Source organism: Ruegeria sp. O11 (assembly GCF_056535285.1).
On the sequence record NZ_JBQERS010000011.1, the window covers coordinates 1 to 57671 of the forward strand.

At 55.4% G+C, this 57671-nt stretch carries 51 protein-coding genes (1 of these 51 running past the window's edge); 20 read left to right on the forward strand and 31 right to left on the reverse strand.

Features of this window, described 5'->3' with window-relative positions; genetic code table 11:
• Nucleotides 1–239 precede the first annotated feature (239 nt).
• From ACRZ91_RS16790 to gntH, 3 genes are read right to left on the reverse strand one after another with little or no spacing between them, the layout of a single operon-like run.
• Nucleotides 240–1523: a HupE/UreJ family protein gene (locus tag ACRZ91_RS16790; RefSeq protein WP_480907234.1), complete on the reverse strand. Its 1284-nt coding sequence runs from the start codon at nucleotides 1521–1523 to the stop codon at nucleotides 240–242.
• A complete protein-coding gene (locus tag ACRZ91_RS16795) occupies nucleotides 1516–3282 on the reverse strand; it encodes a hypothetical protein (protein ID WP_480907236.1) in 1767 nt (588 codons plus the stop codon). Before ACRZ91_RS16795 ends, ACRZ91_RS16790 begins: the two co-directional genes overlap by 8 nt.
• Before the next feature lie 54 nt (nucleotides 3283–3336).
• Nucleotides 3337–4530, reverse strand: a complete 1194-nt coding sequence (gntH, locus tag ACRZ91_RS16800) for a guanitoxin biosynthesis MBL fold metallo-hydrolase GntH (RefSeq protein ID WP_480907238.1) — start codon at nucleotides 4528–4530, stop codon at nucleotides 3337–3339.
• Between the two features lie 184 nt (nucleotides 4531–4714).
• Between gntH and ACRZ91_RS16805 the strand changes: the two genes are divergently transcribed.
• The 3 genes from ACRZ91_RS16805 (at nucleotide 4715) to ACRZ91_RS16815 (ending at nucleotide 6601) form a co-directional block, all read left to right on the forward strand.
• On the forward strand, nucleotides 4715–5224 hold the full coding sequence (locus ACRZ91_RS16805; RefSeq protein WP_170774512.1) for a TetR/AcrR family transcriptional regulator: 510 nt from the start codon (nucleotides 4715–4717) through the stop codon (nucleotides 5222–5224).
• 440 nt (nucleotides 5225–5664) lie between these two features.
• Nucleotides 5665–6084 (forward strand): DUF3010 family protein, encoded by a 420-nt coding sequence (locus ACRZ91_RS16810; protein WP_480907240.1) that lies wholly within the window; start codon nucleotides 5665–5667, stop codon nucleotides 6082–6084.
• A 256-nt stretch (nucleotides 6085–6340) separates the two neighbouring features.
• The gene (locus tag ACRZ91_RS16815) at nucleotides 6341–6601 is read left to right on the forward strand and encodes a hypothetical protein (protein ID WP_139056590.1); all 261 of its coding nucleotides are present in this window, start codon (nucleotides 6341–6343) and stop codon (nucleotides 6599–6601) included.
• Nucleotides 6602–7641: 1040 nt separating this feature from the next.
• Here the strand turns inward: ACRZ91_RS16815 and ACRZ91_RS16820 are convergent.
• From ACRZ91_RS16820 to ACRZ91_RS16850, 7 genes are read right to left on the reverse strand one after another with little or no spacing between them, the layout of a single operon-like run.
• On the reverse strand, nucleotides 7642–8118 hold the full coding sequence (locus ACRZ91_RS16820) for a class I SAM-dependent methyltransferase (protein ID WP_480456864.1): 477 nt from the start codon (nucleotides 8116–8118) through the stop codon (nucleotides 7642–7644).
• Nucleotides 8115–8888 (reverse strand): polysaccharide deacetylase family protein, encoded by a 774-nt coding sequence (locus tag ACRZ91_RS16825; protein ID WP_480907241.1) that lies wholly within the window; start codon nucleotides 8886–8888, stop codon nucleotides 8115–8117. Before ACRZ91_RS16825 ends, ACRZ91_RS16820 begins: the two co-directional genes overlap by 4 nt.
• A complete protein-coding gene (locus tag ACRZ91_RS16830) occupies nucleotides 8885–10027 on the reverse strand; it encodes a glycosyltransferase family protein (RefSeq protein ID WP_480907242.1) in 1143 nt (380 codons plus the stop codon). The genes ACRZ91_RS16825 and ACRZ91_RS16830 overlap by 4 nt, the downstream gene beginning before the upstream one ends.
• Nucleotides 10024–10608 carry a histidine phosphatase family protein gene (locus tag ACRZ91_RS16835; RefSeq protein ID WP_480907244.1) on the reverse strand — a complete coding sequence of 195 codons (585 nt, stop codon included), beginning with the start codon at nucleotides 10606–10608 and terminating at the stop codon, nucleotides 10024–10026. The genes ACRZ91_RS16830 and ACRZ91_RS16835 overlap by 4 nt, the downstream gene beginning before the upstream one ends.
• Entirely contained in the window at nucleotides 10605–11681 is a 1077-nt protein-coding gene (locus tag ACRZ91_RS16840) for a glycosyltransferase family 4 protein (RefSeq protein WP_480907246.1), read from the reverse strand. Before ACRZ91_RS16840 ends, ACRZ91_RS16835 begins: the two co-directional genes overlap by 4 nt.
• Nucleotides 11681–12928: a glycosyltransferase family 4 protein gene (locus ACRZ91_RS16845; protein ID WP_480907248.1), complete on the reverse strand. Its 1248-nt coding sequence runs from the start codon at nucleotides 12926–12928 to the stop codon at nucleotides 11681–11683. The genes ACRZ91_RS16840 and ACRZ91_RS16845 overlap by 1 nt, the downstream gene beginning before the upstream one ends.
• A complete protein-coding gene (locus ACRZ91_RS16850) occupies nucleotides 12925–14139 on the reverse strand; it encodes a glycosyltransferase family protein (RefSeq protein ID WP_480907250.1) in 1215 nt (404 codons plus the stop codon). Before ACRZ91_RS16850 ends, ACRZ91_RS16845 begins: the two co-directional genes overlap by 4 nt.
• A 382-nt stretch (nucleotides 14140–14521) precedes the next feature.
• On the opposite strand from ACRZ91_RS16850, the gene ACRZ91_RS16855 reads away from it, so the two are divergent.
• Nucleotides 14522–16909 carry a mechanosensitive ion channel domain-containing protein gene (locus ACRZ91_RS16855; RefSeq protein ID WP_480907252.1) on the forward strand — a complete coding sequence of 796 codons (2388 nt, stop codon included), beginning with the start codon at nucleotides 14522–14524 and terminating at the stop codon, nucleotides 16907–16909.
• 85 nt (nucleotides 16910–16994) lie between these two features.
• On the opposite strand, the gene ACRZ91_RS16860 is transcribed toward ACRZ91_RS16855, so the two are convergent.
• Genes ACRZ91_RS16860 through ACRZ91_RS16880 form a run of 5 tightly spaced genes read right to left on the reverse strand, consistent with a single transcriptional unit; the run spans nucleotide 16995 to nucleotide 24219 of the window.
• The gene (locus tag ACRZ91_RS16860) at nucleotides 16995–18350 is read right to left on the reverse strand and encodes a CoA transferase (protein ID WP_480907254.1); all 1356 of its coding nucleotides are present in this window, start codon (nucleotides 18348–18350) and stop codon (nucleotides 16995–16997) included.
• Nucleotides 18347–19501 (reverse strand): ABC transporter permease, encoded by a 1155-nt coding sequence (locus tag ACRZ91_RS16865; RefSeq protein WP_170477642.1) that lies wholly within the window; start codon nucleotides 19499–19501, stop codon nucleotides 18347–18349. The genes ACRZ91_RS16860 and ACRZ91_RS16865 overlap by 4 nt, the downstream gene beginning before the upstream one ends.
• Entirely contained in the window at nucleotides 19498–20526 is a 1029-nt protein-coding gene (locus ACRZ91_RS16870; RefSeq protein WP_010437945.1) for an ABC transporter permease, read from the reverse strand. The genes ACRZ91_RS16865 and ACRZ91_RS16870 overlap by 4 nt, the downstream gene beginning before the upstream one ends.
• Before the next feature lie 14 nt (nucleotides 20527–20540).
• Complete coding sequence (locus ACRZ91_RS16875) at nucleotides 20541–22454, reverse strand: ABC transporter substrate-binding protein (protein ID WP_480907257.1); 1914 nt, start codon at nucleotides 22452–22454, stop codon at nucleotides 20541–20543.
• Nucleotides 22447–24219 carry an ABC transporter ATP-binding protein gene (locus ACRZ91_RS16880; protein WP_170477635.1) on the reverse strand — a complete coding sequence of 591 codons (1773 nt, stop codon included), beginning with the start codon at nucleotides 24217–24219 and terminating at the stop codon, nucleotides 22447–22449. The genes ACRZ91_RS16875 and ACRZ91_RS16880 overlap by 8 nt, the downstream gene beginning before the upstream one ends.
• 229 nt (nucleotides 24220–24448) lie before the next feature.
• On the opposite strand from ACRZ91_RS16880, the gene ACRZ91_RS16885 reads away from it, so the two are divergent.
• From ACRZ91_RS16885 to ACRZ91_RS16910, 6 genes are all read left to right on the forward strand, one after another.
• On the forward strand, nucleotides 24449–24946 hold the full coding sequence (locus ACRZ91_RS16885; protein ID WP_480907259.1) for a class I SAM-dependent methyltransferase: 498 nt from the start codon (nucleotides 24449–24451) through the stop codon (nucleotides 24944–24946).
• A gap of 91 nt (nucleotides 24947–25037) precedes the next feature.
• Entirely contained in the window at nucleotides 25038–25667 is a 630-nt protein-coding gene (locus tag ACRZ91_RS16890; protein ID WP_480907261.1) for a glutathione S-transferase family protein, read from the forward strand.
• Nucleotides 25668–25766: 99 nt separating this feature from the next.
• On the forward strand, nucleotides 25767–28169 hold the full coding sequence (locus ACRZ91_RS16895; protein WP_480907263.1) for a GcvT family protein: 2403 nt from the start codon (nucleotides 25767–25769) through the stop codon (nucleotides 28167–28169).
• A gap of 2 nt (nucleotides 28170–28171) precedes the next feature.
• Nucleotides 28172–29716: a trimethylamine methyltransferase family protein gene (locus tag ACRZ91_RS16900; protein ID WP_480907265.1), complete on the forward strand. Its 1545-nt coding sequence runs from the start codon at nucleotides 28172–28174 to the stop codon at nucleotides 29714–29716.
• Nucleotides 29717–30400 carry a TetR/AcrR family transcriptional regulator gene (locus ACRZ91_RS16905; protein ID WP_170545690.1) on the forward strand — a complete coding sequence of 228 codons (684 nt, stop codon included), beginning with the start codon at nucleotides 29717–29719 and terminating at the stop codon, nucleotides 30398–30400.
• A complete protein-coding gene (locus tag ACRZ91_RS16910) occupies nucleotides 30387–31691 on the forward strand; it encodes an NAD(P)/FAD-dependent oxidoreductase (RefSeq protein WP_480907267.1) in 1305 nt (434 codons plus the stop codon). The genes ACRZ91_RS16905 and ACRZ91_RS16910 overlap by 14 nt, the downstream gene beginning before the upstream one ends.
• Here ACRZ91_RS16910 and ACRZ91_RS16915 read toward each other — a convergent pair.
• Nucleotides 31688–35083 carry an indolepyruvate ferredoxin oxidoreductase family protein gene (locus ACRZ91_RS16915; protein ID WP_480907269.1) on the reverse strand — a complete coding sequence of 1132 codons (3396 nt, stop codon included), beginning with the start codon at nucleotides 35081–35083 and terminating at the stop codon, nucleotides 31688–31690. The two genes, ACRZ91_RS16910 and ACRZ91_RS16915, sit on opposite strands and share 4 nt — an antisense overlap.
• A gap of 143 nt (nucleotides 35084–35226) precedes the next feature.
• Between ACRZ91_RS16915 and ACRZ91_RS16920 the strand changes: the two genes are divergently transcribed.
• Entirely contained in the window at nucleotides 35227–35688 is a 462-nt protein-coding gene (locus ACRZ91_RS16920) for an Lrp/AsnC family transcriptional regulator (RefSeq protein ID WP_170774964.1), read from the forward strand.
• Nucleotides 35689–35691: 3 nt separating this feature from the next.
• Here ACRZ91_RS16920 and ACRZ91_RS16925 read toward each other — a convergent pair whose 3' ends face one another.
• Nucleotides 35692–36081 (reverse strand): DUF3307 domain-containing protein, encoded by a 390-nt coding sequence (locus ACRZ91_RS16925; RefSeq protein ID WP_010437966.1) that lies wholly within the window; start codon nucleotides 36079–36081, stop codon nucleotides 35692–35694.
• 169 nt (nucleotides 36082–36250) lie between these two features.
• Between ACRZ91_RS16925 and ACRZ91_RS16930 the strand changes: the two genes are divergently transcribed.
• The gene (locus ACRZ91_RS16930) at nucleotides 36251–39292 is read left to right on the forward strand and encodes an ABC transporter transmembrane domain-containing protein (RefSeq protein WP_480907271.1); all 3042 of its coding nucleotides are present in this window, start codon (nucleotides 36251–36253) and stop codon (nucleotides 39290–39292) included.
• A gap of 5 nt (nucleotides 39293–39297) precedes the next feature.
• Here the strand turns inward: ACRZ91_RS16930 and ACRZ91_RS16935 are convergent, their stop codons facing one another.
• From ACRZ91_RS16935 to ACRZ91_RS16970, 8 genes are all read right to left on the reverse strand, one after another.
• Nucleotides 39298–39585 carry an ArsR/SmtB family transcription factor gene (locus tag ACRZ91_RS16935; protein ID WP_170477613.1) on the reverse strand — a complete coding sequence of 96 codons (288 nt, stop codon included), beginning with the start codon at nucleotides 39583–39585 and terminating at the stop codon, nucleotides 39298–39300.
• Nucleotides 39586–39698: 113 nt separating this feature from the next.
• Entirely contained in the window at nucleotides 39699–40931 is a 1233-nt protein-coding gene (locus ACRZ91_RS16940) for a mandelate racemase/muconate lactonizing enzyme family protein (RefSeq protein ID WP_170545676.1), read from the reverse strand.
• A 20-nt stretch (nucleotides 40932–40951) separates the two neighbouring features.
• A complete protein-coding gene (locus ACRZ91_RS16945) occupies nucleotides 40952–42046 on the reverse strand; it encodes a Zn-dependent alcohol dehydrogenase (protein ID WP_480907274.1) in 1095 nt (364 codons plus the stop codon).
• A 229-nt stretch (nucleotides 42047–42275) separates the two neighbouring features.
• Nucleotides 42276–42989, reverse strand: a complete 714-nt coding sequence (locus ACRZ91_RS16950; protein WP_480907275.1) for an alpha/beta fold hydrolase — start codon at nucleotides 42987–42989, stop codon at nucleotides 42276–42278.
• A gap of 11 nt (nucleotides 42990–43000) precedes the next feature.
• On the reverse strand, nucleotides 43001–43789 hold the full coding sequence (pcaD, locus tag ACRZ91_RS16955) for a 3-oxoadipate enol-lactonase (protein ID WP_480907277.1): 789 nt from the start codon (nucleotides 43787–43789) through the stop codon (nucleotides 43001–43003).
• 75 nt (nucleotides 43790–43864) lie between these two features.
• The gene (locus tag ACRZ91_RS16960) at nucleotides 43865–44839 is read right to left on the reverse strand and encodes a threonine ammonia-lyase (RefSeq protein WP_480907279.1); all 975 of its coding nucleotides are present in this window, start codon (nucleotides 44837–44839) and stop codon (nucleotides 43865–43867) included.
• Nucleotides 44836–45663, reverse strand: a complete 828-nt coding sequence (locus ACRZ91_RS16965; RefSeq protein WP_480907281.1) for an alpha/beta fold hydrolase — start codon at nucleotides 45661–45663, stop codon at nucleotides 44836–44838. The genes ACRZ91_RS16960 and ACRZ91_RS16965 overlap by 4 nt, the downstream gene beginning before the upstream one ends.
• Nucleotides 45663–46349: a haloacid dehalogenase type II gene (locus ACRZ91_RS16970; protein WP_480907283.1), complete on the reverse strand. Its 687-nt coding sequence runs from the start codon at nucleotides 46347–46349 to the stop codon at nucleotides 45663–45665. The genes ACRZ91_RS16965 and ACRZ91_RS16970 overlap by 1 nt, the downstream gene beginning before the upstream one ends.
• A gap of 123 nt (nucleotides 46350–46472) precedes the next feature.
• Between ACRZ91_RS16970 and ACRZ91_RS16975 the strand changes: the two genes are divergently transcribed.
• Entirely contained in the window at nucleotides 46473–46901 is a 429-nt protein-coding gene (locus ACRZ91_RS16975) for an FKBP-type peptidyl-prolyl cis-trans isomerase (protein WP_170477588.1), read from the forward strand.
• Between the two features lie 11 nt (nucleotides 46902–46912).
• On the opposite strand, the gene ACRZ91_RS16980 is transcribed toward ACRZ91_RS16975, so the two are convergent.
• From ACRZ91_RS16980 to fabA, 4 genes are read right to left on the reverse strand one after another with little or no spacing between them, the layout of a single operon-like run.
• The gene (locus tag ACRZ91_RS16980; protein WP_480907285.1) at nucleotides 46913–47101 is read right to left on the reverse strand and encodes a hypothetical protein; all 189 of its coding nucleotides are present in this window, start codon (nucleotides 47099–47101) and stop codon (nucleotides 46913–46915) included.
• A gap of 59 nt (nucleotides 47102–47160) precedes the next feature.
• Nucleotides 47161–47952 (reverse strand): enoyl-ACP reductase FabI, encoded by a 792-nt coding sequence (locus tag ACRZ91_RS16985; RefSeq protein WP_480907287.1) that lies wholly within the window; start codon nucleotides 47950–47952, stop codon nucleotides 47161–47163.
• A gap of 5 nt (nucleotides 47953–47957) precedes the next feature.
• Complete coding sequence (fabB, locus tag ACRZ91_RS16990) at nucleotides 47958–49187, reverse strand: beta-ketoacyl-ACP synthase I (RefSeq protein ID WP_480907289.1); 1230 nt, start codon at nucleotides 49185–49187, stop codon at nucleotides 47958–47960.
• 30 nt (nucleotides 49188–49217) lie between these two features.
• Nucleotides 49218–49727 carry a bifunctional 3-hydroxydecanoyl-ACP dehydratase/trans-2-decenoyl-ACP isomerase gene (fabA, locus tag ACRZ91_RS16995; protein WP_170477575.1) on the reverse strand — a complete coding sequence of 170 codons (510 nt, stop codon included), beginning with the start codon at nucleotides 49725–49727 and terminating at the stop codon, nucleotides 49218–49220.
• A 187-nt stretch (nucleotides 49728–49914) separates the two neighbouring features.
• Between fabA and irrA the strand changes: the two genes are divergently transcribed.
• The gene (irrA, locus tag ACRZ91_RS17000) at nucleotides 49915–50331 is read left to right on the forward strand and encodes an iron response transcriptional regulator IrrA (RefSeq protein WP_170477572.1); all 417 of its coding nucleotides are present in this window, start codon (nucleotides 49915–49917) and stop codon (nucleotides 50329–50331) included.
• A gap of 3 nt (nucleotides 50332–50334) precedes the next feature.
• Here irrA and ACRZ91_RS17005 read toward each other — a convergent pair whose 3' ends face one another.
• On the reverse strand, nucleotides 50335–51231 hold the full coding sequence (locus ACRZ91_RS17005) for a LysR family transcriptional regulator (RefSeq protein WP_480907291.1): 897 nt from the start codon (nucleotides 51229–51231) through the stop codon (nucleotides 50335–50337).
• An 85-nt stretch (nucleotides 51232–51316) separates the two neighbouring features.
• On the opposite strand from ACRZ91_RS17005, the gene ACRZ91_RS17010 reads away from it, so the two are divergent.
• The gene (locus ACRZ91_RS17010) at nucleotides 51317–52114 is read left to right on the forward strand and encodes a phytanoyl-CoA dioxygenase family protein (protein WP_480907293.1); all 798 of its coding nucleotides are present in this window, start codon (nucleotides 51317–51319) and stop codon (nucleotides 52112–52114) included.
• 3 nt (nucleotides 52115–52117) lie between these two features.
• Here the strand turns inward: ACRZ91_RS17010 and ACRZ91_RS17015 are convergent, their stop codons facing one another.
• The gene (locus ACRZ91_RS17015) at nucleotides 52118–52981 is read right to left on the reverse strand and encodes a hypothetical protein (RefSeq protein WP_480907295.1); all 864 of its coding nucleotides are present in this window, start codon (nucleotides 52979–52981) and stop codon (nucleotides 52118–52120) included.
• Between the two features lie 120 nt (nucleotides 52982–53101).
• Between ACRZ91_RS17015 and miaB the strand changes: the two genes are divergently transcribed.
• From miaB to ACRZ91_RS17040, 5 genes are all read left to right on the forward strand, one after another.
• Nucleotides 53102–54421, forward strand: coding sequence for a tRNA (N6-isopentenyl adenosine(37)-C2)-methylthiotransferase MiaB (miaB, locus tag ACRZ91_RS17020; protein WP_480907297.1), 1320 nt, complete (start codon nucleotides 53102–53104; stop codon nucleotides 54419–54421).
• Between the two features lie 224 nt (nucleotides 54422–54645).
• Nucleotides 54646–55350 (forward strand): outer membrane protein, encoded by a 705-nt coding sequence (locus tag ACRZ91_RS17025; protein WP_480907378.1) that lies wholly within the window; start codon nucleotides 54646–54648, stop codon nucleotides 55348–55350.
• A 147-nt stretch (nucleotides 55351–55497) separates the two neighbouring features.
• Complete coding sequence (locus ACRZ91_RS17030; RefSeq protein ID WP_170477770.1) at nucleotides 55498–56520, forward strand: PhoH family protein; 1023 nt, start codon at nucleotides 55498–55500, stop codon at nucleotides 56518–56520.
• 42 nt (nucleotides 56521–56562) lie between these two features.
• Complete coding sequence (gene ybeY / locus ACRZ91_RS17035) at nucleotides 56563–57057, forward strand: rRNA maturation RNase YbeY (RefSeq protein WP_480907299.1); 495 nt, start codon at nucleotides 56563–56565, stop codon at nucleotides 57055–57057.
• Between the two features lie 36 nt (nucleotides 57058–57093).
• Nucleotides 57094–57671, forward strand: the 5' portion of a protein-coding gene (locus ACRZ91_RS17040) for a hemolysin family protein (protein ID WP_010438005.1). 307 nt of this gene lie beyond the right edge of the window; 578 of the gene's 885 nt are visible here — the first part of the coding sequence; it begins with the start codon at nucleotides 57094–57096; its stop codon lies off the right edge, out of view.

Sequence of the window (57671 nt, forward strand, 5' to 3'; positions counted from 1 at the left end):
AATCTCAGCACGCTGTGCGGCGTTATAGTAAATGCGACGACGATACTTCATGGGAAACACTCCATCTTTGCTCAAAGATTAAAGTGTTGCGTCCACCTGTTGAGGGCACCCTGCAAAGTAGACTTTGAGCAGAATTCACTGACTGACCGGTATAAGCCCAATCTGTCTTATGCTACGGAACAGCCGAATGTGCGCTTTTCTCCCAGGCGGCCATCACGGCACGCGCCATCGCAATGACCTTAAGCCAGCGTGGAGTAAACCTCGGCAACTCGCTGAAAGGTCCAGTAGAAGGCGATAGCCGCGCATCCACCGGCTAAGCCCACTCGTAGGGACATCCACAAACTGGAGTTCACGCGTCGACACATTATCAAGGCAGGCCAGAGCGCAAGAATAATGGCGACTTGGCCAAGCTCGACGCCAAGATTGAAAGCAAGCAAGCTCTGCCAGATGTTTGGGGATGTAACCTGCAAAATCTTGTGCAACACAAAGCTAAACCCAAGCCCGTGCAAGAGGCCAATCAGCGTTGTCAGAAGCACCATCGTGACCTCAGAGCGCGCGCTGTCCTTAAAACTCATAAGCGCTGCGACGGCTGCAAAAATGATAGATAGCGCGATCCCGGTTTCGACGGCAGGTACAAACCACGCGCCCGATGGTACAAACCCGAAAAACCCCAGCGACAGCGTTACGCTATGCCCAACGGTAAAACCAGTTGCACGCAGCAATAGCGCCCTGAGTGTCTGCGCTCCAATGACCAAACACACAACAAAAAGAACATGATCCAATCCTTCGAGGATATGTCGTATACCTTCCCATACAAAACTCAGGAATCCTCCATACCCCTCTTGCTGAACCACTAATGGTTCAGTCATCAGACCCCGAGATCGGAAAATCTGCGGTGTGTCCGACGCGTAGTCGAGAATGAGGTTGGCCGTTTGGTCCTGATCCGGCAAGCCGGGGTCCAGCACGTTGGCAATGCTGTACGATTGGGCCGGGCCGTCAGTGTCATAATGCAGGACGAGATCGACAATTGTGTCACCAACAAAAAGCGGCGGCGTTAAGGCCGTTTCGGTGTCCACGGCCTGTTGAGCTTCGGCCAAAGTTGCAAATCCGGGCTCATTTCCAACTCGATGCAAGCGAACGGACTTAACTGTTCCTCTTAAGCGCTGATTATCGACCAACAGATGCAACCCACCTTCGGCGAATTGCCCCAGCCCATTGGGATCGCTCATGACAGCCTGCAAGTCGACAAAGTGGACCAACTGACCGTCGCTCATGGCATTAGTCGTGAATGGTGCAGCTTTAGGTAAGGCATCACCATCCTGATCACCGACCTTGTCTGCAACCAAATATGGCATGGGCGTACGGATGTAGATACGCAGACCGTCTTCGAAATGCTCGACATGCGAAATTCGAACGTTGAGGTTAAGTAAAAAATGCGCCGAGGCCGACAGCGTCAATGACAAAAACACACCGACAAACAGAGCGCCGAAAGCAAAGAACTTTGGCCTTAAACACTTATGCATTTGGATCGCGAGCCTCGATTACAGTTAATCCATCCAGCTTCCATTGCCCGGATTCAGGTACAACCTCGGCCAGCACTCGAAACGTAACGGCGCGCATGTGGGCATGCCCCCAATGACCGCCTTGAGCTTTCACTGTCCATTTGGCCAGAATGCTAAATCCACCCGGCTTGAGGGTAGGGTCAACGCGCTCTAATTTAAGGTCTCTAATATCGGTAACTGTAGCAAGACTGCCTCCTGGCGTTCGGATCACGAGACCACGTTCCACCTCTGTTGCGATGTCGCCCAGAGACGCTGCCGTAACAATGTGGGCCAGCTCTGCCTTTCTTGCTGCCGGCGAAGTTTCCAGCGTCACCGTGTTCAAGTTTTCGACCATCGAGCGCAGTATATCTTCCGCAACCTGCTGCTCAGGGCGCTCGGGCTTATTCCAGGGTAATTCCGGGAAATATCCCGAAAATACAAACGTTGCCGAAGCAGCGGCAATCATAGTCACGCAACTGGCACGCTTTGCGACTTTGCCTCTGGTTAGCAGGAGAAAACAGAGTGAGACGGCACTGATAATCCCGGCGATCAAAGCCGCGGCCGGGTTCTGCCGTTTCTGCTGTTCAACCGGAATCTGAGTAACAGATGCTCTTTGGTATTGGAGTAGGTGGTTCTGCCAGTGAAACTGAGGGTCCGCAGGTGTAACAGCTCCAAAGAACGGCCCGGCGATATCGTTTGAAATCGTTGCGACGCGGGAAATTTCCTCGTCAAACATATCCCATGTGACTGTCACTTGATCGGGAAGTTCTGCCGATGAGAAAGACAGGATGGCGCCGATAAACGCACTGTTCACGGACACTTCCTTTCCAGGCTCGACAACCTGAAAACCCTGCGATGTTAGCTCGAGGAGTTTTGCGGTTACGTTTGACGGTTGCACTAATTTGCCATCAATTGTCACTGGGTTACGTGAAGCCAGGAAGGACGCCGCCTGGTTTACGATCAAGGCGCTACGCTGTGGCGAAAGCGTTTGTCCCACTTCCGTGGTTTCATCAATCCAAGGCGCCAGTCTACGCAAGCGGATCAGCGTCTCGTGCCGAACTTCGCGGGGTTCGATATAAAGAAAGGTCGATGTCCCGTCCTGCGCTTTTCGATTCAGCTTCGCAGCGGAAAATCGGGTTTCCCAGGGGTCAGGCCAGTGAATCTTTAACTCTGCCGGCTTTGACAAGAAGCGGAAATCCGTGACCGGAACCTCTCGGTCAAAAACCTGCATCCCGATAGTCACCAGTGGTTCGCCATCCCGCGATGGAGGCACTATAGTCAGCTCCTTGGGAACTGAGTTTTGAAACGGAAAGAACACCTCGACGAACAAAACACGCGGATCTGTTGGCGGGCTAGGAACAATTTGACCCGAGAATGGATCGCGCTGACCTGCAAGCGGCGAGGCTCGGTCTAGGCGTGTTTGGTATTTCAACTTTCTGATTTCTGCGTGTAACGCCCGTTCGTCCCTTCCAAAAATCGACAGCGCCCGACTTAAGGTTTGCGTAGAACCTTGATTGGAATCTTGTTCAGCCTTCGGTTTACCCCCGGCGAAATCAGATGACCAACCGATTGGCAACATATCAGCAAACAACGGAATATCTTCGACATAGATCTCAAGGTCGACGTAGACCCCATCATCTTTGACATGAAGAACAGCGATATTGGGGGCGACTTCTGATCCGTTAGTCAGAACGACATCCGCCCAAACGGCTTGTGCATCAGGGGCCATCAGGCTCAGCATCAGGGATAGTCGGTACAGATACTGCCAAATCGGAATTTTGTTCACCCCTGAACGTTAATTATCAGGCATTGGCGGTGGCGTGTAACCATCCCATTTGCCGGCTTGAACTTTTTCAGAAGGCTCTTTTTCTTTTGAGCGCGGAGCATTGATGTATTCGTCGCTCACAGCTGGTGGCAGAGCGTATTCGTCAACACTCGCTTCCCGAACAACGATCTGATCCTTAGTTACGTTTATCACCTGTAGATCTCGCGCCAGCGTGAGCGGTCCATCGTATGTCGAACGGACACCTTCCAGGATTGCCTGATAGTTTTCGGGTGAAAGAACAGAGTGATATCCTAGGGCCATGCGTGGCTCGACAGCGGACATAACTTTGCCGAAAGCCGCAGGTTCCGTATGAACGCGTGTAGCTACATAAGTCGCCTGTTTCATGTCCCAGCCAAAATAAGGGGCTAGCGCATCCGGAGGCAGGAAGGCCTCGTGAGACGCGATGTCCGCCCCTTTGGCATATTCTACATACCATTTGTTCGGGTATGTATCGCCACCAAAGACGTATTTCAGCCCATTCCATTCTAGAGAGTAGCTTACCGAGCCATCCAGACTGTGGATCGCAGGCCAGGAACGGATAGTTACGTCGTTCTCCTGATAAACAATCTCGTTTTCCTGCATGTAATCGAATTCAGTGACTTCAAGCTTGGCGCCATCATCCGGCAGCGCGCCCGTTCGCGTGGCCAAGTCCCAGGCGTAAGCTTTGGACATGCCCTCAACATAGGCTTTGGTGCCCAGTTCATCTTCTGATCCGGACGGGCCGAAGATGCGGAGCGGGGTATATCTGCCCGAAAGCCAACCTCCGACGTGGAGGCCCATGAAGTCTCCAACGTGATCAACATGCAAATGGCTGAAGAAGACCTTGTCGATCTTTGCGAAGTCCGGTCGCAGCGAGAACAGGTTTCCCGTTGCGCCAGTTCCTACGTCAAACAGAAAGACGTCCCCATTCCCAAGTTCCACGTAAAACGAAATCGAAACGGCTGCCTTGGTTTGGTTAGGCATACCCGTCCCCAATGCCGTGATACGCATTTCATCCGCGCCGAGGATTTCAGTGTTGGGAAAGTATGACGCGGGATAAACACCATCTTTAATTGCAGATGCAGTTCGACCAGTCGGCAGCGCGTTTTGCGCTGAAGCGGCGCCAGCCAACGACAAACCCAAAGCCAATAATGCGCCAGTCGTGGAATTCATAATGCTCTTCATTGATCCCCCCTTTTCTGCATGGCATTTCTAAGAGCACGATGTCGTGAACTCCCAGTTACCCATAGACTTGTCTACGGTACGACCATAGACTACTCTATGTCAAATAATGAATGCTGTAATCTGAATGTCAGAAACTGTCACCCGAGCCTCACCCAAAAACGCCGCGACTAAGGAAGACTGGATATTGCTGGCCTACAAAGTCCTCAACGAGGGCGGCGTTTCCGCGATAAAAGTCGTGCCAATGGCAAAGCGACTCAACCTGACAAGCGGTAGCTTTTACTGGCATTTCAAGAACGTCCGTGAGCTTTTGGATGAAGTTCTCAGATATTGGGAGCAGGAACTGACTGACAAAGTAATCGCACAGGCAAAGACATTTGGCGGCCCCCCTGAAGACCGCATTCTTCTTCTTATGAAAAAGGTCATTGAAGAGGACGCCGCCTTGCCGGATCACGCCGTCTCGGTCTGGGCAAATACCGATAAAAAAGTGCAAGAAGCGTATCAAAGAACCATCGGCAAGCGCTTCCAGTTCGCCGCCTGGATGTTTGAACAGGCCGGTTTCTCGAAAGAAGAAGCGAAAGCGCGTGGAAGATTAATGGTTACTTCGCTGATGGGAGACTCCTCGACCGGTCTGAAAGCGCGAGGCGATTGGGTAAAGGTTATAGAGCGGGAACATGCAATTCTTGTCGGAAAGTAGAAGATAGAATAAAAATATTGTCCGGCATTGTGAGTTTGCTCGAAACGGACCGCCAGTTTCAAATTGTACTGTAGGAAGATCACACGCAACAAAGGCGGAAGCCGACGTTCAGTCTGTGACCATCAAGGTCCGCTTCGTCCGCATAGCGGTCGTTCGACGTGAGCCAAGCGAATGTCCGCTTTGTTAAGCTAAGCAAGATCTAAAATCACAATTCAGAAATTCCTTTCGGTGCCTACGGAAAACCTCACAGAGAGACTTGGGCGGATTTTTTGGGCTCTCTGGCGTGGCATCACCGCCCTCTACCGTCTTGTCTTATGCCAGCATTTCGGATCGTAAAAACTAAGCTTGTTGACCGCGATAACGCGCACACATCGGTATAGGTGGCATATATTCTGGTCCGAAAGATGTTAGTGAGGAACTGCCACACAAAGGAATGACAGATGAGAGTATGCGGTTGCGAGATATCGGCACAGGAGGTTCGGCTTGCCGTTGTCGACCTGGATGACGAGGGCAAGGTGGAGATGCTCCGACCTAAGACCACAAGGATTGAACTCGAGGATGATACATCCGAGGCAGATCTGCGTTCATTCATGGCCGCGCTTGATGAGTTTGCTCGCGAAAACGAGGTTGGAACATTTGCGATCAAAACGCGCGCAAAGAAAGGCCGTATGGCAGGCGGTGCGGTCTCTTTCAAAATTGAGACTCTGATCCAACTTACAGAAGGATGTCACACTAGGTTCGTTAATCCGGTGGCTTTATTCAATTTCGCCAAGAAGGAAGTTAAAGAGTATCCCGAGAAGCTGCCGGTCTATTTGAAGAACGCCTTTCTTTCTGGTGCTTATACATTGGCCAAGGACTGATGTCAGATCTTGGCTGTTGTGGCTGGAAGTCCATGTGTGTGATTCCATGCCCAGTGCTCTATTTTCCAACATTATCAAATGGCTACCTGCCACCGAGCCCTTCTTGTTTCAGGGTTTCCCAGCTTTGAGGGCATTAGAGAATGTTAACGTAGCGTGAACGATGCATTCAAATTTGGTTCAATCTCGTTCAAGTAATTTGGTATTGCTTGCCTCAATTTTGGCCAAGTGTTTATCCGACTATATTTGGGGGAATATTATGTCAAAATCCAAACTTACTATCATCAGCTTATTAGCGGCGACCATGGCTTTCTCGGTGCCTGTTTACGCCGAGGACGTACCTGATGACCCTGACCCGCCAACCCAAACGAAGAAAGGGGATAACGGCTGGGGCAACGGTGCCGATACCACAAATGCAGGGAGTTTCTCAGGCGGCACAAGTTCGTCAAAGAGCACAAACGGAGGCTCGCGGGACGATAGAAACTATCCTTCGGCGCTTGATAGGTTCGAAGGACGGTAACACAGCCGGAATTGAGAATCATTGTGGGCGGCGCTGGCCGCCCATTTCACGTCTGACCGGACCAGTTTTGCAGGAGCAGCCAGTGTTTACGCTGGCGACCCGAATCTCAGAGTACTCCAGCATTTCGGATGTGGCTCTGTGTAGCGCCATCAGAGCACAGGTCGCCCACATAGAGATGTAATAGTTGAATTGGAGCGTTTAGGCGGGTTACCGATGAGGAGGCGGAAATCCGGCGTAGGTGCCGTGAAGATTTCCCTTTGGCTTTAATCCCTCTACAAACTCTTATCTAACCACCGCATAGCATCGTTAGTGAACGCTTGCATTTTTCTACATCTTCTCCTGAGAATACGTCCTTACTAATCGGTTGTGGCACCGCCATCAGACTAGATGTCCCGATGGTCTAAATTTGTCGGTCCCCCAAGCTAGGAAAGGCATATCTCTCAATCGCCAAAAGCCAAATTTCCCCATACCGTTTGCTATGCCACATTGGCAGCAGATATGCGTGCGTGCGCAGGGCGGCTTCGCGACGCGTCAGCGTTTCCCGTTTTCTGACGGTATCCGGATCGCTGCCAGACCGAGCCACTTTTCTTTACTCACGCGCTAACTCTCTGGCCTCGGCCAGCCTGACCAACGAGGCGGACCCCAACCCTAGGTTTCTTCTTTTCCCGTATACGACGGTCCTAAGTATCCAAGACTTACCCCGGCTTTGCCAATGCGCAGATACAGACCGCCTCCATCGACATGCATCCCCGGCTCTTTGAGGTTTTGAACTTTTCGTACTGTAAGAGAAGGCACCGTTTTTCTGTCCCATCATTTGACCGATCAAAAAACATAAGACAGTGTGAGATGGGATGAAAAAGGATAGGACGAAAAGCTGGATATTTTTCTTAGTTTACAGAATGAAGTGAGAATTTCAGAAATCACATGAGAAGATAGTTTGGCAGTCTCCTCCGCTATCAGCATCCCCAAAGTACGGTACACTTGCTCATTTTGGTGACCAAATTGCTTGTTGATCGCTTGGAGCAGCATATGAAGTTGCATCAGGCGCGATAAAACAGATAGCGATCAGGTGCGATGGTTTCAGGGCCCTGTATCGGGGTGAAACCTACCAGGGGTTGTCCTGATATCAGCAAGCCGCCGGGGCACATCACCTGTTTGACCAGAGGGCTCAGGCGGGCTGCTTCGGCAACGTCGTCTGACTTGATCCCGCGACCAAAATCATAGTGCGCTAGTGCGATAGTATGGCCAGCTTCCGCCAATTTCAGTAACATCGGTTCCGCTTCGCCTTGCAGAAAATCTTCTGCAGGAGGCGTGCTGTCAGGATGGCATTGCAATACGCGATCCATTACCCAAATTCGGCGTAAAGGCAGGATCTCGCGTAAATGGTCATAGGTACGTCCATTGCCCAGCCCCAAGTCTAGAACATCTCCGTCCATGGCGTCGATCTGTGCAGCGGCCCAATTCAACCCGTCGCGTTGCGCGGTCAGGCGTCGCAGCATGGAATCCAGTCGACTCATTCGGGTTCTCCTAGAATTTCGTTGCATGGCGCAGTCCAAGGAATTCCTGGCCCATCAAGCAGCCTGTGCAACAGGTCTTTCGTAAACGTCCAGATGTCCTGATCATGGACCAGATGATGCGTCAACACCCCAAATGCTTCTGCATTGTCTGCGCGCCCGGTGCGTCGATCCTGTAGCAGCACGACCACCTGCGAAATCAGCGTATTCGGGTCAGCCAAGCCGCGAGTTCCGCGCCAGTCGATAGGATCGAGATGCGTATTTACCTGCTCGAGACCAAGAGCGGCGAGTGGTGTTTTCCGAGGTGTTGAGGTCGATACTATCCGAAAACCCAGCGCTCGGAGATGTGCTGTAACTTCAGGATCAATCCGGTTCCAAGGTGGCACAAACATCGGGCGTAACTGATCACCGAACAGATTCTGTAGCCGAGTCAGTCCGGCCCTTGCGTCAGAAACAATGGCTTCGATTGGTCGGTGCAAACGGAACTCAGCTTTCTTTTCACCTATGGGTGCGTGGTTCTGATGCGCCCAGCCATGCACAACCGGGATTAAGGCGGTCTGATCACGCACATAGTCCGCCAATGACACCTCAGCTGGGCGCGGGATCACCGCCAGATGGACCGGCAGGCCCAGCTCAACGGATATCAATGTGAGTTTTTCGAGCTGTGGCGTCACCGAGATCGCGTCGTCATCGCGCCACCACAAGGGCAGCGTCAAATCCGCTTCTTCCCAGCGCTGCAACTCAATCATCAAGGGTTGCCAATCAGGGCTCATCGGCGGGCCTCATATAAGTCGGTCACAATTTCCACCGATCGGCGGGCGCCATCAAACCCTTCAGACATTGGAGGACGAGCAACACCCGACATTACACGATCCAGTGCATTCAGCAGTGAGGGTCCGGATAGTTCAGAACTGTTCAGCACCTCAACCCCATCCAATTGCGAAAGTGCCCGCGCACGCAATCCCTGCTCGACCTCTTTGCCGTCGTCGAATGGGATCAACACAGCAGGGGCGCCGCATTGCAGCAGATCCATGGCTGTATTGTATCCGCACATACTAACCGAGGCCGCAACAAGCGGAAGCATTTGACGAAAATCTGGGCGAACGGGTTCCAGAATAACTGTTGTCCCCTCGGCCAACTGCGAAAGCTCGGCTATGCGCGCTTTGGCGTCCTGTCCACCCACCAACAGGCGCCAGCGCTTGTTGGGCATCTTTCGGGCGGCCTCAATGGCCGCCTGAAAGATCGGTTGGCCAACTGATCCGCCACCGGCACTTACGATGATCTCGTCCCGACCTGTATCCTCCGGATGGCTTGGTGGTGCGCTCGGTGCGACGAAACCCGTGTAGTGCAGCTGTGCTGCCAGTTGCGATGAAACAGGCCAACTGACGTCGAGGGGTGTGATCCGAGGGTCGGCATGGACCAGAACACCGTCATAAAACTCTGCAATAACTTCGTCCGTTCGGATCGCTTTTGCAGGCTTTGATGGCGGCGCAAGAATATCGCGGATTGAACTCAGTATAACAGGGGGGCGAGATATCCCCCGCGCGGCTTTTATTGCCGCTTGGAACTCTGCTGCGAGCGAACGTCGTCCAAACGGATATAGCTCGGTGATCAGAACCTGCGGCCCGAAGCTGCGTACTGCCTGAACCAGTCCGGTTGCGCGTGCTTCGAAATAGGCGGCGTCTGCAACGGTACCATCCTGATCTAGCAATCGGGTAAAATCGGTGCCATCCGACCTCAGCGGCGGCAAACCCAGCAGAGACATCCCGGTCGTATCCAGCTGCGGTGCGGGCATACCTCCGGAAACGACAAGAACTTCATGATTCTGATCAGCGAATGCGCGCGCCAATGTCAGTGCCCGGCTCAGATGTCCGGTGCCCAACAGGTGGGTAACGACGATCATCACCTTCATTTCCAGGCCTCACGCGCAAGCAGGCGGACGGGTTCGGGCTGGGCCCGCATCGGATTCAACTCGATGACAAATAACCTGTTGCGTTTGATTTTGAACGGGGCGGGGCCTGCAAAGTTCCAGCCCCAGGCCTTGGCCAAAATCACCCGCATGATGCCGATATGGCAGACGGCAAGATTGTCGCCCGTCAGGCCATCCATCCAAGGTGCGATTCTTGCCCAAAGTTCTGCCGGGCTTTCACCGTTAGGTGGTCGGTAATCCCAACCCCACTCTTCAATATGACGATAGCCGCTATCGGGAATCGCGATCAGGTCCACGCCGCGTTGCCCTTCCCAATTTCCCCAGTTCATCTCGGTCAAGGCTTTGGATGTTTTGGGGGCTTTGCCAGATACAAGTTCAGCGGTTTCAGCTGCGCGACTTAGCGGGCTGGACCAGATCGATGCAGTGTCCCACGGCGATGGCAGACAATATCCCGCAAGCTCGGCACGGGCATCAATATCCAGGGGAATGTCGCTGCGACCCTGAATGCGACCAGCGCGGTTCCATTCGGTATGTCCGTGGCGCAATAGGGCGAGGCGGGTCATTCTTCTTTCTCCAACAAGGGATGCACGGCAGTCCAGAACCGATCCGTCGCCGACGGGATCAGATGGCGTTGCGCGATGTAGGCGCGGGCGCGATCACCCTCGGTTCGCCGAAGGTCGCGATCATCCAAGAGCAACTGTATACGAGAGGCCAGCCCTTTGGTGCCCGAACTTACATTGGGATGATCAGAGGGCATCAGTACATCACGCACGCCGGGGCGATCTTGTGCCACGACCGGAACACCGCTGGCCTGGGCCTCAAGATAGACCATGCCATAGGCTTCGTTGACGCCGGGCCAGACAAACATCGATGCCTGACGGTAGTGCTCTTGCAATGTGTCTCGATCAAGCTGACCCAGAAACCTGACGCGGGACCCGAACTGCGCCATCAGCGCTTCGACTTTGGGACGGGCAGGGCCATCGCCAGCGATGTCCAGCACCCAATCGCCTGTGAGATGCTCCAGCGTCTCGGCCAGAATCGTGTACGAGGCCAACTTATCCCCAGAACGCATCATACCCACCGTCAGCATCGGGCCATCGCGGGCAGATGGGGAAGGCAATTCAGCAACTGGCAGAAACGGAGGCAATTCTACCAATGTCTGTGTGTGGAATTTCTCGCGCTCCAGCGTGATCAGATCGTTGGCTGTGTGATAAAATATTATCTGCGCGGCATCACAGGCGTCGTGCGCCGACTGGGCAAACCCGGCCCATGGACCCGAGAGCCGACTGGTGGCACGAGTGCTTTCCAGCTGTACATATGGGATACCCCGCGCGCGACATACTACGGGGCCCAACAGGTCCGGCGCTTTGTAGTAGTTGTGATATGTCACCCAAAGGTCTGTGTCCGATGGCAGTTCCGTGATCAGCCGCGTAGCTTCGACCATCGCTTTGTCTCGCAACTGATTCTGAAGTGGGCACTCACCCTTCTTGTCGTAAATCCGCAGGTCTGATGCGAGTTCAACAATGTTGTTTTGGGCGCGGATTGCAGTGATCAGGTTGCGTGCCATTTCGCGGTCGCCCGAAGGCTTGGGGCTGTCGGGGGATTTCATCGGCGCATAAAAAGCCACCCGAGCCATCACCGACCATCCGTGCACAATGCGTTTAACCGCTCGGACAGGCGATGTATGCCCGGATCCATACGAAAGTCGGCGATCAAACGGTCATACGCTGCCTCTGCCATTTGCGCGGTTTTGGCCGGGTTCTGGGCAAGGTTGGAAATGGCGGAGGCCAAAGAGGCCGGGTCGTCCTGCGATAGAATTCCATGGACGCCAGTTTCGATGAACTCTGGGATCGCCGATATCGGCGTCGACAAAATCGGAAGGCGCTGAGACGCCGCCTCCATCAGCACGTTCGGCAAGCCATCTCGGTCACCATCTTCAGCAATCCGGCTGGGCAGCACAAACAGGTCAGAGCGGCGCATCTCCGTAATGACCTCAGGTTGGTCGCATGCACCCATCCAGGTGATCCGATCTGACAGCCCTGCGGCATCGGCCTGTGCACCCAGTTTATTGGCCAGTGTCCCGCCACCGATATGGGTCCAGTGCCAGTCCAAAGTGTCAGGGAGCAGAGCAAACGCGTCGATAAGGCGATCAAAGCCCTTTTTCTCGACCAACCGCCCGACTGAAAGCATATGAAAGGGTGCGTCGGCCGCCCGCTGGCCACGCTCAGGAGGGGTCGGAAAACGGGACAGGTCCAGACCGTGGTAAATCAACTCAATGCGCGCAGGATCATCTGCCAATTCGCGCAGATGCGCTGCACCGATGGCGGTGCAGGTTGCCCCAAAAGTGGCTCCGTGACTTTTCAGGTGCAGTTTTTCCTTTTTTTCCCAGTCTGGCGAGGTCCAAATATCTTTGGCGTGCGCTGAGAAACTCCACGGCAGGCCGCGCATGATCGCAGCGTAACGGGCGACCGACGATGGCGTGTGCATGAAATGCGCGTACAGCGCTTGCGTTTCCTCAGGTAACTCGGCAGCTAGCACGCAAGCCTGTCCGAACCGGCGAATGCGGTTATGGGTTTGGTCTCGGCGCAGGTCTTGCCGCCAGACTCGATAGGCCTCCGGGTATCCGGGCAAACCCGAAGCGACGGCGCGTGCAGCGGCAAGCCGTTCAGGTTCGTCAAAAAGGTATTCTGGCAGATAGCGTACTTGACCATTGAAACGATCATGCAGCGGGTGCCGCTTGGCGTCGGTCGGATGGCGCAAAGACCAGATATCGAAGTTGTGGCCAGCCTCTTGCAAGGCAACGAGTTCTTGGGCAATGAACGTCTCGGACAGGCGCGGCCAGCCTTTGACTAGCACCGCAAGCCTGGGGTGTGTTTTGATCATCCTGTCGCGCGCTCTTGTTCTGCGGCTAGTAGTGCGGTGATGCGATGGGTGACGTAGTTCAGACCATCCAGCAAACCGGCGCTTATGGCTTGCGACGGCAAGGGCTGAAGGGGAAGATTGCGGATCGCGTGGATCATCGCGTCCGCCGTCAGACCGTCACGATTTTCATCGAGCATTCGCACCAGTCCCAGTTCTTCCGCGCGAGAGGCGCGTATCCATTGTTCCAGACGGGGTGTTGTGCGCGGGACGATGACCGCGCGTTTGTCGAAGGACAGTACTTCGCAGAAGGTATTGTAGCCGCCCATGCAGACCACACCGGCTGCTCCGGCGAACAGCGTTTCGATCTGAGATTCAAAACCAACAGCTGTGACCCGGCCATCAAGTGCGGCGACGCGGGTTTCAAAATCCTCGCGCAATTCACCTGACAGGAATGGCCCATACACCAGCACGGCACGCGGAGAAAGGTCCGGGTCTTTCTCATAGGCGGACAGCACGAGATTGACCATCGCTTTGCCATCGCCGCCACCGCCGGGCGTAATCAGGATATAAGGTTGCTCGGGCGGCTCACCGACAGGCCCCAGATCACGCCTTAGATATCCGGTCCAGTGCATGCGTTGTTGCGCTGCCGGACTAAGGGGTAGACCTTGGGTCGGGTCATAGATCGAGCGCAAGCCATATACCCAGATCTCATCGTAGAAACGCTCGGTTGCCGAGATCGCTTCTTTGCGTTCCCATTCGGCGGCCAATACATCGGGTTCGTCCAGAACATCGCGCAGACCCAGTACCAGCTTGGTTGAACACGAATTTTCAAGATATTCCAGCGTCGGCAACAATTCTCCGCGAAACCCGGTCGGTTCTTTGTCGACTATCAGAACATCCGGGTCAAATTGCGCGACAGCCGTTTGGATAAGGCTTGCACGAAGCTCAGTTACATCATCAATCCCCATGCCAATGGTTTGTGAGGCGTAAGAACCGTCCGAGCGTTTGGTGACGCCAGGCAGGCGAACATGGTCGACCCGTCGTGGAAAAGTAAAACGACCCGCTACCGGAGAGCCGGTCAAGATCAAAGCCGAAGCGCGTTGATCGGCCTGTGTAATCGCTGCCGCCAAAGCTCGAGACCGGCGCAAATGGCCCAGACCGAACGTGTCGTGACTGTATAGCAGGATACGAGGCGCGCGGCCGTGATGTTCGTTTTTGTTACCTCGGCTCATGCCTTCGCCTGTTTCGGTTCCGATGCAACTCCGCGCGTTTGCACCTGAGTATCCTATTTCATTCGCGCCTGCGCGCAAAAGGTGGGAATTTTTCCCTGCAAATGCGCCAAACATTGCGAATTGGCAACAGCATATTCGTTACCTTGTCGTCAATGTGACGCGGCCCCTTTGTTGGCGATTGCCCGCAATGAACAAGATTGCGTGCGATCCTAGGGCTCAGGCCGTCATATTCAATTTTTGGTTGCTTGAAAATACCTTATCCAGACGTTTGCGCCGAGGCCACTGGCCTCACGCAAAGATGCCTTTGCGTGCGCGGATGATTTGAACAGCAGACCAAGCTTCTGTAGTCTTGCCGGCAACTGTGATTTGGGTGCGAGACACTATGAAAACGAATATTCTGGCCGGGCTGTTTCTGGTGCTTTGGGCCGCAATGCTTGCATGCGTACCCGGAGCAGAGGCGCAAACCTCGCTGATCCCGGGATATCCAATTGGATCGTCCGAAGAAACCAGCACATCAAGTTCGGCAGAAGAGGGCGATCTGGCAGCTGCGATCCGCGCGGCTTCTGAAGCTGGTGCAAGTGTCATCGTAATCGACAGCGCGGGACAGGTGGTTTCGTCAGCCAATAATGGCGGGGCAACATCCGATCCAGAGGTCGTTGACCCGATGGCGGAAGGGTCTCAACTGATGAAGGCTCAGGAGCGGTTCTCGAAATTTCGGGAATCTGTGCGCTCGCGTTTAGAAGCGCTTCCGTATTCGGTTTTTGAGGTGCAGTACGTTCTGAGACAAACCAGCCCGGATGGCCGTATTCAGACCTATTTCGAGGTCTTGGCCTGGAACATTGTTTTTCTTCTGCTGGGACGCTGGTTATCGACCGAGATTTACGGAAAGCGTATCGCCAAGCGTTGGGTTGTTGCCCGCATCAAGGAAAACCCCGTTGGCTATCGCGAGAAAATGCCTTTCTTGGTTTACCGCTTCGTAATGGGCATCGGTGGGACGATCTTTGCGATGCTGATGGCGCTGATCGTGGGGTATCTGTTCTTTGGCGAAGCCGAGGATATATCCATTCAGTTCACTGTCACGGCGATTTTTACTGCGTTCTTCCTGTCGCGCACGGTTGCGGACTTGTGGCGGATGATCTTGTCACCGTTTCTCAGCCAGTACCGTTTGCCCCCGTTTTCCGATCGGGACGCCAAGCGGCTATACCGGTGGGCGTCGGCAATCGCGACGTTTGATATCTCGGTCGTGCTTTTCTCGACTTGGGTTGCGGATTTTGGGCTGAACTACAATGTTTATGCCTTGGTTTATGGTAGCCTGACTCTGGCCGGTGCGCTGGGCAATCTCTTGATGATATTGTTCAATGCCCGCGCGATTTCTCATGCGATCCGTGGCGGGCGTTTGCCCGAACAAGTTTCGTGGATATTACGATTTATCTCGTTCGCCTGGGCGCCGGTATTGATGCTCTACATTGTGTTCAGCTGGTTCAAGCTAGCAGTTGATCTGGTTTTGGAGATCGAGGATTCCGTCCCGATCGTAGCCAGCAGCTATGCAATATTCATGTCAGTAGTCGTTGCATATGGTGCGATGAACTATCTGCTGGAACGCTACTTTGATCGCAATCGTCAGATCGCGGAACTGAATACCGAAGCGGATGAGGCCGAGGCAGGTGAGGCTGCAGCGCTTGTCACACCCGAGGCTGAAAAGCGCAAACACGCCATATTGACCTACGAAGATCTTGCCCGAAGGGTGGCCGGTATTCTGGCCTTTGTGGTGGGGCTATATGCGCTGGTCGTGATCTGGAATCCGCAAGCCAACTGGAGCGATGATTTGCCCATCGAGCGAGCGCTTGATGTGATGGTGATCTTGTTCATCGGCTACATTCTGTTTCATTTTTTCCGGGTCTGGATCGACAGCAAGATTGCTGAAGAGGTTGACGATGGTGCCGCCGATGCCGAGCTTGGCGACGAAGGGGGCGAAGGTGGACAGAGCCGGCTTGCGACATTGCTTCCCCTGTTTCGCGGTGCCATCCTGGCTGTGGTCGTTGTCACCATCGCGCTGATTGTTTTGATGGAACTCGGGATCAATGTCAGCCCGCTGTTTGCGGGTGCTGGTGTTGTAGGATTGGCCGTAGGATTCGGGTCGCAAACGCTGGTGCGCGATATCTTTTCGGGTGCGTTTTTTCTGATGGATGATGCATTCCGTAAGGGTGAATATATCGATATCGGCGATGTGAAGGGAACGGTTGAAAAGATCTCGGTTCGGTCCTTCCAGTTGCGACACCATCTGGGCGCGCTCAACACGATTCCCTTTGGCGAGATCAAGGTGTTGACCAATTACTCGCGCGATTGGGTGATCATGAAGCTGCCGTTGCGTGTGACGTATGACACGGATGTCGAAAAAGTACGGAAGCTGATCAAAAAATTGGGTCAGGAATTGCTGAGTGATCCGGTGATCGGAGAAAACTTTATCCAGCCTCTGAAATCTCAGGGCGTGATCGAGATGCAGGATTCGGCGATGATTATCCGGGTCAAGTTCATGACCAAACCAGGCGATCAGTGGCTGGTGCGCAAGAAAGTATATCAAGATATCCGTGAACTGTTTGCCCGCGAAGGTATCCGGTTCGCGCATCGCGAGGTCACCGTAAGATTGGCAGACGGCAAAGAGGCCGAAGACTTAACGCCAAAACAGCGCGAAGCGGTTACAGGCGCTGTTCAGGCTGCGATTGACGAGGATTATCTGGATGATATCGGGCCTGGCGGCGACGATCGCTAAGCCGGCTCCCGCCTCTTTGAGCGGCGTCTCGAATGAGACGCCATACAAAACGTTGGGCGGGGCCGCGCTCCGCGCGGCGGTTGGTCTACGTGGCGAGTGAGGGCCAGACAGGTTCTGATGATCCAAGCTTTGAGGCGGGTAGGGACCATCGCATCTTGGAAGTGCCTACAGTCAGTGCTGGATTCAAACGGTGACCTGCTCCCCATCCGGAATGTTCTTGCACATCCGAATAATCTACAAGTGACGCACCGGTGATATCTACTTCAGTATCGCTTTTGGCGAGAGTGGCGAGCAGTTCTGCGGTTCGTGCAAGTGAAAGCCGAGCATCCATGACCGCTTGACCGGATGCAGCCTCGGCCAGAGCCGAAAGAATAGAAGCAGCCATCAAGTATCCAGTCGCGTGATCGAGTGCCTGCACAGGTAGCGGGGTTGGCTCGTCGACCCCGGCCCATTCCATTCCTGCGTGCGCGATCCCGGCGCTCATCTGAACCAGACTGTCAAATCCCCGGCGTGAGGCCCAAGGACCTTGCCAGCCATAGGCGTCCAATGTGACCTCGACCCTGTTGGGGGCAAGCTGATCACGCGTGGATTTAGCCAAACCAAGCGCGTCTAGGGCACCGGGGCGATACCCATGAACAAATACGTCAGCTTGTTTGAGAAGTTCCTGAAGTTGTCCAATTCCCGCGGGCGATTTCAGATTCAGATAGGCGCAATGCTTGCCCAGTGAGATGTCAGGAATGACGCCGGGCTCATCCCAGCCAGGAGGGTCGATCCTAAGGACTTCGGCCCCAAAACCCGCAAGTGTTCTTGTCGAAACCGGCCCTGCCAGTATTCGTGTGAGGTCGAGCACGCGTAGCCCTGCAAGGGGGCGCTCGACGGTCGCCTGTGGCCGGTCGCGTAGCTTGATATTCCGTGGGCCTTGCCAGCCGATCAATGGTTCACGTGCGAGTACACGTCCCTGCGGATGGTCATGCCATTCTGCACGACTGCGCATCGCGGCAGCAACCCCACCCTCTGCGACAATTGCGGCTTCGAGTTCCGAAATGGTCCTATCTCGGATCGCGCGTTCAACCGATGACCGATCAGGGTTGACCTCGAGTACCTTCAAAGCAGCAGTGCGGTGATGCGGCAGATTGGTGTGCAGTCTGATCCAACCATCTGAGGCCTGATAGTCTCCTGCGATCGCGTCCCAAAGGTTGGGCATGTCCCATCCGTCGGGTTTGAATGAGAAGCCATACCATAGAGAAGCCAACCGATGGTCCACGGAAACATCCGGCGGTTCTGGCGACAGGTTGAGCGCAGTCACAAGGCGTGACATTTTCTGACCAACAGCAGCAAAACTGGCCGTTGCCAGTTCTGAGACTGCAAAAGCGCTGGGCCGCGCGCCCGCCCCTTTGACCCGATATGTGTCAGTTGAAGGGAGGGCGGATAGCAGGCTCATTGCTGGTAGGGGTCCAGACTGTCGCGCAGCCCGTCGCCAAGGAAGTTGAAGGCCAACACGACTACGATGATTGGTAGCATCGGAATCGCCGTCCACGGATAAATCTCGATCGAAGCAAGGTTCTGGGCGTCATTTAGCATGACCCCCCAGCTGACCGCCGGGGCGCGCAGGCCAAGACCAAGGAAGCTGAGCGCGGTTTCACCGAGGATCATCGCTGGTATCGACAGTGTGGCTGATGCAATCAGGTGCGACATGAAGTTCGGAAGCAGGTGCTTGCGGATCACGCGACCCGAGCTTGCACCCATCATCTCAGCGGCGCGAACATATTCCTCTTCCCGTAACGAAAGGAATTTGGCGCGTACGGATCGGGCAAGGCCGGGCCAGTCGAGTATACCGAGAATGATCGAGATGATGAAGAAGACAGCAACAGGACTCCAATTCGAAGGCACGGCTGCAGATAAAGCCAGCCAAAGTGGGAGTTCCGGCAGAGAACGCAGAATTTCGATCACACGGTTTATGACCCAGTCGATGCGCCCACCAAAATACCCGGCCATCGATCCGAACAGGATGCCGAGGAAGAAAGACACTGAGATGCCGATCAGGCCTACGGTCAGCGACAATTGGGCGCCGTAAAGAATTCGACTGAAGACGTCACGTCCCAAGCGGTCGGAGCCCCATAGGAACAGCGTGGCGCCTTCAGGTGCACAAAACAGGTGGGTGTCGGATTTTATCAGGCCTGCCAGTTTGTACTCGGAGCCCTCACAGAAGAACCGGATCGGGCGCGGGTCTTCTGTGTCGGGTACGAACTTCCATTGGAAGGTTTCAAGATCCGCTTCTGCAACAATGGGATAGACATAAGGACCTATGAATTCGCCCTCGTGGAACCAGTTGACAGACTGGGGTGGGGCATAGAGGTGCTCACCGTTTCTGTCGTTCGGTCCATAGGGGGCGATGAATCCCGCGAAGGGTAGCATCAGATAGCACAACAGCAGGAATATACCTGAAATCAGACCCAGCTTGTGTGTTCTGAACTTGCGCCAGACTAAGACCCAATTTGGGGCATCGAGATCTGCACGCTCAAGCTGCTGAAGCGAGGCTTGCGGATCAAACGGGGCTTCGTCGACATAGCGACCATCGGGGCGTTCACTCATGCTTCTCGCCCCTCATACCGAATGCGCGGGTCAAGCATGACCAGCAGGATGTCCGAGATCATGGTACCGATCAGCGTCAGCAAGGCCACGAACATCAGAATGAAAGCAGACAGGAACTGATCCTGTGTTTTAAGCGCGGTCAGCAATGTTGGCCCGATGGTTTGCAGACCCAGAACAACCGAGACCAGAACCGAACCCGAAACCATCGAAGGCAGTAGGTTGCCAATATCGGCAACAAAGGGGTTGAAGGCCACTCGCAGCGGGTATTTCGTCAACATCCGCGACGGGGCCATCCCCTTGGCGATAGCGGTTTCAACATAAGGCTTGCCCAGCTCATCCAGCATGTTGGCACGCAGGCGCTGCATCATAGCCGAAGCGCCCGAGGTGCCGATGACGAAGGTCGGAACGATCAGGTGAACAAGGATGGATTTCAGCTTGTCCCAGCTCATCGGTTGACCCTCAAAGGAAGGGTCCATCAGGCCGCCAATTGGCAGGTTAAAGTAGCGATGGCCGTAATAGAACAGGATCAGCGCCAGAAGGAAGTTTGGCGTCGCAAGGCCCAGATACCCAACAAAAGCAGAAGTATAATCGATCCATGTTCTTGATTTGGCCGCCGCAAGAACGCCCAGCGGCAGGGCCACAGCATAGACGAATAGAATGGCAGCCAGATTAACCACGACCGTCAACCAGAGCGTATCGCCCACGATCTCGCGCACGGGTCGGTCAAATTCGAATGACCAGCCATAATTGCCCTGCAAGAGGCCCTCGAACCCGTGCGGGCCGGGCCAGAAACCTATCCAGATCAGATATTGTTCCGGCAACGAACGATCCAGAGAATACTCTTTGCGCAGAAACTCGGCCTTGGCCACGCCCGCAGACTGGCCCGAGGCCTGCAACTCAGCGATCTGATTGCTGAGGTAGTCGCCTGGGGGAAGGTTGATGATCACGAAGATCAGTACCGACACCACCAACAGCGTCAGCAGCATCGTGAAAAAGCGATACACCGCATAGCGCAGCATGACCATTTAGCTGCTCCTGATCAGTCGGCGAAGAAAAACTCGTCGGGACGATGAATGCCGAAATGCGCACCGGGCTCCCAGGCCCACATGGCCTGTTCGGGCACGTTCTTCAGCCGGTTTGACACAACGATTGGCTGCGGTGCGCCGTTAAGAATACCAATGGCATACAGCTGATCCGCGTGAATTTTCAGCATCTTAGTCCAGACTGCCGCGCGCTCTTCATCGGTTGTGGCGATTTCCCAGTCATGCGCGAGTTTCATGAGAAGTTCGGCTTCGGGCATGTCTGGTGGCTCGCCTGATCCTCCAGCTGTCTGGTAATGCTGCCCCCACTTGGGCCAGGCCAGAAAGACCTGATCGGTAGGCGCCAGATAGGCAGGCGAGGTGTGCAATTGCGGGATGCCGTCATCCCAGCCAAACCAGACTGAGGCCATCGTGTTGCCCGAGAAGACCCGATTACGCAGAATGTCCCGATCCAGGGGGCGCATCACAAGTTCGACACCGATCTCGCGCCAGGTATCTGTAACGATTTGGAGGGCATTTTCTACTTCCTGCCTCTCGCCTGCAGTTTCGATAACCAACTCCATAGGACGTCCGTCAGGCAGTAGGCGAATGCCGTCTTTATCCCGCTCGGTCAATCCAGCCTCATCCAACAGCGCATTCGCCATATCGACGTCGTAGTCTGCCCAAGCCTTTGCATTTGCTTCGTCATAGAATGGCGACGCAGGCAAAACTGACATCGCGCCGGGATGGGCCAGCTTAAAATAGAGCGCTTGATTGATTGTTTTGCGGTCTATCGCGAGGGAAAGGGCCCGGCGGACGCGCACATCACGCAATACGTTGCGCCAGGCTTCGTCTTCGAAGTTCAGGTTTGGATAGATGGCGATTTGGGAAGCGACTCCGGTCTTCCACAAGAGCGTTTTGTAGTCTCCTTGCGCTTCGCCTTTTTTCAGGATCGACGCGTCGCGGAATGCCAGCCCGCGCCCTTGCAGGTCACTTTCACCCGCGTTAGTCTTGGCCGCGACAAGACCTGGGGCAACAATCTCCATCTCGACCACATCGATATAAGGGAGCTGCACCCCCTTTGAATCAACCCTGTGATAGTAGGGGTTGCGGATGAAGCTGTGCCGGATTTTCTTGCCCGAGCTTGCATTGAGCCAGGGCTGCAATGTGGGCAATTCGTGATTGTCATATTTGTACAGGTTATCCAACTTGTTATGCAGCGCCGCCCAGCTTTTGACCCGCGCGTCTTCGACCTGAAAAGCCAGTTCTTCAGGATCGGCAAACTTCTCGTGGTATTTTTTGAGAAATTCTGATGGGCGGTAGATAAACGGTGGGCGTGCCTGTGCAAGAGATTGCAGAAAGTCAGGGTTCGGATTTGCCCACTCGAACACGACGGTCGTTTCATCAGGGAAAGTTACCGTAGGCGCCTTACCTTCAACCAGCAAAAAATCAGGTGGGCCTGAAGGGCTGAGCAACTCGTTATTGGCGACGTCTTCCCACCAATATCGGAAATCCTCAGACGTAAACGGAGTGCCGTCCGACCATTTGTGGTCAGGGCGTAAATTCAAGGTAAACTTGCGATTGTCTTCGTTTTCGAAAGAGGCCAACAGATCGGGCACGATGTTGTATTCATGGTCAAAGCCGACAAGCCGCGCATAGCCATAGACCACCATCTGGCGGATGTCCTTGGACCGGGTAACCATGGTTCGCAATGTTCCGCCGGGGGCTCCGAAATCGCGCCCCTTCGCGGCCAGATCAACGATTAGCGGGTCTTGCGGAATGCGGTCGGCGACAGGTGGCAGCTTTCCACCTTCAACTTCGGCTTCCCAGTATGGGATTTCCTGAAGATTGGCCGGGATTTCTGCCGTGGCGGGCAGCCCTGCTGCAACGACCAGCGTGGTCGCCAGAATCAAACAATGAGTGGTCTTAAACATGGCAACGTACCTTATGGCCGGGCTCCAACTCTACCAGCGAGGGTATCACGGTGTCGGAAAATCGAAAGGCGTCATCCCAACTGTCGGGCGAACCCGCGCCCAAAGCAACCAGTTTCAGGTCTATCGGACGATTGATATCCGGTTCAGGCTGGGCGGCAATCAATGCCTTTGTGTAAGGATGACGTGGATTATAGAAGAGAGTTTCAGGCGGGGCTTGTTCAACCACCAGCCCCCGACGCATCACGGCAACTTCATCAGCGATGCGCGCGACAACGGCGAGATCATGCGAGATGAACAGGTAAGACAGGTTCAGACTGTCTTGCAGGTTTTCGAGCAGGGTTAAAATTTGTTCCTGCACAGAAACATCTAAGGCCGAAGTAGGCTCGTCACAAACGATCAAAGCCGGGTCCAACATCATCGCGCGGGCGATAGACAGACGTTGCCGCTGCCCGCCTGAGAACGCGTGCGGATAACGTTTGAGCATGTCTGCATTCAGTCCGACCCTCTGTAACATTTCGGCTGCTTTATCGCGCTGTTCTGCTACTGTTCCGAGGCGGTGAATTTCCAACGGTTCGGTCATAGCATCCTGAATGCGCATTCGGGGGCTAAGTGAACTGTAGGGGTCCTGAAATACCATCTGCGCCTTGCGCTGGAAGGCAGTACGCTCGGCGCGCGTCATGTTGTGAACTGTGAGCGGATCGGCTTCCTTGTTTGTCCGGAACAGCACTTCTCCGCCGGGGTCCGGCAATTCGGCGCCCAGAGCGATACGCGCTGCGGTGGTTTTGCCCGATCCGCTTTCGCCAACGATCGCAAGTGTTTTACCGCGCGCCAGCTTCATATCGACGCCGCGGCAGGCGTGGATCAGCTTGTCCGCTCTCCAGCCTTTGCTGGACCGCATCGTGTAGGTCTTCGAAACCCCGGTCATCTGCAATATCAGGTCTTCATCGGGCATCGGTATGCCCACCGCATCCTGGTCAGGTATTTCTGGTGCTGCATCGAACAGTTGCTGGGTGTAGGGATGCGCCGGGTCGTTCAGGATCAGGGCGGCTGGACCGGCCTCCATCACACGACCTTTGTGCATGACAACAACTTGCTCGGCCATGTTGGCGACGACACCCAAATCATGCGTGACCAGAATTAGCGCCATACCGGTTTCACGCTGCAGTTCTTTGATGAGCCCAAGAACCTGCGCCTGAGTTGTTACATCCAGCGCAGTGGTTGGTTCGTCCGCGATGAGCAATTCAGGTTTGGAAACCATCGCCATCGCGATCATGGCCCGCTGTCGCATGCCACCGGACAATTCAAAAGGATAGCTGTCATAGGCGCGGGCCGGGTCGGGAAAGCCCACCCGTTCAAATTGCGTCAGTACTTCTTTGCGTGCCTCAGATTCAGATGCGCCGCGGTGCAGCCAAAGAACTTCGCTGACCTGGTTTCCAATTTTGTGAAGCGGAGAGAGTGAGCGCATCGGCTCCTGAAAGATCATTGACACCCGATTGCCTCGAATGTCACGCATTTGACGTTCACTGAGTTGAGTTAACTCCGCCGTGCCTCTGGAATCGTTCAGGGTAATCGTACCGCTACGGATTTGAGCAGTACGGGGCAGGATGCGCAGAGCAGCGCGACACGAAATCGTCTTGCCCGATCCAGATTCACCAACCAATGCAAGTGTCTGTCCAGGCTCGACATCAAAGCTGACATCTTGAACCACGGAAGGACCCTTGCCGAAGCCGATGCTGAGATTCCGAACGGACAGCAACGCACTCATGCGGGTTTTCCACCCGTCTGGCCGCTAGGTAACATCGGCTTTGTGAACTCCCTGTCTTTTTTTCGTAGTTTCGCGCGGTTCGGGCGGGGTAGTCAAACACCTTCTGCACCTGAAACGTCGCGGAAACGTGAATTCTTGGCGGTGCGCCTACACATTCCCTTGAGAATTTGTCACTACCTGATCGAAGGGCACACGTAAGGTGCGGTGTCTACAAATAGGGGTAATCGTTGTGCCGGAAGCTCAAAGTCGTCTAGATTTGTTTATTGATCGCATGGTCTCGCAGCGTGCTTGTTTGGATTATGCAATTGCGCAGACCACTGGGCATGAAGGCCCGGTATTTGAGCTTGGGCTGGGAAATGGGCGCACTTATCATCACATGGTTCAGCATATAAAGGACCGCCCAGTTTATGTTTTTGAACGTGCGGTCGCCTCGCACCCCGATTCAACACCGCCCGATGATCGCGTAATTTTGGGTGACGTGCGTGAATCGCTGCCCGCATCGGTCCCGCAGTTTGGCGCGTCGGCCAGTCTGATCCACGCCGATCTAGGGGGACATAACCGGCAAAAGAACGATACATTTGCCCGTCTCGTCTCACCTTTGATCGAGCCGCTGTTGGCGCGTGGTGGGTTGATGGTCTCGAGTGATCGCATGTATTTCGAGGATTTGACCGAGCTGCCGCTGCCGAGTGGTGCGGTTGAGGGTCGCTGCTTCATCTATCAACGCTGATCTGCCGTAGGGTCACTTTGTGATCGGACTCGCGCTGTTGCACTGGGGCGGTCTAACGTTTGGGGTGTGAAGCCTCAGAGGGGATCGTCAAATGCTGTTCTATGATTGCTCGACCGCGCCCAGCCCACGCCGAGCCCGGATGTTCATTGCAGAAAAAGGGTTGGAGATTGAGACGCGCGAAATCTCGATCGCAAATGGCGAGCAACTGAGTGATGCTTTTCGGGCGGTGAACCCCGGCGCGACGATCCCGGTGCTGATCACGGATGAAGGTACCGTGCTCACCGAAAATCTCGGCATTGCGGCCTATCTTGAAGCGCGTTTTCCTGAGCCTGCGTTGATGGGCCGGACAGCGGATGAAAAGGGCGAAGTTTTGATGTGGAACGCCATCGCCGAGCAGCAATGCGGTGCGCCGATTGCCGAGACGTTGCGCAATACCCACCCCTCGTTCAAAGACCGCGCCATTACAGGCCCCGCGAACCATGTGCAGATTCCCGAACTGGCGCAACGCGGAACTGCGCGGGTGGGCGCGTTTTTTGATTTATTAGAAGCCCGTCTGCGCGAAAATGAATTCGTATCAGGCGGCTCATTCACGCTCGCTGACATCACCACATTTGTATTTGTCGATTTTGCACGTGTCATCAAGATGCGTATTCCTGACGACAACACAGCCACACAAGCTTGGTTTGATTCCATTCGCGCGCGACCAAGTGCCCGGATTTAACGCGCGTTTTTATAGAACGCACAGAACTGTACAGAAATGTCTAGACAGAAGTGAACAGTGCGTCTAGCGTCCCTTACGAGTCACCCGGGGGAGGTTGGGATGAAATCGCAGTATCGCGTAGTGGTAATTGGCGGCGGCGTTGTGGGCGCCTCGGTTCTGTATCACCTTGCCAAGTTCGGCTGGTCGGATGTGGTGATGTTGGAGCGTCGGCGCCTGGCCTCGGGCTCGTCTTGGCATGCGGCGGGGGGCATCCATGCGTTGAACGCCGATCCCAACATGGCATCGCTTCAGGCCTACACGATTGATCTGCTAAGCGAGATCGAAAAGGAATCGGGTCAGAACATCGGCCTGCATATGACCGGCGGCCTGACGTTGGCCGGAACGCCTGAACGGTGGGAGTGGTTGCAGGCCAACTACCGCATCTTTCAATCTATCGGCATTGATGATTGCGAATTGTTATCCCCGGAAGAGGCACAGAAACGCTGCCCGATCATGTCAACCGACGGCGTGCTTGGCGCAATGTGGGCGGACCGCGAAGGCTATATCGATACCACTGGAACAGTTCAGGCCTATGCCACAGCAGCCAAAAAGCGCGGAGCCGAGTATTACGAGGAAACCAAGGTCGAACGCCTGACGCAGACCGCGGATGGCTGGGAAGTTGTGACCGACAAGGGCACCATCACGTGTGAGCATGTGGTCAATGCCGCAGGTCTCTGGGCCAAGCAGGTGGGCCGTATGGCAGGGGTAGAACTGCCGGTGTCGCCGCTCAAACATCACTATCTTATTACTGATACCGTGCCCGAGATGGCTGAGGCAGATTTCGAGATGCCGATGACCGTGGACCTCGAAGGTTTCACCTATATGCGGCAGGACCAGAAGGGTGTTCTGGTTGGTATCTACGAAGTCGATCATGAACACTGGGCCATGGACGGTGCGCCTTGGAATTACGGCGAAGAGCTGTTTCAGGAACAGCTTGACCGGATTGAGAATGAGCTGACTTTGGGCTTTGAACGGTACCCGTCGATCCAGAATGTTGGCATCAAAACATGGGTGAATGGCGCGTTTACCTTTTCGCCTGATGGCAACCCTCTGGTCGGTCCGGTCCCGGGCAAGCGCGGTTATTGGTCAGCCTGTGCGGTGATGGCCGGGTTCCTACAGGGTGGTGGCGTCGGCAAGACGCTAGCCGAGTGGATGATCCATGGCGAGCCCGAAGCCGACGCTTGGCCGATGGACGTGGCACGTTATGGCGATTTCGCTCAGAACAAACGCTACATCCGCGAAACAACTGGTCAGTTCTATTCCCGTCGTTTCGTGATGACCTACCCGAACGAGCAGTTGCCCGCAGGCCGCCCGCTGAAAATGGCTCCGGCCCATGACGCGATGACCGAGGCAGGCTGTAAATGGGGTGTTAGCTGGGACCTTGAAGTGCCGCTTTACTTCGCGCCGAACGGGTTCGAGGAGACGCCGACGCTCAAGCGGTCCAACGCGCATGACATCGTGGCTGAGGAGTGCAAGGCCATCCGCGAAGGTGTGGGCCTGCTTGATATCTCGGGTTTCTCGCGGTTTGAGGTCTCAGGTCCGAATGCCGAGGCGTGGCTCGACAAAGTCATGGCCTCAAAACTCCCCGCGCCGGGTCGGGCTAAACTGGCTCCAATGCTGGGTGAGAACGGACGGCTCAAGGGTGATCTGACAGTGCTCAACTGGGGCGATGGCACCTGGTGGATCATGGGCAGCTACTATCTGCGTGCCTGGCATATGCGTTGGTTCGATGATCACATGATGGATGGCGTCACGGTCCGCGATCTGGGTGAAGAATACTGTGGATTTGCCGTGGTTGGGCCGAGGTCAGAGACCGTGGTCGAGAAACTGGCAGAACAGGACATCTCGGGCTTGAAATTCATGGGCTGTGGCGACTTCGATATTGGACTGGTCCGCGCCCGCGTTGCCCGGATGTCAGTGACGGGCGAGAAGGGGTACGAGATCAACTGCCGCTATGGCGACCATATCAAGCTACGCCGTATGCTGTTGGAGGCCGGCGCCGATGAGGAAATCCGCGAATGCGGTTTCAACGCGATGCTGTCGACGCGGCTTGAGAAGAGCTTTGGTATCTGGTCTGCAGAATTCACCCAGCTCTATACACCCGGCATGACCGGGATGGATCGCTGGATCGACTGGGACAAGGATTTTGTCGGCAAAGATGCGGCGCTGGCCGAGCGCGATGGCAACGGACCAGCGCAGGTACAGGTGACGCTTGAGGTCGACGCGTTGGACGCGGATGCCAGCGGGTATGAACCCATTTGGGCAGGCGGCGAACGTGTGGGTTTTGTGACGTCGGGAGGCTTTGGGCACTACACCGGCAAGTCCTTGGCAATGGCTCTGGTAGATCGCGACAAGGCAAACCCAGGGACAGAGCTGTCGGTGCATGTAGTCGGCGTTGAACGCCCAGTCCGCGTGGTTGAGCCGTCGCCGTACGACCCGCAGGGCAAAGCGATGCGAGGTTGATCATGGAAGCAGAGGCTGGAAGACGCCGTCGCCGAGGGCGTGGGGCCGAGGCGGTCCCGCAACCCAGTCGTGACGTGAACTATCGTCAGCTGCGCAATCCGTTTCCGCAGATGGAAGTATTTCCGGCGGATCAGATTGCCGAGATGCACGAGACGGCCTTGCGCACGCTGGAAGAATTGGGTGTGAAGGTCCTGCTGCCCGAGGCGCGCCGGATTTATGCGCAGGGTGGTGCGCGCGTGAATGAAGATAATGAGATGGTCTTCATCGGGCGCGACATGGTCGAGGCTGCGGTGGCGTCGGCCCCGAAATCCATTGCCTGCCGCGCCGGGGCGCGGCGCAGGGATTTCACGCTGGAGCTAGGTTCTTTGGTGTTCCAACCCGGCGCTGGTGCTCCGAATGCGACTGACCTGGTGCGCGGGCGCAGGCCTGCAAACGGGCAAGACTATCTGGAGTTCCTCAAGCTCACGCATCATTTCGATGTCTTCCAGATGATCTCGCCTCAGGTCGAACCGCAGGACGTACCCACCAACGTCAGGCACTATTTCACCACCCAAGCGCAAATGGAATTGACGGACAAGTTCCCCTTCTTCTTCTCGCGCGGAACGCCTCAGGTGATCGACTGTTTTGAGATGCTGTCCATCGCGCGCGGGTTTAGCGATGATGAGTTCCGTGGCAATCCGCATTGTTACACGATCATCAACACCAATAGCCCGCGGACGCTGGATATTCCGATGGCGCAGGGGCTGATCGATTTTGCGCGCCACGGGCAGATGTCGATTATCACTCCATTTACCCTGATGGGTGCAATGGCGCCAATCACCGTTGCCGGAGCCATCACCCTGTCGCATGCCGAGGTGCTCGCTGCTTTGACACTGACGCAGTTGACAAACCCCGGCGCGCCAGTGTGCTATGGGACCTTCACCAGCAACGTTGATATGAAATCCGGTGCGCCTGCGTTTGGAACGCCTTCGCATTTTCAGGCGTCGTTGGCCGCGGGGCAACTCGCACGATACTTAGGCCTGCCTTGGCGATCGGCGGCAGGGTCGGCTTCGAACCTCAATGACGTACAGGCTGCCAACGAGAACCAGTTCGGTCTTTGGGGCTGCCTAATGGCCGGAGCGACAGTGATCATTCACTCAGCCGGTTGGCTTGAAGGTGGCCTGACGGTGTCCTTCGAAAAGATGATCTGTGATGCAGAAGTCCTGAACATGGTGGCCGAACTTTGCGCCGGAGCGCAGGCAGATAGTTCAGAGATAGGTTTCGATTCCGCGCTGAGCGAAGTTGAACCCAGCGGGCATTTCTTCGCGACCAGCCAGACGATGGAACGCTACAACACTGCATTTTACGAGCCACATATTCATGACTACGCCAATTTCGGGACTTGGACCGAGCGTGGTTCGGTCGACGCAAATCACCGGGCGACAGGCGTTTGGAAAGAAATTCTAGCGAATTTCGAAGCCCCAGCCCAGGATGTGAGCCGTCTTGGCGCGTTGCATGAATTCATCGCACGTCGCACGGAAGCAGGCGGTGCACCGCCGGAGAGTTGAATGAGCACAAAACCAATCCTCCACCGGGACGATCCGGAAGCTGAACCTTTGACCGGCAATATTAAGGTCACACGTGATGACTGGTTGAACGTCGCCATGGACGTCTTGATCTCGGATGGGGTCGAGCAGGTGAAGGTCATGAACCTGGCGGAACGTATGGCGGTCTCGCGCTCCTCGTTCTACTGGTACTTCAAGTCCCGGCAGGAGTTGTTGGATGCGTTGCTGGCGCGATGGCAGGCGACCAACACGGCAGCATTGATCGCACAATCCGAACTGCCTGCAGAGACGATAACGGCGGCCGTTTGCAATGTTCAGCGTTGTGTCGTGAACTCAGAGCTTTTTGATACGGCGCTTGATTTTGCCGTTCGAGATTGGGCGCGACGATCTGGAAAGGTGCGACGCATGTTGGATCAATCCGACGCGAGACGTCTGGCAGCGCTGTGCACGATGTTCATCCGTTTCAACTATGATGAGACCGAAGCCGAGACTCGTGCACGCGTACTGTACTATATGCAGATCGGATATGATCTGGCGCAGTTGAACGAGCCGATGGCGACCAGGCTATCGATGGTGCCACACTATCTTTACGTCTTCACTGGGGTTGAGCCGCGACCCGAAGAAGTATCCGAATTCAGCGACTATGCGAAACGCCTTTGGGAGAGGACAGGACATGAGCCAACCTGATGCAATCATTATCGGAACCGGCGTAATTGGGGCCGCCATCGCCTTCGAGATGGCTAAGGCGGGTTGGAAGACTCTGTCACTGGACCGCAATACGCAAGTTGGGCATGGATCGACCGCCGGTTCATGCGCCATCGTTCGGATGCATTATTCGACTTTTGATGGCACGGCCTTCGCCTGGGAGGGATACCATTATTGGCGTGATTGGGCAGATTATCTGGGATTGTCCGATGATGCCAATCTGGCACAGTTCCGTGAAACCGGCTGTATGGTCATGAAGACGGAGGCCAATGGATTTCTTGAAAACCATAAGAAGTACAGTACCGAACTGGACTGTCCTTTTGAAGAATGGACACCGGAGAAGATTACGGAACGTCTGCCGATTTACACGTTAGACAGCTTCGCTCCGGCGCGGCGAATGGATGATCCAGAGTTTGGGCAATCGAACGGGGCACATGTCCAAGGCGCGGTTTTCTGGCCTAACGCGGGATATGTGACAGATCCGGCGTTGTCGGCCCAAAACCTGATGGATGCGGCGAAGTTGCATGGTGCCGACGTTCGCACCGGTGCTGAGGTGCGTGAAATACTGACCAGCGAGGGCCGCGTTGCGGGCGTCAAACTTGCCTCGGGTGAAGAGATCCATGCCAAAGTGGTTGTAAACGTCGCTGGGCCCGGGTCGGCAATTGTTAACGAAATGGCAGGGGTTCTGGGTGACATGACCATCCAGACCCGCCCGCTGCGGCAGGAAGTCGTGCATGTACCGGCACCCGAAGGGTTTGATTTTGAGACACAAGGAACAATTGTCTCAGATAGCGACATCGCCCTTTATTGCCGCCCTGAGCATGGCAACCACATTCTGATCGGCTCGGAAGATCCGGCGTGCGATCCGCATCAATGGTGCGAAGATGACGTGAATTATAACCATGATTTTACAGACCAGTGGACAACGCAAGCAATGCGCTACGCGCAGCGCGTTCCCAGCCTGGGGATACCCTCACGCACCCGGGGCGTCGTGGATTTGTACGATGCATCGACAGATTGGATTCCGATCTATGATAAATCCAGCCTTCCGGGGTTCTACATGGCCTGCGGCACCAGCGGGAACCAATACAAAAATGCTCCGATCGCGGGCAAGATGATGACCGCTTTGATCGGCTATGTCGAAGGCGGTGCAGATCATGATGACAATCCGTTGCAGTTCGAGTTGCCCTATTTAGGCCGGACTATCGACACCGGATTTTATTCCCGCAAACGGCCCATCAATACCGAAAGCAGCTTTTCGGTTCTCGGTTAAGACACCTCTGCGCGCGCTGTTTCGAAGCTCTCTTCGCGTACCGGTCCGAACCCTCGTATCTGGTCCGCCGCCGAGAACGCGCGCAACCACTCTGCTTCTGATCGTGCTGTCGGATTGGTCTGATACATGTTCAGAAGCTCTTCAAACCAATTCAGGATATTACGGTGCAGCCGCGCTTCGGCGTGATATCCGAACGGGTTCAGAGTTGATCCGCGCAATCCGCGCAACCGTGAAAGACCACGCAGAACCGGGTGCATCCATGCGCCCAACGTAAACTTGACCGGTCGCCCGCGCTCATCCTTGCGCCAACTCAGCAGCGGTGGGGCGAAATGGTATTTGGCTTTGAAATCACCTTCGAACTGCTGTGCCAGCTCCTCAGAAAAGTCAGAAGATGTCTGCAGTCGGGCGACCTCAAACTCGTCCTTATAGGCCATGAAACGGAACAGATTTCGAGCAATCGTCTCAACAAGGCGGTCCGAGATATCAGACTTTGACGATCGGATCGCCTTGATCCGCTGTGCGTAGCGGTTGGCATATTCGGCGTTCTGATAGTCAGTAAGAAAGGCAACCCGCCGCTCGATCATCTGGTCCAGTGTGTCCTCTGTCTCGGTCGGCTGAGCCAATCCCTGAACGCGTTCCGGATCAACTGCCAAACACCGTCCAAGGGCAAAAGCCAGTCGGTTCTTTTCGACCGCGACACCGTTTAGAAGAATTGCCTGCGACAGCGCGGTGTGTGACACAGGTACCAGCGCCTTTTGCCAAGCATAGCCCAACATAATGACATTGGCGAAGACCGTATCGCCTAAAAGCGCCTCGGCCATCGCGTTTGCGTCAAGGCTGGTTAAATTTTCCGCACCCACTACGTCTGCAATCGCCTGCTCCCGCGCGTCAACCCGTAGTTGGGCATCACGATGCAGCACAAGATCTCCGGTAGGCATCTCGGCCCGGTTCAGAACGACGCGCGTCCCCGGCGCAAAGTGAGCCGATGCTTTGGGGGCCGAGCTTACGACCACATCGCATCCGATCACCGCATCCGCAGCGCCCTGATCAATGCGCACCTGGTTGAGCGTATCAGGTTCTTTACCGAGGCGGATATAGCTCAGTACGGTTCCGAATTTTTGTGCAAATCCGGTGAAATCCAGAACCGAAGCACCCTTACCTTCTAGATGCGCCGCCATGGTGATCAAGGCCCCGACTGTAACCACTCCGGTGCCTCCGACGCCTGTCACCAGCAGATCAAAGGGGGACTCCAAAGATGCGGCCGAGGGCAGGGGCAGTCCCGCCTCAAGCGCATCAAGATCCATATCAACGCTCTTCTTGCGCCGAGTTGCGCCCTCGATGGTCACGAAACTGGGGCAGAACCCGTTCAGGCACGAGAAATCCTTGTTGCAGGAGCTCAGATTAATCTTGCGCTTGCGGCCCAGCGGCGTTTCACGCGGCTCGACACTCAGGCAGTTCGATGCCACCGAACAGTCGCCACAGCCTTCGCAGACGAGATCATTGATCCAAACAAATTTCTTTGGGTCTTCCATCGTGCCGCGCTTGCGGCGGCGTCGCTTTTCGGTCGCGCAAGTCTGTTCGTAGATCAGAACGGTGACACCGGGTATGTCGCGCAGCTCGCGTTGCAGGCTGTCCATTTCTGCCCGGTCATGAAATGTAGTTCCCGCAGGGAATTCGGCACGGCCGAACTTGGTGATGCCATCCGAGACCAGTGCGATCCGCTCGACCCCCTCGGCGCGGCAGGTTTGCGCGATGCCTGCCACGCTGACTGGCCCGTCCACCGGCTGCCCTCCGGTCATTGCGACCGCATCATTGTAGAGGATTTTATAGGTGATGTTCGTTCCTGCCGCGACCGCCTGTCGGATCGCGAGGGATCCCGAATGGTACCACGTCCCTTCGCCCAGATTCTGAAAGATATGCTTGCCGCCATTGAATTGTGAGGCCACCACGTGAGGCACGCCTTCTCCGCCCATCTGAGCGTAGCCGACGGTTTCGCGATCCATCCATGATGCCATGACATGGCACCCGATGCCGCTGGCAGCAGTGGAGCCTTCGGGTACTTTAGTCGAGGTGTTGTGCGGGCAACCCGAGCAGAAATAGGGCGTTCGCGTTGCACCCGGGACGTTGATCACGGGCGCTTCCGTCTCGGTCAGCGCGCGCGCTTTAGCAGGCAGGTTTTCTTCTGGAAAGAACGTGTCAAGGCGGGCGGCTACGATGGGGGCTAGCATCAACGGGCTGAGTTCCCCGGTCCACGGGATCAGCGGTTCACCATGGCTGTCATATTTGCCCACCATCTTGTGGGGTTTGTCGCCGGGCCAGTCATAGAAATACTCTTTGAACTGGCTTTCGATGATGCCGCGCTTTTCCTCGACGACCAGAACCTCGGCCTTGCCTTTCACAAAGCGCAACGCGTTGCGGCGGGCCAGCGGCCAGACCATCCCGACCTTGTAGATGTCGATCCCCAAGCGACGGCAAGCGGCTTGATCAAGGCCCAACAAACGCAGCGCCTCCATCAAATCAAGGTGACCTTTGCCGGTGGTCACAAATCCGAATTTGGCGTTGTCGATGTCATAGATGCGTCGGTCGATGGGGTTTTCTTCGGCAAATGCCCGGACGGCACGCAGCTTGTGTTGTATGCGGGTCTCGATCTCAGGCGAGGGCAGGTCGGCCGTCCGCACATGCAAGCCGCGTTCTGGCAGATCGATCCGGGGCAGGGTGAAACTGCGGTCCGGGAGCAGATCGACCGAACGCGCGCTTTCCACTGTTTCTGAGATCGCCTTGAACCCGACCCATGTGCCCGAAAAGCGGGAAAGAGCGAATCCGTATTCGCCGAATTCCAAATATTCCTCGACCGAGGCCGGGTTCAATGTGGGCATAAACCACGCCATGAAGGCCACGTCCGATTGGTGCGGCATCGACGAACTGACGCAACCGTGGTCGTCGCCCGCCACCACAAGCACGCCACCTTTCGGGGCGGAACCATAAGCATTGCCATGTTTTAGCGCATCGCCTGAACGGTCGACGCCAGGGCCTTTGCCGTACCACATCGAAAAGATGCCCTCGACTTCGCAATGTGGGTCCAACGTGGCCTGTTGGGCACCCAGTACCGCTGTTGCGCCCAGGTCCTCGTTCACAGCGGGCATGAAGGTGATGCGGTCTGCTATTAATCGTTCTTTGGCACGCCAAAGCTCCAGGTCCAACCCGCCCAATGGCGATCCGCGATAGCCAGAGACAAAACCTGATGTATTCAAACCTGCCTGCCGATCGCGCCGCGCCTGATCCATCATGATCCGCGCGAGGGCCTGAGTGCCCGTCAAAAAGACCCGGCCTTGAGTTAGGGAATAGCGATCGTCGAGTTGATAGGTGCGAATATTTCGGTCGAGGTGGCTCATTGCATCGGGTCCATGGGATTATGCCTTTGGTTGAGGATATTTTAACCCAGTTTGAATGGTTAACCGTTCCATTTTGTGTGCTGAGATATGATATTTTGGAAAAAAACTCACAATATATCAAAATTCCGATTAGAATATCCAATATGATTGCTCTAGATGACCGAGACCGCCGAATTCTGACGCTGCTGCAGAATGACAGTCGAATTTCGAATGCAGATTTAGCCGACACAGTGGGGATGTCGGCCTCGGCGCTTTGGCGCAGAGTGCGCGCTCTTGAAGACGCAGGGATAATCGAACGCTATGGTGCCTTGGTGAACCCACCGGCGATGGGATTGACGTTCGAAGCAATCGTACATGTGCATCTGACGCGACACGATCCGGACAAAATCGTCGACTTCATCCGAGCGGTGGAACTAAGCCCCGAAATCCAGGAATGCTATGCAACCACGGGGCAGGCGGACTACCACTTGCGTGTCCTTTGCCGAGATCTGGCGGCTTACAATACGTTTCTGGAGGACTTCCTGTTTCGGCTGCCAGCCGTTGCCAGTGCGCAGACCAATGTGGTGTTGCGTACAATCAAAAGAAATCAACCGACCGTGCCTTAAGCTTCAGGCTGCAAAGACCACCCAGGCCCAGGCCATCCCGATATAGGTCAGGTTATGAAGCAATTGATCCAAACCAGCGGCACGCCAGAAAGCTGCCTGATTGGGTTGTAGCTGTTTGCGATCTGAGTAATTGGCTTTTGCGAAATCTATGTGGAAATGCACGATCCATTCCAATGCAGCAATGATCAGAATAAATTCTATCGGCGCACGAAAGAGCGCAAAGATAATAACCGATCCCACAACATGCACAGCTGCATGTTGCGCGCGTCCCATGTGGAAATACGTGCCACGCCCAGAAAGCATTTTGGGCGTCTGTAAATAATAATCGGCGAACATGTGCTTGATCTGAAGCAGGCAGAGCAACAGAAACACAGCGCCAAAGTTGGCAGGCAAATGAATCCTCCCGATATCGTCCTGAATCAGAAGATTAGGGGGTAATGGCCTGCCGCGCAAATGAACTTGTTCACACAACGCGAAATAAGCGCAAATCGGATTTTCATTTGCGTCTGAGGATACGATTGCGGTAAATTCGTGCCGTTGTATTCACACCAAAATCAGTGATTTGAGCGGTGGGTCATTAGTAGGGGCGGGTTCAATCGAGCGAACGATCTTTCGGTTCATCTGGAAATACTCCAAACGCGATCAGCTGATTCTACTGGCCGTGACTGCGACGCTATTTCCATTACTTTATCTCACCTTGGAGCTCCCCAAACGCATCATCAATGATGCAATCGGTGCGACCAGTCAGATTGTCGACGTTTGGGGATATAGCCTGACACAAACTGCATTCCTGACGATTCTCTGCTTTGCCTTTCTGGCTGCGGTGCTGGCGCATGGTCTGATGAAAATGCGCATCAACACCATGAAGGGTGTTTTGAGCGAACGGATGCTGCGTCGATTTCGGTATCAGTTGATCAATCGCGCGCTTAGATTTCCGCAGCCCTATTTTGAGCGTGTGAGCCAGGGCGAAATGGTGTCGATGGTCACCGCTGAAAGCGAGCCCATGGGAGGCTTGATGGGGGATGCGATCAGTCAGCCTGTGCTGCAGGCGGGTCAGATGATCACGATTCTGTCCTTTCTGTTTCTGCAAAGCGTCTGGTTCGGTCTGGCTGCCGTCGCCTTGATTCCTTTACAGGCCTGGTTGATCCCCAAACTGCAGCGTCAAATCAACTTGCTGAACAAGAAGCGCATTCAGGAGGTCCGCGTTCTGGCCGCCCAGATCGGTGAGAATGCCGCCGGTGCATCGACTTTGCGTGCCAATGGGGGGTGGCGGTATCGTCGTGCGATGATCTCGGATCAGCTGGGGCGGTTGTTCGCCATCCGCTTTGAGATCTATCAGAAAAAGTTCTTTATGAAGTTCATCAACAACTTCATCTCGCAGCTGACGCCCTTTATGTTTTATCTCGTCGGAGGCCTTCTGGTATTGCAGGGATCGGTTTCTTTGGGCGCATTGGTGGCCGCGCTGGCCGCCTATAAAGATCTGAGCTCTCCTTGGAAGGAACTGCTGACCTACTACAACCAAACGCAGGATATGTCGCTGCGGTGGGATGTTGTGATCGAGCGATTCGCACCGGAAGGCATGATTGACGAGTCGCTGTTCGAAGGCGAGCCTTCTGAACGCCCCCACTTGAATGGTGATATCGTGCTGGACCGGGTCTCGGTTCGCGATATTGATGGCAATCAGGTGCTTGACGATCTGAACCTGACTTTTCCGGCCGGCAAGACCATTGGTATCTCGGCAACCAGCGAAGAAGATCGTGATGCACTGACCGAATTGCTGATCCGAGAGATTGCACCGACCTCTGGACGGATCGAAATCGGCGGCATCAATATGGCAGGCCTGCATCAGAGTGTTGTGGCAGCGCGGATCGGTCTGGCTACCTCTCGGCCGGTGATGTTTCAGGGTACGTTGGGCGAGAACGTGATTATGCCGATGCGCCCCCGCCCATTGTCCACCTCATCTGATGATCCGAATTTTGCAGAAACGCTGCGCGCGGGTAACAGCGCGGATCCAATAGATACCAAATGGTTTGATCCGGGATTGGCCGGTTTTGACGATACCGATCAGTTGCGTGAATGGTGGCTGCAGTTGATAGACGGCATGGGTTCAGGTGCCGCTCTGTTTAAGCGCGGGGCAGAACAGGCCTTTGATCCCAATGAACATCCGGAGTTGGCGGCCAAACTGATTGAGCTGCGACCATTGGTGCAACAGGCAGTGCGCGAGGCTGGTCTGGCCGAGCAAGCTTTGGTTTTTGACCGGTCCACTTATAACCCCGCATTACCGGTTGCTGAAAACCTCTTGTTCGCGACGCCCTGCGTGCCAGTCAATCAACAACTTTTGGCGCGCCAAACCGTGTTTCTGGGTCAGTTGCGTGAGCTGGGGCTGGATGAAACTCTGGTCAGTCTGACCCGTGACGTGATTGAAATGCTACGCCAGATCTTCGGACTGGATGGAACTGACCACCCATTGTTCCGCAAACTCGGGCTCGAGGCTCAAACCTACGAGGCTGCGGTCGAATTGGTTGAGCAAACCCGCAAAGAAGGCACACAGGGCTTGGACGACGAGCAATTGGCCAGCTTGTTGTCGGTGCCGTTTGTGATCTCGGCGGAACAGATCGGTCCTGCGTTTTCGGACGAGCTAAAAAATCGCATCCTCGAGCTTCGCCACAGCCACTCGGAAAAATTGCTGGAACCTCTGCACGATGTTTTTGTGCCTTTGAATGAGAACGCCTTTGCGCCTGGCCTGACTGTCATGGAAAATGCGTTATTCGGTAAGGTCAGCCAGATTGGTGGTGCGCGAACCGATGAGGCACGCAAGCTGATCGTCGATGCGTTGGCTGAAAATGGCGCGCGTTCGTTGGTGGTTGAACTGATCTATGATGTGCCGGTTTCACTTGGTGGTCAGAACTTGCCGGCGGTGTTTGCTGAACCCTTGGCCTTTACGCGCGCAACAATCAAAAAGCCGGACATTTTGATCCTGGAAACTGCGTTGGCCAGCTATGACATGGAAACGCAGGTCGCGGTTTACAAAAATCTGCGTGAACTTTTGCCCGAAACTACGGTAATCTACCTGAATGATACGTTCGAAAATCCAGATGTTTTCGACATGCATGTCGAAATTCGTCAGGGTCGGGTCGTGACTGGCGAAGGCCCAACCGACGTCGAGGGTGACAGCGCTGCATCTGCCGACCTGAGTCGCAAATTGCGAGCGCTGGAACAAACACCGTTGTTCTCGGGTCTTGACCGCCGTCAGCTCCGCCTGCTGGCCTTTGGTGCGCGTTGGTTCGAGGCCAAGGCCGGCCAGGTGGTGTTCCTAAAGGACGACCAGCCAACCGATGGGGCCTATGTCGTCCTCGAAGGCGAAGCGGGTCTTTATCTGCCGCGTTCGGGCGAGGACGACCAACTTATCATAACCGTTGGCGCTGGTGCTTTGGTCGGTGAGCTCGGATTGATCCGTAAAGAGCCACGGGCCTTGAGCATGGTGGCAGAAACGGACCTGTCCTGTCTGCGAATTGGTGAAGAAGAATTCCTGGCCGTGGTCGAAAATGATGCTGCCACAGCCTTCAAGCTGCTGCAGGTTATCGCAGGATATGTCTCGAACTGATCGGCCTAGGCATCTGGCTCACAAAACAGGCTATAGAGAAGTTCGATCATCTGCGCAGCTTTGCCATCATTCAGTGCGTAATAGATCGTTTTGCCATCGCGTCGGGTTTTTACCAGTCCTTCGTCGCGTAAGCGTGCAAGCATTTGGCTGACCGCTGCCTGCCGAAGCTCCAGCAAATCCTCCAACTCTCCTACAGAACGCTCGCCGTCTCCCAGATGGCACAAGATCATCAGGCGACCTTCATGTGCCAGGGCCTTGAGGAATACCGCTGCCCGTGCCGCACTTTCTTTCATATCTGCGGGGGTTTCCCCCGACAAAATTTGAGTGTCGTTATCCTGAGGTCTCACGCAACAACCTAAGATCTACTTCTGGGTCGGATCAATATGCCTTACTTGCCGTCCGATTGTCACCCCTCGACCACAGGAGCGCCGCCCTGAAATGCATTTCCATTTACATAGTCGCAGGGCGCTTCCTGCATCTCTAAGTGCAGACCATCACCTATGTAGGGGTGTGCGCGCGCAAGGTCCTCGTCAACGTCAATACCAAGCCCGGGCTTGGTGGGAGGAGTGACAAAGCCCTCGTTGACGCGGATGCTTCCTTTGATCAGTTGGTCGTGAAACGGCGTTTCGATACTTTCCAGGAGCAACAGGTTTGGAATCGATGCGGCCAGATGAATGTTGGCAGCCCATTCAATCGGGCCCGCATATAGATGCGGTGCCATCTGCGCGTTAAAAACCTCGGCCATGGCGGCGACCTTCTTCATCTCCCAGATACCGCCTGCACGGCCAAGTGCGGGTTGCAGTATTTCGGCGGCGCCTGCGCGCAATACCGCGCCGAATTCGGCCTTGGTCGTCATCCGCTCACCCGTCGCGACAGGTATGCGGACATTGCGCGCCACGCGAGCCATATCTTCAATCATGTCCGGAGGAGTGGGCTCCTCAAACCACAAAGGTGAATAGGGCTCCAGCGCTTGTCCTAGGCGAATTGCTCCGGCGGTGTTGAACTGACCGTGGGTGCCGAATAGCAGGTCGGCCTTATCTCCTACCGCCTCGCGAATGGCGTTACAGAATGCAACTGACATTGAGATATCCGACATAGCAGGCATATGCCCGCCGCGGATCGTATAGGGCCCCGCCGGATCGAATTTGATAGCTGTGTAGCCGCGTCGAACCATTTCTGCCGCACTTTCACCGGCCTGTTCCGGCGAGGTCCAGAAGTCAGCCAGATCGTGCTGAGGAAGCGGGTAGAGATAGGTATAGGCCCGGATACGGTCGTTCATCCTGCCGCCCAGAAGTGCATAGACCGGTCGGTCCCGATCTTTGCCAAGAATGTCCCAGCACGCGATCTCTAAGCCCGAAAACGCGCCCATGACAGTCAGATCCGGGCGCTGCGTAAATCCGCTGGAGTATGCACGCCGGAACATCAATTCGATATTCTCGGGGTTCTCCCCTTGCATGTGCCGTTCGAACACATCGCGGATGACATGGGTCATGGCATCGTGTCCGACCGAGGATGCATAGCATTCTCCCCATCCAACCACACCCGTATCGGTCGAGACTTTGACCAGAATCCAATAGCGCCCACCCCAGCCTGGGGCCGGAGGGGCGGTAACGATGACATCGAGATCCTGCAGTTTCATCAGGCGCTCCTTTCAGGGGTTCAGTCGCGGTCGAACATGATCACATTGCGCTTAGCAGCACCGGTCTTGGTATCCTCGATGGCTTCGTTGATCTGTGAAAGGGTCCAGCGACCCGAGATCAATTCGTCCAGTTTCAGCCGCCCCTGTTCATAAAGATCAATCATCCATGGAATATCGCGCTGGATCACGACGTCTCCCATTTTTGACCCAACCATGCCTTGCCCAAGCGCTGCCAAAACAACGGGTTCATAGCTGGACATGTCACCAGAATGCGGCATCCCGATCATGATCGCTTTGCCACCGCGGCCCAGATAGCGCGGGGCCTGGTCATAGGCTGGGATTGCGCCAACGGTAATCAGAACCGCGTCTGCTCCACGCCCGCCAAGCGCTTTATACGCGGCTTTCCACGGCTCCCTGAGGTTGCCCAGAACACCATGCGTCGCTCCGAACTCTTTAGCGATCTCAAGCTTTTCTTCGGTCATGTCGACGGCAACGATACGGCGCGCGCCGGCGATACGTGCGCCTTGAATCGCATTTAGGCCAACCCCACCGGCACCAATCACTACAACATCCTGCCCGGGGCGCAATTCAGCGGCGTTGACGGCTGCACCGACCCCGGTGATCACGCCGCACGAGAGCAGGCTTGCGAGATCCTTTGGTAGTGTTTCGGGAATTCTGACGATCTGACGATGGCTGACCACGACTTTCTCGGCAAATGCACCGCAAGCCATCGCTTGTTCCAATGCGCCCCCGTCTGCGGTTCGTAGCGGTCCTTTGATCGTGTCATAGGGCGTTTCGCAAATTGTGGGTTTTCCCCCAGCGCAAGAGGGGCATGACCCGCACGCACGGATCAGTGTCACGACCACCGGATCACCAACCTTAAAATCGCCCGCACCGTCTCCGACTGCCGAGATTATCCCAGCGGCCTCATGCCCGTAGACGGCAGGTAGGTGACCGCCCCATGCCCCGCTGGCGAATGAGATATCCGAATGGCAGATTGCCACGGCCTCCAGCGTAACTTCTACCTCACCCATTCCAGGTGGCGCGATCAGAATGTCTTCGATGATCAGCGGTTCGCCGAACGCCCTGCACACGGCTGCTTTGATGGATTGCATGTTTTTCCCCGTTCCCGTTTGAGCTCACGGTGGCCTGTCCCGGCCTAACCTGCAAGGTGGTTTCCGTCACGTATATGTCGTTGTTATGCCAATGCGGCGCGCGCGTTCATAAATGCAGCAGGCTGTTATCAATCTTTCCGCCTCGCATTCCACAAGAGCCGAACGAATAGCTGGGCGAGTTTTGCACCCCGCCTTCGCGGTGATTGCGATCGTTTGTTATCGGCCCCGGTCACATTCGTTCCGAGATCTGGTGCATCAATCCGGCCAGATGCTCAGGGTGCGAGAAGAACGGTGAATGAGAACTGTCGATGGTCAGGCACATACCGGCGTCTGCGCATCCAGCCATTTCGGCCTGATACTCGGTCGGCACTGTACGGTCATCAGTCGTTCGGATGTATCCTTTTGGGACGCTGGCGAAGTTTTTGCCTGTATCTAATGGTGTCGCTTGCGGCGCGATAGCTTGGGGGCATAAGCGACCAAACGCGTAGGCCACAACCTCATGCGGGCAGTCATGATAAAACAGATCATGAACCCGATCCGGTACAACCGTATACGATAGACCATCAGAAGATTTTTCGACGGCATCACCTATCAGCTGGCGAGGCGCGCGTTTACGCATTTCAATCATGGAAAGCCCGGATTGCGGGACATATGCGCTGAGATAAATTACACCCCGCATGGCATCCGGATCAGCCTCGGCAGCAGCGCTGACGGGATAACCGCCCCAGGAGTGTGCCACGATGATCGATTGTGGTGTTGAGGCTTTCAAAATTGAATCCCGGCACGACTCGAGGGTCACATCCTGAATTGGAGTTGGGTCCGAACCATGGCTTGGCATATCGATAGCGCGGGCAGAATGCCCGAATGTGGTCAATTCCGGAATCAGGTCACGCCAGCACCAGGCACCGTGGCATGACCCGTGGACTAGTAAGAAGTCCGCCAACTGTTTCTCCCTCAGATATGGCCGATCTCGATCAGGAAATTGCCAAGCAATTCGGCATATTCCTGCGGGCGCTCGACACATGGCAGATGACCCGCCCGTCGGATCAGTGCAAAGCGCGAGCCAGGTATAAGATCAACCGTTTCACGTACCAGATCGGGCGGAGTCGAACCGTCCTCGCTGCCAGCAATTCCCAATGTGGGCAGCCGCAGTCCGCTGGTGGGCGTATAGAAATCTGTGCCCGAAATCGCGGCACAACACCCCAGATATCCCTCAACTGGTTGCCGAACCATCATGTTTCGCCACAAGGGTATCTCAGGGCCGGACTGGAAGTGTTTCGAGAACCAACGCTCCATTGTGGCGTCAGCAAGGGCTTCAATCCCACCAGCGCGAACGGCTGCCATACGGTCTTGCCAGATCTTAGGCGTCCCAATCTTGGCAGCGGTATTCGACAGCACCAGTGCGCGGATCTGGTCCATGCGCTTTACCGCCAATCCCTGCGCAATCATACCGCCGATGGACAGGCCGACAAACACGCAGTCTTTTACCTCGAGATGATCCAGCAGTTGTTCAGCATCTCGTATCAAGCTCCCCATTGAGTATGGGGCGGCCGGTTGGGACGATAATCCGTGTCCGCGTTTATCGAATCTGATGATCCGTAACCCTTTGGGTAGAAAAGGTATAATCGGGTCCCAAAGGCGCATGTCGGTACCCAGTGAATTGGCAAATACAATGGGGGCTCCGTCGACATCTCCGTCAATTCGATAGTGTAGACTTACGTCTTTCAGGTCAGCGATACGCATGCAATCGGTCCCCGTCTGTTCAGGGTGCCTAATAAAACAAACTCGATCAGATTTTGCACTGATCGCTTCCGATTGTCAGGTAAGGAATTCCAACGCTTGTTCAAATATCTGCGGATCTACATTCCCGCCCGAGGCCACGACGATCACGGTATCCCCCTCAATTTGATCTTTCCGAAACAGCGCTGACGCCAAAGACACCGCTCCACCTGGCTCCAACACTATCTTGAGGCGCAAAAAGGCGAGGGCCACGGCGTGCAGTGCCTCTTGTTCAGATACTGCAAGTCCGGGGCCGCAAAGCCGTTGAAGAATCGGAAAGGTAATTCGCCCCGGTTGCGGTGTCAGGATTGCGTCGCAGATGTTGCCGGATGAGGCATTGTTGCTCTGGATCGCGCCAACCTGCAGAGAGCGTTTAACATCGTCAAACCCCTCGGGCTCACATGGGCGCGCGCGTAGGCCGGGTGCATGATGTTCCAGAGCCAGTGCAATGCCAGAGGTCAACCCACCTCCGCCGCAACATACGAGGACATCGCCTTCGGTCACGTCAAGCTCGAGCGCCTGACGCGCCAACTCCAATCCCGTCGTACCTTGCCCTGCAATCACTTGCGGCTCATCATAGGGTCGGATCAGCGTCAAACCGCGCTCAGTAGCCAACGCTTCACCGATGTCTTCGCGGCTTTCGGTTGCACGGTCATAGAGGACCACTTCCCCCCCCAGCGCGCGGGTGTTTTCAATCTTCAGCTTCGGCGCATCCGACGGCATGACGATGACTGAAGATATCCCGTGTTGAGCTGCTGCATAGGCAACGCCTTGCGCGTGATTGCCCGAGGAATAGGCGATCACACCGCGGTTGCGCGCCGCGTCATCCAGCGCAGAGATTGCGGACCACGCGCCGCGAAACTTGAAACTACCGGTGTGTTGCAGGCATTCGGGTTTTACCAATACGCGGCGACCCGCGATTTCATCCAGAAAAGGTGATGACAGAAGCGGGGTCTCGCGCACGTGCCCTTTCAGCCTGTTGGCTGCGGCTTCGATCATGTCAATGTTGCTCATGTGGCATCCAATATTTGGTGGATTAGGTCGAGGGATTGCACTTCGTTCAGGAACGGAACATGACCACGGTCCGGTACTTCGGTTGAGATCAGTTTAGGGTGGCGCGCGTGCATTTCTTGTACTGTGGCAGTGCTCAGCAGGTCGGAATTCGCACCCCGGATAACGCCAGTCGGGATATCGTGCAACGCGTCGAACAAAGGCCAGAGGTCAGGAGCGGGCGTGTTTGCTGCCTGTTCGATCAGAGCGTTTCTCAGGGCAGGGTCATAGCGCAGGTCCAGTCCGGTATCGGTCTGGATGTATTGGTTCTCAACCTGCTGTCTCCAGATGTCCAAAGAGACACCTGGGAATTGCGAATCCATCATGACCCCAAGGGCGTGAGCCGCATCGTCGTAGGTTTTTGAGGTTGGGCGGTTGCCGACATAGCCCATGATCTTGGCAATACCACCGAGTTCGATCACCGGACCAACGTCGTTTAGGATCACACCTGCCAGACGGTCAGGATGGCTGGTGGCCAGCGCCATGGCGATCAGCCCCCCGCGCGAGGTGCCCAATAGTGCCACCTTACCCAAGCCCAGGTGATCCAGCAGTTCAACTGCATCCTGCCACTCGCGCAGGATGTTGTAATTCATGTAGTTCGCATCAAAATCAGACTTGCCGCGCCCGCGATAATCCATCGCAATCATACGAAGATCGCTCAGATGTGGCGCTAGAAACGAAAAGTCGCGGCAGTTCCGTGTCAAGCCTGCCAGGCAGAGCAGAGGTTGGCCCGTACCTGTATCTTCATAGTACAGGCGTTTGCCGTCCGACGTGGTGAAATACGCCATCAAAGCCCCGCCAATTGCGGGATCGTTGTCAGGTCAGACAGCACATGGGCAGGTTTCCAGGGCAGGCGGTCAATCGGTTCCCCTGCGCGATTCACCCAAGCGGTAACAAATCCATAGCCGCTTGCCCCAGCGGCGTCCCAGCCGTTTGAACTGACGAATAGCACTTCGTTACGCGCGCAGCCAAACCGGTTTTGCACGAGGTCATAGACGCTGGCATGGGGTTTGAAGACCCCGACGCTTTCAACCGACAACACGTCATCAAGCACATCTCCGATCCCAGCAGATTGAACCGCACCATCCAACATAGGAGGCGAACCGTTGGACAGGATGGCCGTCTGCATCCCGCCCGCTTTCAGTGTATTAAGCATCTCGGGGACCTCAGGATAGGCCTGCAACTCCCAATACAAATCCAGCAGGCGCTGCCGAAGGGTGGTATCCCCTTGCAGGCCAACCGCTTCCAACGCCCAATCCAGCCCATCTTGCGTGACGTCCCAAAAGTCACAATGCGCATCAGCGACAGCACGCAGCCAAGTGTATTGCAGTTGCTTCAGACGCCAGTGACTGGCCAATTCGGGCCATTTATCCGCCAGCGCCTCGAACCCCTGTTCCGCTGCGGCCTGCCGGGCAGCAGCAGCCACGTCAAACAGAGTGCCATACGCGTCGAATACACAAGTGGTGATAGCCATCCGATCCTCCCCTGATCGGGCGCAGGTAACCACAACCGGTTCCGGGGTTAAAGAGGGCAGGGTTTACAATGCCGTGTCAGCCTCTAGGCTGCGCCGTTCATTCCTTTCAGGCCGGAGGCCACCATGACCGCAATAAAAGATGGCGACACCGTTCGCATCCACTACACCGGAACTCTGTTGGACGGCAAAGTCTTCGACAGCTCCGAGGGGCGCGATCCGCTTGAGTTTGCGGTTGGTTCCGGGCAGATCATCCCCGGTCTGGATGCAGCCCTGCCGGGGATGGAGATTGGCGAGAAAAAGCGTGTCGAGATTGATTGCGTTGAAGCCTATGGTCCGATCAATCCGGGTATGCGGCAACAGATCCCGCGTGAAGGCATCCCGGATGACATTCCGCTGGAACCCGGTACGCAGTTGCAGATGCAAACCCCTGACGGTCAGGCGCTACCAGTGACTGTTGTCGAAGTAGACGAGGCGACAGTGACTCTGGATGCAAATCATCCATTGGCGGGGCAAGATCTGGTCTTTGACATCGAGATCGTTTCGATCAACTGATCCCGTTCAGATCAAAGGTCGGGGATATGTGACAACAGAGGCTCAACCGCATTGCGTACAGGCGGTTGGGTCAGAAACACAAAGGCAATCAGCAGCGATGTGAGTATTAGCAGGAACAGACGTGCACGTCCGCTTCCTGACTTGCGTTTCAACGCTGGCGAGCGCGCGTTACTCGCAAGGATTTGTTCAAGTTTGCTCATATCGTAATCCCTGCGGGGCAAAGATGGTCAAATCTTGGCGCCCGCAGGGAAAGATATGGTCACATGGCCTCGGGCTGAGGCATGCCAAGAATGTGATACCCGCCGTCGACACGGATGATCTCACCCGAGGTGAAGCTTCCCGCATCGGATGCCAGATAAACGGCAGTGCCGCCAACAGCCTCTAGCGTGGCATTCGAACGCATCGGCGCGTTCTGGTCGCAGAACTTGTAGGTCTTGCGCGCTCCGCCGATGGCGGCACCGGCCAGCGTCTTCATAGGGCCGGGTGAGATGGCGTTGACGCGGATGCCGTCGGGGCCTAGATCGTTTGCCAGATAACGGGTCGCAGATTCCAGCGCCGCTTTGGCGACGCCCATGACGTTGTAATTCGGCACCACCTTGTTCGAGCCCTGATAGGTCAGGGTCAGAAGCGTGCCGCCATTGTCCTTCATCAGGGGATAGGCGCGGCGCGCGACCTCGATAAACGAATAGGCCGACACATCCATTGAATGCTTGAAGTTTGCGCGTGTGGTGTTCAGGAAACGGCCCGTCAGTTCGTTCTTGTCCGAATAGGCGATAGCGTGGACGACAAAATCGATGGTCTGCCAGCGCTTTCCCAACTCGCCAAATGCGCGGTCTAGTGATGCGTCATCGGTGACATCCGCATCGACCATGAAGTCGCTGCCAAGGCTCTGGGCCAGAGGTTCCAGCCGCTTGCCGAACGCCTCGCCCTGATAGGTGAAAGCCAGTTCAGCGCCCGCCTCGTGCATGGCTTTGGCGATGCCCCATGCAATCGAGCGGTCATTTGCCACGCCCATGATCAGGCCGCGTTTACCCTTGAGAATATCCGACATCTTGTTCACCCGTTATACTTCGACAGAACCATGGATCCGTTGGTGCCGCCAAAGCCGAAGCTGTTGGTCATCACGCTGTCCAGGCCTGCGTTTTCAACTACTTGAGTTGCAATTTCACCGGGCAGGATGCCTTCGGCAAGTGTGTCGACATTGATCGACGGAGTAATGAAATCATGTTCCAGCATCAACAGGCAGAAGATCGCCTCAAGCGCGCCAGCCGCGCCCTGCGCGTGGCCGGTCATCGATTTGGTTGATGAAATCGGAGGTACGCTGCCTTCGCCAAAGATACGGCGCACGGCTTCGACTTCGCCTACATCGCCAACCGGGGTCGAGGTGCCGTGGGCGTTGATATAGCCGACCTTGCGGCCTTCGGGCACGGTCGACAGCGCCAGACGCATCGCGCGCTCGCCACCTTCTCCAGAAGGGGCCACCATATCGTGCCCATCCGATGTAGCGGCATAGCCGGTCACTTCGGCATAGATTTTCGCACCACGCGCAAGCGCATGTTCGAGGTCCTCAAGAACCACAATGCCGCCACCACCGGAAATTACGAATCCGTCGCGGTTTTGATCGAATGCGCGTGAGGCTCTGTTGGGCGTGTCGTTATATTTGGACGACATCGCACCCATCGCGTCGAACAGGCAGGACAGGGTCCAGTCCAGTTCTTCGCCGCCACCTGCGAACATCACGTCCTGCTTGCCCAGCATGATCTGTTCAGCCGCGTTGCCGATGCAGTGCAGCGACGTCGAGCAGGCAGAGGTAATCGAATAGTTGATGCCCTTGATCTTGAACGCGGTCGCAAGGTTCGCTGAAATCGTCGAGCACATGCATTTAGGCACTGCAAACGGGCCGATCCGTTTGGTCGCGCCGGTTTTCAGCACGGTTTGGTGTGCGGTCAGCATCGCGCTGGTCGAAGGTCCGCCCGAACCCGCGACCAGACCGGTGCGCGGATTGACGACCTGATCTTCGGTCAGCCCGGCATCAGCGATGGCCTGGCTCATCGCGATATGGGCATAAGCTGCGCCCGGTCCCATGAACCGCAGCGTGCGCTTGTCCACGTGATCAGCCACGTCGATTTTCAGCGATCCGGCGATCTGGCTGCGAAAGCCGTGTTCGACCATCTGTTCGTTGGCCTCAATGCCAGATTTGCCTGCTTTCAGCGAGGCAAGCACCTCTTCAGCGTTGTTCCCGATCGAGGACACAACCCCCAAACCGGTGACGACTACTCGACGCATGTGCGTACTCCTTGTTTCGGCCGGTCAGGCTCAGGCGTCTGACAGAACGACCTTCATGTCCTTGACGTCGTATATCAATTCGCCATCGGCTTCGACGATGCCATCTGCCACACCCATTGTCAGACGGCGCGTTTGGATCGCTTTTTTGAAATCAATTTTATAGGTCAGCATCTTCCGGTCCGGGCGTACCATCCCGGTAAGCTTGACCTCGCCGACGCCAACGGCCATGCCACGGCCTTGCCATCCGCGCCAACCGAGGTTGAAGCCGGTCAGTTGCCACAGACCGTCCAAGCCCAGACAGCCGGGCATGATCGGGTTGCCGGGGAAATGGCAGTCAAAGAACCAAAGGTCGGGTTTAATATCAAATTCGGCCAGTACATGGCCTTTGCCATGCGCACCACCATCGCCCGAGATATCGGTGATCCGGTCCATCATCAGCATCGGCGGGGCGGGCAACTGCGCGTTGCCAGGGCCAAAAAGCTCGCCGCGGGCGCATTTCAGCAGATCGTCCTTGTCAAAACTGCTTGGGAATTGGGCCATTCTGCCGCCTCTCCTGCCTGGGTCTGTTCGTTATATCTGGTCTCGTCTAGCACCCGTTTGCAAGGTCCTGCAAGACCAGCACGCCATATCATGCCGTGACACGTATACTTCTTGCGAATGAATTTCATTTGAAATTGCAGGTCGGGCGCACTTATATTAAGGGCAGCAAAACACAGGTATCGGATTCATGACACCTCAGAGCCGTGACATCGCTGCAAATTGGTTGGTTGACGCAGGTTTGCGCCCCACGCGCCAAAGGGTTGCTTTGGCCGAATTGCTTGTGGGTGACGGGTTGCATCGTCATGTGACCGCAGAAAGCCTGTTTGAATCCGCAAAAGCCAAAGGTGACGCGGTTTCGCTGGCGACCGTATACAACACATTACGCGCGTTCTGCGATGCCGGGGTTCTGCAGGAAATCACTGTGGACGGATCCAAAAGCTATTTCGACACCAATACGCACGACCATCCGCATTTCTATTGGGAAGACGAAAGCCGCCTAAGCGATGCGCCGTCAGACCAATTGGTGATTCAGCAATTGCCGGAAGCTCCTGAAGGCGTCGAAATCGCATCGGTCGATGTGGTGATCCGCTTGCGGAAGAAATAACCGCTAATCCTTTCGTAACAGCGTAACCAATGCATGTTCGGCCTGCGTGATCAGTGGATCAGTAGGCCCCGTGCCATGCCGCGCCAAAACGACGGATTCGGTTGCGTCCGGATCGATGATCGGCAGGCTTACCAGGCGGACCTGATCATAGCTGAAGCCGCTTTTAGGGCTGGTATAACTTATCCCGATACCTTCCCCATGAGCAGCCAGACTACGCGAAAGCTCGAGTGATTCCGCCCGGTGCGAGATTGTGGGATTCAGACCTTTGCGTCTGAAGAGCGCGAGCACATGCTGCGCGGACAGACCCTCTTTGGACAGAATCAATGGATGTGCCGCGAGCTCGGTTAGGGTCACCTGCTCGGCCCTCGCCAGTGTATGATCGGGTGAAAGCAGTGCATGTGGCGTGCTGTCGAACAGCTTCTTGCACAAAAAACCGGCGTCCATGCCCAGATCATACGTAAGCGCAAAATCATATCTGCCATCGATCAGGCCGGAAATCAGACCTTCGAACGTTTCAACCCCGTGTGTCAGGACGACATCGGGCAAGGCCTCTCGCAGATGGTGCAGAGACTGGGCCAGAAGAAAGGGGGCCAAATCGACGAAGCATCCCAGGCGCAATCGGTTCTCGCCGGTTAGCGGCTGTTTTGACTGTTCTAATAGGGCTGCTCGGTTCAACAAGGTTTCGGCTTCTTCGATAAACTTGCGGCCTTGCGGGGTTAATGCCATCGCGGCACCCCGCCTTCGGGCAAAGAGTGGATATCCCAAATGTGATTCGACCCGGGTCAGTGCATTGGACAAGGCGGGTTGCGAGACGTTCAGGCGCTGTGCTGCCGCAGACAGGCTGCCATGTCGACCAATGGCGCAGACATATTCGTATTGGCGGAGTGTAAGGTATAACATTAGGTTAATACCTTAATCGAAAGATATGATTTGAACAGAGGGCTCATTCATGCGCAGATCGGGCGACAAATCCAAGGAGACCGCGATGACTCACCCTCTTGTTTCCCAAGCCATGATTGACGACTTCCAGACGGATGGTGTTGTGTTGGTCAAAGGCCTGTTCGCCGATCACATTGAAACCCTGCGGGCCGGGGTTGCGGCAAACATGGATGAACCGGGTCCCTATGCGTCAGAGAACAAGAAAGACGGTGAGACCGGCCGTTTTTTTGACGACTATTGCAACTGGTCTCGTATCCCGCAGTTTCGTGAAGTGATCGAAACATCCCCTGCTGCCGAAGTTGCAGCCGACCTTATGCAATCACAATCCGTGCAGATGTTCCACGACCATGTACTGGTGAAGGAGCCCGGGACCTCAATGGCGACTCCGTGGCATCAGGATGGGCCCTACTATTTTGTCGATGGCCAACAAAATATAAGCTTCTGGTCACCGTTGGACCCGGTGAAACAAGCGACCTTGCGTTGCGTCGCCGGATCGCACCGCTGGGAAAAAGAAGTGCTGCCTACTCGTTGGGTCTCGGAGGAAGGGTTCTTTCCTGATAAGGGGCAATACATGCCGATCCCGGACCCGGATGCCGAGGGTATGAGGATTGTAGAGTTTGAAATGGAGCCCGGTGACGCCGTGGCCTTCAATTATCGCACTCTACACGGGGCCCGAGGCAATACGTCTGATAGTCGGCGCAGGGCCTTCTCGCTGCGGTTGGTTGGTGATGATGCGCGCTATGTTGAACGTCCGGGGCGGACATCGCCGCCATTTCCGGGGCATGACATGGTGCCGGGGCAACGGCTGCGCGAGGACTGGTTTCCGGTTCTGTTGCAGCGTTAGGACCTAGAACCACTGGCCCGATTCAATCAGGCCCAGATCCAGCAACTGGCGCGAATCCCACTCGAACGGAGTTGAATGGTTCCAGCAGAAGTCAGAGATATCGAACGTCGACCCGGCGTTCGTCTTCAACGCCTTGGCCGCACGGAAGGAGCAGATCGCGGCGGTCAGGTTGTTGTGCCAAGGGCAGGCGTAGGTGTTGTATTCCGCCTCGTTGAACGTGTGATCCGGCAGAAGCTTCAGATCGGATTTTGCTTTAAACAGCGAAATCCGATCGATCCGGCGCCGTTCATAGGGGATATGATCTTCGAACCGCCAGCGGAGGCCACCGGACATATCCAGCTGCCGCTCTAGCGGCTTGCCAGATGCATCATGCCGCGTGTGGGCGTAGTATCCGGTCTTGTCCAGCATTGCTTGATCAGGGGCCACGCCGTTGGGAAAGACCGTAAGATCGTTCGCATACAGATCGACCACATGGGTCAACATCGCCTGACGCCGCTCTTCTGAATGGAAGGCGAGCAATTCGCCAACCGAGCGGGTCTCGCAGAACGGATAGAACAGGTATTCGGCGTTGTAGCAGTAGTATATCCAGACGCCTTGCGTGGCTTGAATGATCCGGTTTACGGCGTCAAAAACGACTGTTCTGGGCGCGCATGTCATCACAACCCGGTAGACTCTCTCGCTCAGATCATCGTCGATCGCAAATTCCTGTGGCAGGAACGCGATCACCGATTTGAACCCCAGTTTTAGGTGGTGATGCAGCGTGCTTTCCAATTCGACTTCATCTTCGGCGAAGATCAACGCTATGGGGCCCTTGTTCAGGGCCTCACCGCCGGATTTCAGAAGGTGATCAAGGGAATCATACTGCATCGTTGGCTTTGTTTCCGCCTCGCTGGAAATTCCCGCCAAATTCGGGTAATTGCGCCAGCATTGCAAGCGGCGTTCGATACGTATAGACGACGCCGATCCAGCGACTGCAAAGGCCAACCCATGTCTGAACCGAAAAAGCTGTTTATCAAGACCTATGGCTGTCAGATGAACGTCTATGACAGTGAGCGCATGGCCGAAGCGCTGGGCGGGCAGGGGTATGTCGAGACCAAATCGGCCGATGATGCGGATATGATCCTTCTCAATACTTGCCACATTCGTGAAAAAGCAGCTGAGAAAGTCTATTCCGAACTGGGCCGGTTCAAGGGGCTGAAAGCAGACAAGCCGGAATTGAAGATTGGTGTCGCTGGCTGCGTAGCCCAGGCCGAGGGCGAAGAGATTATGCGCCGTCAGCCTCTGGTCGATCTGGTGGTGGGTCCGCAAAGCTATCACCGCCTGCCTGAGATGGAGGCGAAGACGCGCGCGGGTGAAAAGGCGCTGGATACCGATTTCCCCGAAGAAGACAAATTCGAAAAGCTCAAGAACCGTCCCAAAGCGAAGCGTGGCCCGACTGCTTTTCTGACCGTGCAGGAAGGCTGTGATAAATTCTGTGCATTCTGCGTGGTGCCCTATACCCGCGGGGCCGAGGTCAGCAGGCCTGCAGACCGCATTATTCGTGAGGCGCAGGATCTGGTCGAACGCGGCGTGCGCGAGATCACGTTGCTGGGGCAGAACGTAAATGCCTATCACGGGGCTGGGCCGAATGGGGACATGACCCTTGCCGGTCTGATCTGGGAGTTGAACAAGGTCGATGGGCTGGAGCGCATCCGCTTTACCACCTCGCACCCGAACGACATGGACGATGCGCTGATCGAGGCGCATGGGACCTGCGAAAAACTGATGCCTTATCTGCACCTGCCGGTGCAGTCGGGATCGGACAAAATCCTGAAACGCATGAACCGCAGTCACACGGCTGAAAGCTATCTGCGGCTAATCGAACGCATCCGCGAAGCCCGGCCCGATATTCTAATGTCCGGCGATTTCATCGTAGGCTTCCCCGAAGAGACAGATGAGGATTTTCAGGCTACTCTGGATTTGGTGGAAGAGGTCAAATACGGCTACGCGTATTCATTCAAGTATTCTACCCGCCCCGGTACGCCTGCGGCAGAACGGCCACAGGTCGATGCCGAAGTGGCAGACGAGCGTCTGCAACGGTTACAAGCCTTGATTACACGTCATCAGCGAGTGATTCAGGATTCCATGGTTGGCAAAACAGTCAGTGTCCTGTTTGAAAAATCTGGGCGTCAACCGGGCCAGATGGTTGGAAAATCCGAGTATCTTCACGCGGTTCACGTTTCGGATGCAGATGTGGCACGTGGAGATTTACGTAAGGTAAGGATCAAATCCTCTGGCGCGAACTCGCTAGGCGGCGAAGTGATTTAATCCAATATACGTATGCTGCAAGGGTTCCTTCCGACCAAATTTAACCCTTGATTTATGACTTGGAACTATGCTCCGAGAGAGGCCAGATTTCTCGGGTGTGGGTTTTGCGGCCTACGAAACTTTTGACCCGAAGAGGCAAGCCATGATGGCGGAGGGTGCGAGTAGTGAGTTGGATATGTTTTCCAAAATCGAAGATGTCCCGCGGTTTGACGGCCCTCTTATTGATGTTATCTTGCGCTGCTCCGACTTTGGCTGGGGATGTGACCGGGGAAGTCACTGAACCTGACGTGATTTCGTCCGAACGATATGCCAGCGATATCCGGGCGTTTTATCTGGGGGTGAGCGCCAGTCGTGCAACGGGTGGTTCCGATGAGTTTGGCTTGCAGGTCAATGGCGGCTCAGTTTTCGGGATCGGAGAGGTCAGTACTGACGGCAACTTTGCCGGGTTTCGCGGGGGTTGGCGCGGGATTTTGCCTGCGAGAGGCGGGCGCGACTATGTCTATGGTCTGGAAGTCGGCTACGACTTTGGCACTCTGGACGGCAGCACGTCGGGACAGATCGGCGGAACACCCGTCAGCGGCAGATCTGCAATTTCCGATGTATTCTCGATCCGCCTTCGAAATGGACTTACAAACCGCAGCAAGAGTGTCCTTTACTTCGTTACAGTGGGCTATGTGCGTGGTGATATCACAACGTCGGCTTCTGTGACCGAAGTGGGTGGGACTACCCGCTTTGAAGACGTTGATCGACGTCAGGGTTTTTCTGCCAGCCTGGGTGCCGAGCATAAACTGAATGACGATTGGTCGATCACTGGTGAGCTCGAATATCTGCAGTTCGAATCAAAAACCGTGGAACTGGGCCCTTCTTTCAGCACCAAATCGACGCCAAGCTACCGCGGATTGCGGATCGGATTGAATTATACATTCTGAACCATTCGCAAAAACTGATATTTTATGCGCAACAACGCCGTTGATCGGCGCATTTGTCATCCCGTTTGCAAAAAACGAAACTGCGCCTTGCGTCCACCTCAAGATGTTGTCTACGCTCGGGGTGAAACGCCAAGACAGGAGAACGGATTGGCCATCGGTGCCCTGACCCCACCGCAAGAAGATATGCCCCAGCGTGAGGCGCTTGTTGAGTTCCCAGACAACAGACTACTAATCGATTTGTGCGGCGAATATGACCGTAACCTGACCGATATCGAGCAAAAGCTTTCGGTGCAGATCGTGCGGCGTGGAAATCAGTTGGTCGTGCTGGGTGATGAAGAATCGCAAAAGCAGGCGATTGAAGTGCTGCAGGCGCTCTACACTCGGCTTGAAGGTGGGCGAGATGTCGAAGCAGCAGATGTCGACCGAGAGTTGCGCATGGGCAATTCCGAGGCCGGAACCGGCACGCGGGATGGTGACCAGCTTGAGATGTTCAAAGGCGGAACGGTCGAAATCAAAACGCGTAAGAAGCTGGTTGAGCCGCGGACAGACGCCCAGAAGGCATATGTTCAGTCGCTCTTCAACAATGAGCTGGCCTTTGGAATCGGCCCTGCAGGTACGGGTAAAACTTATCTGGCTGTTGCTGTGGGTGTGTCGATGTTCATCGGAGGCCATGTGGACCGGATCATTCTCAGCCGCCCAGCGGTAGAGGCCGGCGAAAAGCTGGGTTACCTGCCCGGTGACATGAAGGATAAAGTCGATCCCTACATGCAGCCGCTTTATGATGCGCTGAATGATTTCCTCCCGGGCAAGCAGCTGGCTAAGCTGATCGAAGAAAAGCGGATCGAAATCGCGCCTCTGGCGTTTATGCGTGGGCGGACGCTGGCGAATGCCTTTGTCGTGCTGGACGAGGCGCAAAATGCCACCACCATGCAAATGAAAATGTTCCTGACCAGACTTGGCGAAGGCAGCCGCATGGTGATCACCGGAGACCGGTCACAGGTCGATTTGCCGCGCGGTGTGCAATCGGGTTTGGCGGATGCGGAAAGACTGCTGAAGACGATCCCGAATATCAGTTTTAATTATTTCACGTCGAAAGATGTCGTGCGCCACCCGCTTGTCGCCGCCATTATTGAGGCGTATGAGGCCGACACGGGCCGCGAAACGGGGTGAAACCCAAGGTTCCGAAGGGTTTTGGAGCCTTGGAGAGCCGGTATGATTCTGGATGTAACGATCGAAGACGAGCGCTGGCGGGAATTGCAGCCTTTGGCGCAACGTGCACTCATTGAAGTTCTTGATTATTGCGGTCTCAAATCGGATCTCTGCGAAATCAGCTTGTTGGGTTGTAACGATGAACGTATCGCAGTTCTGAATGCCGAATTCCGGGAAAAACTGAAGCCGACAAATGTTCTAAGCTGGCCTGCCGAAGATTTGTCCCCTGATCAGCCTGGGGGCATACCAATGTTGCCCGAGCCCGATTTCACTGGGGAAATCGCATTGGGAGACATTGCGATTTCATATGACACCTGCGCGCGTGAGGCCATCGCAGCGGGTAAATCAATGGAAGATCATGTGACCCACTTGATAATTCACGGCACGTTACATTTGTTAGGATACGATCACATTCGTGACCTCGACGCCACTTTGATGGAACGGGTTGAGATCGAAATACTTGGCAAACTGGGTATAGATAACCCATATAATGTATGACAGGGGCAGCTTTGCCCGATCATTTGGAACAGGATAATGGGCGATACAGACGGCAGTTCTAGGGCAGCGCAAGGCGCGCATTCACAGAACAGCAACACGGATAGCGATGAAAAAGGCGGGCTTTTATCCCGGATATTCGACGCATTTTCACCTCCGGGCGATGAAGCCAGTCAGGTGAACGGGGCTAAGGTCACGGATTCACAACCGAGGGGTATGATCAACCTGCGCAGAATGCGGGTCGAAGATGTCGCGATACCCACGGCCGAGATTATCTCGGTTCCCTCGACAACACCCAAGGACGAGTTGGCGCAAATTTTTCGCGATAGTGGATTATCGCGAATCCCTGTCTACGAGGGAACGCTCGATACGCCACTGGGCTTTGTCCACCTCAAGGATTTCGCGCTGACCCATGGATTTAATGGCAACTCGTCCGAGTTTGATTTGACGTCAATGCTAAGGACCTTGCTGTTCGTTCCGCCCTCGATGCCGATTGGCGTACTTTTAACCAAGATGCAAACTGAACGCCGTCATATGGCGCTGGTCATTGACGAATACGGTGGTGTCGACGGCCTGCTGACCATCGAAGACCTAATCGAACAGGTTGTGGGCGAAAT

Coding starts and splice junctions, on each gene's coding strand:
- ACRZ91_RS16795 (WP_480907236.1), bottom strand. CDS start 3,282: ATGCTGAGCCTGATGGCCCCTGATGCACAAGCCGTTTGGGCGGATGTC.
- irrA (WP_170477572.1), top strand. CDS start 49,915: ATGACACCTCAGAGCCGTGACATCGCTGCAAATTGGTTGGTTGACGCA.
- ACRZ91_RS16920 (WP_170774964.1), top strand. CDS start 35,227: ATGATTGCTCTAGATGACCGAGACCGCCGAATTCTGACGCTGCTGCAG.
- ACRZ91_RS16865 (WP_170477642.1), bottom strand. CDS start 19,501: ATGAGTGAACGCCCCGATGGTCGCTATGTCGACGAAGCCCCGTTTGAT.
- pcaD (WP_480907277.1), bottom strand. CDS start 43,789: ATGCGTATCGCTGACCTGAAAGACGTAAGTCTACACTATCGAATTGAC.
- ACRZ91_RS16855 (WP_480907252.1), top strand. CDS start 14,522: ATGAAAACGAATATTCTGGCCGGGCTGTTTCTGGTGCTTTGGGCCGCA.
- ACRZ91_RS16860 (WP_480907254.1), bottom strand. CDS start 18,350: ATGAGCCTGCTATCCGCCCTCCCTTCAACTGACACATATCGGGTCAAA.
- ACRZ91_RS16895 (WP_480907263.1), top strand. CDS start 25,767: ATGAAATCGCAGTATCGCGTAGTGGTAATTGGCGGCGGCGTTGTGGGC.
- ACRZ91_RS16830 (WP_480907242.1), bottom strand. CDS start 10,027: ATGAAGGTGATGATCGTCGTTACCCACCTGTTGGGCACCGGACATCTG.
- ACRZ91_RS17005 (WP_480907291.1), bottom strand. CDS start 51,231: ATGTTATACCTTACACTCCGCCAATACGAATATGTCTGCGCCATTGGT.
- ACRZ91_RS16825 (WP_480907241.1), bottom strand. CDS start 8,888: ATGAGCCCTGATTGGCAACCCTTGATGATTGAGTTGCAGCGCTGGGAA.
- ACRZ91_RS17025 (WP_480907378.1), top strand. CDS start 54,646: ATGTTATCTTGCGCTGCTCCGACTTTGGCTGGGGATGTGACCGGGGAA.
- ACRZ91_RS16875 (WP_480907257.1), bottom strand. CDS start 22,454: ATGTTTAAGACCACTCATTGTTTGATTCTGGCGACCACGCTGGTCGTT.
- ACRZ91_RS16815 (WP_139056590.1), top strand. CDS start 6,341: ATGTCAAAATCCAAACTTACTATCATCAGCTTATTAGCGGCGACCATG.
- ACRZ91_RS16970 (WP_480907283.1), bottom strand. CDS start 46,349: ATGGCTATCACCACTTGTGTATTCGACGCGTATGGCACTCTGTTTGAC.
- ACRZ91_RS16985 (WP_480907287.1), bottom strand. CDS start 47,952: ATGTCGGATATTCTCAAGGGTAAACGCGGCCTGATCATGGGCGTGGCA.
- ACRZ91_RS16870 (WP_010437945.1), bottom strand. CDS start 20,526: ATGGTCATGCTGCGCTATGCGGTGTATCGCTTTTTCACGATGCTGCTG.
- ACRZ91_RS16845 (WP_480907248.1), bottom strand. CDS start 12,928: ATGATCAAAACACACCCCAGGCTTGCGGTGCTAGTCAAAGGCTGGCCG.
- ACRZ91_RS16940 (WP_170545676.1), bottom strand. CDS start 40,931: ATGAAACTGCAGGATCTCGATGTCATCGTTACCGCCCCTCCGGCCCCA.
- ACRZ91_RS16910 (WP_480907267.1), top strand. CDS start 30,387: ATGAGCCAACCTGATGCAATCATTATCGGAACCGGCGTAATTGGGGCC.
- gntH (WP_480907238.1), bottom strand. CDS start 4,530: ATGAAGAGCATTATGAATTCCACGACTGGCGCATTATTGGCTTTGGGT.
- ACRZ91_RS16900 (WP_480907265.1), top strand. CDS start 28,172: ATGGAAGCAGAGGCTGGAAGACGCCGTCGCCGAGGGCGTGGGGCCGAG.
- ACRZ91_RS16880 (WP_170477635.1), bottom strand. CDS start 24,219: ATGAGTGCGTTGCTGTCCGTTCGGAATCTCAGCATCGGCTTCGGCAAG.
- fabA (WP_170477575.1), bottom strand. CDS start 49,727: ATGGCCCAATTCCCAAGCAGTTTTGACAAGGACGATCTGCTGAAATGC.
- ACRZ91_RS16935 (WP_170477613.1), bottom strand. CDS start 39,585: ATGAAAGAAAGTGCGGCACGGGCAGCGGTATTCCTCAAGGCCCTGGCA.
- miaB (WP_480907297.1), top strand. CDS start 53,102: ATGTCTGAACCGAAAAAGCTGTTTATCAAGACCTATGGCTGTCAGATG.
- ACRZ91_RS16820 (WP_480456864.1), bottom strand. CDS start 8,118: ATGAGTCGACTGGATTCCATGCTGCGACGCCTGACCGCGCAACGCGAC.
- ybeY (WP_480907299.1), top strand. CDS start 56,563: ATGATTCTGGATGTAACGATCGAAGACGAGCGCTGGCGGGAATTGCAG.
- ACRZ91_RS16835 (WP_480907244.1), bottom strand. CDS start 10,608: ATGACCCGCCTCGCCCTATTGCGCCACGGACATACCGAATGGAACCGC.
- fabB (WP_480907289.1), bottom strand. CDS start 49,187: ATGCGTCGAGTAGTCGTCACCGGTTTGGGGGTTGTGTCCTCGATCGGG.
- ACRZ91_RS16915 (WP_480907269.1), bottom strand. CDS start 35,083: ATGAGCCACCTCGACCGAAATATTCGCACCTATCAACTCGACGATCGC.
- ACRZ91_RS16945 (WP_480907274.1), bottom strand. CDS start 42,046: ATGCAATCCATCAAAGCAGCCGTGTGCAGGGCGTTCGGCGAACCGCTG.
- ACRZ91_RS17010 (WP_480907293.1), top strand. CDS start 51,317: ATGACTCACCCTCTTGTTTCCCAAGCCATGATTGACGACTTCCAGACG.
- ACRZ91_RS17015 (WP_480907295.1), bottom strand. CDS start 52,981: ATGCAGTATGATTCCCTTGATCACCTTCTGAAATCCGGCGGTGAGGCC.
- ACRZ91_RS16960 (WP_480907279.1), bottom strand. CDS start 44,839: ATGAGCAACATTGACATGATCGAAGCCGCAGCCAACAGGCTGAAAGGG.
- ACRZ91_RS16975 (WP_170477588.1), top strand. CDS start 46,473: ATGACCGCAATAAAAGATGGCGACACCGTTCGCATCCACTACACCGGA.
- ACRZ91_RS16850 (WP_480907250.1), bottom strand. CDS start 14,139: ATGAGCCGAGGTAACAAAAACGAACATCACGGCCGCGCGCCTCGTATC.
- ACRZ91_RS16965 (WP_480907281.1), bottom strand. CDS start 45,663: ATGGCGTATTTCACCACGTCGGACGGCAAACGCCTGTACTATGAAGAT.
- ACRZ91_RS16840 (WP_480907246.1), bottom strand. CDS start 11,681: ATGGCTCGGGTGGCTTTTTATGCGCCGATGAAATCCCCCGACAGCCCC.
- ACRZ91_RS16980 (WP_480907285.1), bottom strand. CDS start 47,101: ATGAGCAAACTTGAACAAATCCTTGCGAGTAACGCGCGCTCGCCAGCG.
- ACRZ91_RS16810 (WP_480907240.1), top strand. CDS start 5,665: ATGAGAGTATGCGGTTGCGAGATATCGGCACAGGAGGTTCGGCTTGCC.
- ACRZ91_RS16790 (WP_480907234.1), bottom strand. CDS start 1,523: ATGCATAAGTGTTTAAGGCCAAAGTTCTTTGCTTTCGGCGCTCTGTTT.
- ACRZ91_RS16890 (WP_480907261.1), top strand. CDS start 25,038: ATGCTGTTCTATGATTGCTCGACCGCGCCCAGCCCACGCCGAGCCCGG.
- ACRZ91_RS16905 (WP_170545690.1), top strand. CDS start 29,717: ATGAGCACAAAACCAATCCTCCACCGGGACGATCCGGAAGCTGAACCT.